This window comes from Idiomarina sp. MD25a (assembly GCF_001870515.1).
Taxonomy (GTDB): Bacteria; Pseudomonadota; Gammaproteobacteria; order Enterobacterales; family Alteromonadaceae; genus Idiomarina.
In genome coordinates this window covers 1-57,671 of record NZ_MDGT01000007.1, presented here as the reverse complement: position 1 = coordinate 57,671, position 57,671 = coordinate 1, and the positions used below count along the sequence as shown (strand labels likewise).

Sequence of the window (57,671 nt, the reverse complement as noted above, 5' to 3'; positions counted from 1 at the left end):
TTAAATCCACTTGAATTTATCCATTTAGTATCAGTCAAGCGAGAAGTGGTTGAAGGAACAGGGCATACGGGTGAGGCAGCTGTGGTACAAGTTGTTGCTAAAAAGGTGGCTTCTTAGTAAGCCACCTTTACTTCACTTGTCATGGCTTCTCTTTAAAGTCGCAAACATCTCGTTTCGTATTATTCGTCTCAGAAGGCTTTGAGTGTTTAGGTGACGCTAACCACTCCCTTCCTTTTAACATCGCTTCCCAGTATAGCCAAGGTAATAGTTTTTCTTTTAAGAACCAAGCTGCACTCGTAGCTCGTTTGCCATTAATAAGCCATGATGGAAATGCCGGCTGCAAAACGCCTCCGTAACCAAACTCTGCCAATACGATTTTTCCTCTTTCAACCGTTAATGGGCAGGAGCCGTAACCTTCGTAAACAGCGCAAAGTGGCTCCTCATTTAATGTTGATACGATATTCTCTGCAACGACAGGCGCTTGTTTGCGAACTGCAGCTGCAGTTTTTGCATTAGGCGTATTCGCAACGTCACCGAGTGCATAAACATTGCTGTAAGTTTTATGCTGTAAACTCTCTGAATTTACATCAACCCACCCTGAATCGTCAGATAGGGGGCTATCAGCAATAATTTTAGGTGCACATTGAGGGGGACATACGTGTAACAAATCAAAAGAACGAGTCACTTCTCGCTCGGTTCCATTTGCGTCGACAACTAAGAATTGCGCGGTTTTTGCCTCACCGTTGACTGACTTGAGGGTGTTTTTAAAATTAAGTTTAATTCCGTACTTTTCAACATAGTTCATCAACGCTGGAACATAGTCGGAAACTCCAAATAACGCGGCACCTGCGGTGCAAAACTCAACGTTAATATCACTTAGCTTCCCTTGACGCTGCCATTCGTCACAAGACAAATACATAGCTTTTTGAGGAGCACCAGCACATTTAATCGGCATAGGTGGTTGAGTGAATATTGCAGTTCCTTTGCCAAGCGACTGAACTAGTTGCCATGTATAAGGCGCTAAATCGTATCGATAATTAGATGTGACACCGTTTTTTCCCAAGGTTTCAGATAAACCAGGAATAGCTTCCCAATTTAGGCTTAAACCTGTTGCGATAACCAAAACGTCGTATGATAGCTCTTCATCGTTATCGAGTAATAGCCGATTATGCTCTGGCTTAAATGTTACGGCATTATTTTGGTACCATTTGGCGCGAGCAGGCACGACAGATGCCATTGAACGTTCAGTTTGCTTTGGCTTGAATACACCGCCGCCTACAAGCGTCCAGCCGGGTTGATAAAAGTGAGATGTAGCCGAGTCAACTATTGCAATATCTAAATTCGATTGGCGTTTTAATAAGCTCGCTGTTACTGCTAAACCCGCAGCTCCACCACCAACAACAACCACTTTATGATGTATTGTTCGACGACTAGTAGACTTTTTAACTGGCTCTGCGTTTGCAGATCGCGCCAGCAGGCGCGGCGCTAGACTCGATAGGTCATAGCCTGCTGCAGATGCTGTCGCTAATAGTTCCGATGTTGGTTGATGTTCGGATTCTGCAAGCGCCCAAAGTGAACTTGAGCGTGTTCCCGTTCGACAATACGCAAGCGTTGGTCCGTCGCAGTCTTGTATTATTTTTGCAAATTGACTGATTTGCTGATCAGATATTTCACCAGGCACAACGGGTAAGTAATAAAAAGCCATGCCATGGGCTTCTGCTGCATTTTCAATTTGCTGCGCATTGGCTTGATCCTCGCTCTCATTATCTGGGCGATTACATATGATTGTTTTGAAATTATCAGACGCTAATGCACTGACGTCGTCAACGGTGATTTGTGGTGAAACACTTAGGTTACTGCTGAGCTTCCGAATGTTCATAAGTTATTCTCATATTAAAATAAATTGAGCGGGATCTTCAGGTAACTTTGACCGTTATCTTCTGGCTTTGGAAATTGGCCCGCTCGCATATTAATTTGTACTGACGGAAGTATCAGACGCGGCATGCTTAACGTTTTGTCTCGTTCAGACCGCATTGTCACAAATTCATCCTCGGTCTTACCTCCACCGACATGGATGTTATGTTTCTTCTCGTCGGCAACCGTTGTCTCAAATGCGTACTCGTCTCGATTAGGCGCTTTGTAATCGTGGCACATAAATAGCCGAGTTTCGTCCGGTAGCGCGAACACTTTTTGAATGGAGCGATAAAGTGTGCGTGCATCACCACCCGGGAAATCACAGCGTGCTGTGCCATAATCTGGCATAAATAAGGTATCGCCGACAAAAGCAGCGTCTCCTATTACATAAGTTAAGCATGCTGGTGTGTGTCCGGGGGTATGGAGCACTTTAGCTTGCATTTTCCCAATATCAAATACATCACCATCAGCAAATAGATGATCAAACTGGCTACCGTCGCGCTCAAACTCCGAGCCTTCATTAAATGCTTTACCAAATGTATCTTGGACGGTTTTGATGTGTTCTCCTATGCCCATCGGGGCACCCGTATGTTCTTTTAAGTATGGCGCTGCGGAAAGGTGATCAGCATGAACATGTGTCTCTAAAATGAAGTCGACAGTAAGGTCTTTACTTTTTATAAACTCGAGTATCTGATCTGCTGAATCTGTGTCGGTATGACCAGCGGCATAGTCAAAGTCTAATACCGAATCAATAATTACACAGTGCGAAGAGTTAGGATCCTGAACCACATAACTATATGTATTGGTTGGCTCATCGAAAAAAGATGTAACCTTAGGTGAGATTGTGGACATCGTATACCTCTCAAAACAAATATATCAAAAAGAAATAACCTTATAACCATAAGGTAGTTTTTACTATCATATTTTACAAATACTAATCAGCTATAGATAAGAGTTCTATTAGAACTTAATCATTGATTCATAAATTCGATTAACCCCATCGTCTTACTATTGTGCCTAAACACTTGCCTTAAAAACATATTGTTATATGCTTATAACTAAATTATCACACCGAATTTAAAGGAGTCATTTATGACAAGTATCATTCGTAAAAGTCCTTCCACAGGTAAAGGGTCTCCCGATGTATGGGGCATCTATGAAGCTGATACCGGCTCAGTGCAATACATTGTGGCAGATCCAACGACTGGAAAGGCTGCTTTGATCGATATTGTTCAGAACTTTGATCCGAAGAGCGCTAAAACAAGCTTTGCGAGTGCGGATGAGGTTTTGGCGCTAGTCGAGCAAAATCAACTGACTGTGGAGTGGGTTTTAGATACTCACCCTCATGCGGATCATCTAATGGCGTCTCACTACTTAAAAGAGAAGGTAGGAGCACCTAATGCCATTGGTAAAAAGACATGTGAGATCGCGAAGCTCTGGTCCGAATACTACAACTTACCGAGTGCATTCAATCCAGCAAAAGATTTCGATTATTTATTTGACGAAGGCGATAGTTTCAATATTGGTGAATTAAACGTCAAAGTTTGGTTGTCTCCAGGGCACACTCTGGGGTCTATTACTTACGTGATTGGTGATAGTGCATTTGTGCACGATACATTCATGTTCCCGGACAGTGGTACCTCACGAGCTGACTTTCCTGGCGGCTCATCTCACGATTTGTGGAACTCGTTACAGCGTATTCTTGAACTTCCCGACACTACACGTCTTTTTGTGGGGCACGATTATGGCAAAGACGGTCGAGAACCACAGTGGGAGGCAACAGTAGCTCAACATAAACAGAGCAATATTCATTTAGCGGATAATGTCACTGAAAATGAGTTCCGCAACACTCGCGACACTCGTGACGCAACTTTGTCGTTGCCAGATAGAATGCTGCACGCACTCCAAGTGAATTTGCGAGCAGGCAAACTGCCACTCAAAGAAGATGATGGTCATCATTACTTCAAGATCCCGGCAAACAAATTTTAATCACGCCATTGAGTCTGATGGCTTTTCTGTAACCATAGCAAAGAAGGTAATTACCATGAGTTTACGTATAGGCAATATTGCACCCAACTTTAAAATTGAAACTACGCAAGGGACGATCGATTTTCACGATTGGGCTAAAGGATCATGGACGTTCTTTTTCAGTCACCCAGCTGACTATACGCCCGTATGTACCACCGAGATGGGACGTACGGCTCAATTAGCGCCAGAATTTGAAAAGCGTAATGTCAAACCGCTCGGACTATCAACTGACACGGTTGAAGAGCACCTAGGTTGGATTAAAGACGTTAATGAAACACAGAATACTGTTCTTGAGTTTCCAATTGTTGCAGATAAGGACAAGAAAGTCGCTGAACTGTACGACATGATCCATCCAGATGAAGATGACACAGCAGCGGTTCGCTCTGTATTTATTATCGATCCAAGTATGAAAATTCGCTTGACGATGACATACCCAATGGCGGTCGGGCGAAACTTCGCCGAGATTCTACGAGTCATTGATGCGTTACAAACGACTGATAAACAAGAAGTTGCTTGCCCTGCAGACTGGCAAGTGGGTCATCCTGTGATCATTCGTCCTAGCGTTTCTGATGATGACGCGAAGAATAAATTCCCACAAGGATGGAAAACATTGCGCCCATACTTACGGTTAACCAATTTAAAATAGTTGAATAGCAAAATAGCCGTGCGTTGAGTGCGGCTATTTCCTTTTTTTGAATTTAATATATTATAGTTATAACCATATTCAATCGAGGAATATAGAGGTTCATATGCTGTTTGCGATTATCGGTGCGTTAATTATCGGTGCGTCTCTGGGGCTATTCGGCTCGGGCGGCTCGATCCTAACCGTACCGGTTTTAATGTATCTTGTTGATATGCCCGCCGATTTGGCCATCGCTTCTTCGCTGCTGATTGTTGCAGGCATCAGTCTTGTTGGTTCTCTTTCCTATATTCGTCGACAGTCCGTGAGTTGGAAACATTTTTGGGTGTTTGGTATCCCGGGAATGATTGGCACATACGGTGGTGCTTGGCTTGGAACGTTAGTCGACAGCCGTTGGCAACTACTGGTGTTTTCATTACTGATGATCGTCGCTGCAGTATTTATGTGGCGCAGTAAACCCGTGGAACAAGGCAATACCAAAACACTTAATTATGCCAAAGTGATGCTTGAGGGCTTAACCGTTGGCATTATTACCGGTTTTGTGGGAGTGGGCGGTGGATTCTTAATCGTTCCCGCGTTGGTGCTACTTGCTGGCCTATCAATGCCCGTGGCTATTGGCACCAGTCTACTTATCATCGTTATTAAGTCAGCGGTTGGTTTCTTCAAATACTATGCGGTGATGTCGAGCCAAGACGTCGCATTTGATTGGCTTGTTATTGGCATCATGATAGCCGGTGGCGTTTTGGGATCCGTGTTCGGCGCTAAAATCGGGCGCTCGATTCCTAAGGATAAACTTCAAAAAGGCTTTGCGGCATTCTTAGTGGGCATGGGGCTGTTTGTTATTCTCAAATCAGTGATTTAATGTGTCTGATTAAACAGCCCTCACAACACGGATGCGGTTATTGCTTCGTTAGTGAAAGCAGTAACAAACCACTGACAATCATCCCTGCGGCAACTAATCGCATTGGGGTGACAGCCTCTGATAAGAACACGATGCCAACAATAAACGCGCCAATAGCGCCAATGCCCGTCCAAATAACGTAGGCTGTACCGAGGGGAATTGAGCGCATTGCTATAGCGAGCAACCAGAAGCTCGCGATCATTGCGACAATCGTAATGATGGATGGCGTTAGTCGCGTAAACCCCGCTGACTGTTTCATTGAGAATGCCCACACGATCTCAAGAAAACCCGCCAAAATGAGATAGATCCAAGACATACAAAGCTCGTCGAATTTACCAGGTCGTCCCGGTCATTGATTCCCACAACGGGGGAGGTCGTCCTCCAAACAGACGCCAGTATAAAGGGTTTTATTGTTACTTTGTGTTAACTTTTGTTAACACCGTGATATGATTTATGTTTCCAGTAGCTAATTTAGTCAATTTACAAGGACATAAAAATGAAAAAGTTGGCATTTGGCCTCTTTTTAAGTATGTCCACGATACGATTTATGTAAACTTCCGAGAGATTCCACTCGTATCCGTTAAAGTCGGTTGTATTTACAAACTGCACAACGACGGTATCTATGTCTGGGTGATACTCGGCTAAGCTCTGATAGCCGGGTATTAAGCCACCGTGCTCGAACTCATAGATCGACGAGTAGATGGCTTGTTCACCCTGTGCAAATGCAGAGCCATCGTTAAGTGCTCGAATGAATCGCCCAACATCGCTGATACTGGCGATCATCGAACCGTAATTGTTCCCTTTAATGTCGGATTGCACCCCTACATAGTAGCCGCCCATGAGATGATTCATATCAACTTCAGTAACAGAGAAATAGGTTTGGTCTAAACTTAGCGGTTGTAAGATCCGCTCTTTGATAAAATCCTGATAAGAATAGCCAAGGGTTTTGTTAATAATTTCAGTCAGCAGAAGGTAATTGGTATTGCAGTAGGCATAGTCGGTACCCGGCTCAAAATCCGCCGGTTTGTCTAGGATTAATGACAGTTTCTCTTGCAGAGTAGCGGGTGGGTCAGTCCAATAGCCAGGCGTGTCCGTGAAATTTGGAAGCCCACTTCGATGCTGCACAAGCATTTCTAAAGTAATTTCATCAGCATACTTGATGGGATGGGTTAGGGTCGGTAGTAGCTCGTCTAATGTGTTATCTAACGACAGGCGACCATCATTAATTAGTTTAGTGGTTGCTAAGGCGATATAAAGTTTACTAATGCTTGCAATTTTAAATAGTGCGTCAGGTCGAGCGGGTGATTTTTTGTCGCGATCATGCCAACCCGAGGTGTAAATTTCAGCGTGTTGGTCACCTTGTTGTACATATACAAGCATGCCATCAAAGTGCGAGTTGGTTGCTTCGTCAATTTGCTGCTGCACGTTGTCCGGTAATGGTGCTAGCCACGTGGTTACGATAGACCAGGGGACAAAAAAAAGTGACACAGCTGTGCCTATTAATAGCAACGCCCGAATTAACCAAGTTAGGTTTTTATTCATTGAGTTCTCATTATGAAGCTTTAAAAACCGATATTTTGATTCCTCAAGCGGATACTGTACTCTTTTTTAGTGTTTGATAGCTAGAAAATAAATCGGGCGGGTTGAATGAGTACGGAATTTTATAAGAAATATGCCATCGTTTTGATTGCAATCGTCGCTACAGTTTTTCTTGTGCTGTACGTTCACGTTATACAGATATGGGGCATGGACAACCGTGAATTGAGACAGGTCTATTTAGGATTGGCATTAACCGAGCTACTTCTTTATATCGGTTGGTCAATAATCACGGCGTACGCGGCGGTGTTTTATAGTCTAAAGAATAATGTAGAAGCTCGTTGGAAAAAAGTCGGTCTATTATGTTTATGCGCTTCTGCGCCTTGGATTGTCGGATACTTGATTAATCTAGCTTGATAAGGCTATGGTCGAAAAAGGGGCATAGAAGCCCCTTAAAAGCCAAACTACAAACCGAACTCTTGCTTAGCAATTTGCTCGATTTGCCCGTACTGAATAAAACCTGGCACCCACTGCTCACCAATCATAATCGTTGGCGTACCGCGAAACCCAAGCGCCTGAAACGCCCTAAGGTTTTTCTGCATGACCTGTTTGCTCTCGTCAGTGTTTCGTAGCCACTCTTCGGTACCTGTGCGTTCGGCAATAGTTGTCAGAGAATCGGCTGTATGCATATCCGACTTACTCATCAACAATTGATGTACATCATAGTAGTTGTCTGCAGCATTAGCCCAAACATTTAATCCAAACTCCGTTGCATTGGTATCAATGCCGTTCACCTTCTGCTGACGTAATGGCACGATGACGTTAATGACATTAATAGAGGGATACTCCTCGATTATGCGTTCAAGGCTAGGCTCCAAGCGCTTACAATAAGGACAGTTATAATCCGTAAAAATGACGATTGAATGCTCTGCATCAACATCGCCTAACGTAGGGTGCACCGAGGTATCAAAAAGCCAGTCTTGATATTCTTGGTAGGTCGCTTCTTGCGCCTTTTGTTCCTCTAAAAAGTTTTCCAATCCCTGACGCATATTGCCAATAAGTTGCGGGTTATCGCGCAGCATGGTTTCGATTTTAGCAAGATCGGCTTCTTGCGTTTCAGTCAGTGACTGGGCACTTATCGCATGGCTAATCAGTGCAGCGCTGACACACAGTGTGAATCGTTTAATCATGGTTAATTCCTTATTTTTTAAAGTTAATTTTGTAACTTGCTGAACCATAAGCGCGCTAGGATGCCCGGTGGCGAAGTGAAGCCACTGGTGGCGCTGGTCACTTTATGGTTATTAATAATTAAAATGGTGGGGGTTACGCCCATATTAAATCGCCGCGATATCTGACCACGATCATCATTAATTGTTGTGAAGTCGAGTTGGTTACTTTCTAAATAGGCGGAAACCTTTTTGTCGTGACCCGATCTCAATGCGACAGAAATAACGGTGTAGTCGTCACTTAACCAGTCCACAGTCGGCGAGACCGTTGGACAGACGGGACACCAGGTCGCCCAGAAATACAGCACTACGGGGGTTGCTTCACTCATCTTAGCAAGCGATAGCGGCTCGCCAGCCAGGCTTGTGAGTGTTAATTCGCTTGGCACCGTAGTGGGTACGTCATTGTTACGATACAAGTCGACGCCGAAGGCGATCGCGCCGGCGACAACGAGGTAACCCAGTAATTTAATAAACCTCAGACCCCATTTATTCATTTCTGGCTTCCTTGATGGCTTGCATGACGGCATCGCTGGTAAGGATGATGGGTAACTCAATCCCCTCGGGAGCACCCGGTCCGTATACTCGGTTGTATGGCACGCCGTATTGTCCATAGGCGCGAAGATAGTCAGTGATATAATCATTTCGCACGGTCCAATCACCGCGCATACGAATCAGGTCAGGTGCTGCGAGCGCACTGTATACCGGCTCTTGCTCAAGTACACCAAGCTTATTGGCTTTACAGGTAATACACCAATCTGCTGTGACATCCACAAATACCACTTTTCCTTGTGTAACTGCCTGATGAATCGTCTTAAACGATAGCGTTTGCCAAGGGCGTTCACTGGTTTGCTCTGCTGAAGTTGATTCGCTGGATGCCTTTGACCAATGCGGTGTTAACAATGTGAATAGCCAGACGCTTGTGGCGAGTAACAAGGCGCCAAATATCGGCTTCACCCATTTCAGCCACGGCCCGGGTTTGGGCAACAACTTACGAGTTTGTGGAAATGCCGCGATGGACAACCAAGGCAGTGCCATACCAATACCGAGCCCGAAGAATATCAGCAGTAGTAAATACATTGGCGCGCCCAGAGCGAACGCCACCGCTGTGCCTAAAAAGGGGGCGGTACAAGGCGTTGCTAATACGGTAGCAAAGACGCCTTGACTGAAGTGACCTAATAAGGAACTACGCTGCGATTTTAGCGCCCATTGATTGAGCCATTGCGGGAGGCGGATCTGATAAAGCCCGAACAGATTTATAGCAAAAGCTAACGTAATGACTGCAAGCGTGGTGATAAACCAAGGGTTTTGAAACTGCATTCCCCAGCTGATGCGCACGCCACTCAGTTTTAACAGGCCGAGTAGAGCGCCAATAACGACAAAGGTGCTGATGACACCCATGGCTGTGGCGAGAAACTGATACCGAACCTGTCGTGCTGATGCGTTGCTGTTAGCGATCAGAGATTGAACCTTTATTCCGAGGACTGGTAAGACGCAGGGCATAATATTGAGAATTAAACCGCCCAGCAGAGCGGCGAATAGTGCCCCCCAAATAGTCATAGAGTCGAGGGCCTCATTAGTCGTAGTGCTAGTACTCCGATCGAGTTGTGTTGCATAAGCCGCACTGAACGGATCGTCATTTACGGTGATGCTGACTTGTCGATTGACGAGTTCTGGTAGCTCGAGCCAATGAGATGCTTTAAAGCTTGCGGTTAAACGCTTCCCATCAACGCTCACCTTCTGTTGGACGAGTTTAAAAACCACTTCATTAAGTTGTTTATCGTCACTGTGCACAAACACCTGTGGCGAATCCCAGCCCGATGTGCGCGATAACACAAAACTCAGTTGTTGGTCATCGGCGTTATAGTCAGCATGCGTCACCTCTGCGCTGCCGATTGGCTGCGGTATTTGGCTCATTGCTTGTGCAAACGCAAAGCTCTGTTCGCTGTCTGGCGTGAGTTGGTTAACATCAATATTCAGTTGCAGCGGAAAATCTGTTAGCACACAGATATTCGTGCAGCTCGATAACGTGAATACAGCATCCAACTGAGCCCTTTCAGTCGCTTCAGATACAACGATTTCGAGGGGAAAAGTGACTTGGTGTTTATAGCCGGCTGTGCGAATGGATTGTACGTAATACTCGCTCGGTGTTGGCCAATGCCAATCGATGCGCTCAATACCTTGAGACGAAGCCAGATCGATACGCGGTGGAATACCGCCTTCACCCGGTGCCCGCCAGTACGTTTTCCATTCATCTTTAAGTTGCACCGTTAACAGTGCCGGTAATGTCCGTGTTTCGGGATTAAATTCGCCTGTCACGGCAAGTTTGACTTGAACCGCGTCGTGATCGGAACTCGTCAACCAACCCGTGGAAGGTGACCCCTGCGCCCAGCTTAAAGATGACATCAAAAGGCTTAGACATACGCTAAACCAGCGTAGGTAGCCTACAAATTTTGCGGTTTTCATTGATACTCCTAAAATAGCTAAAAAATACGTTTTCGAGGCAAACGTAAGAAGCTATTCCAGAAATAAGCAGAAGAGGGTGTGGCACCTTCGCTTAGGTTTTGCGAATCGCTGCGCATAGTTAGGTGCTGGCGTATCGCTTTTGGAAAAGACTACAAAGCCAATAAACGCAACAAATAATGCCAGTACGCTGATATCTAATTGACTGACTTTGAGCAAGTGTGACGCGTGCTCACACTGTTTATGGCTCGCTTGAGGCGTCTTATTACTCGAATCAAGCGATGCTGTGACTGGACTATGTTGGTCACTCAGCTGACAGGTGGTAACTAGACTGAAACGGTTACCCCAACACAACACAAAAACCACCGTGAGTGCGACACACACCGCAATGAAAGAGGGCTTTTGTGGTTTCGAAAATGGGGGCATGGCACCGCTGACTATTCAGTTTTATTAAGTGTATTGTGCCAGAACTTAAGCGATGTTCAATAGGTAGCGCGCTAAGCACGCTACCTACTACGAACTCGTTAGTCCCAATCAGGCGAGAAATCGGGATCGATGAGACGATCGTCTTTGTCAATATCCGCGATTGCCTTCATGTCATCTTGGTCGAGCTTTAAGCTTTGCGCATCAAAATTCGACTTAAGGTGGTCCACCTTGGTGGTTGACGGAATCGCGACATAGTCATTCGCCAATTGCCATGCAATAGCGACTTGTGCCGGCGAGACACTGTGTTTCTCAGCAATATCTTGCATCACTGAGTTATCCATCACGGCGCCTTTTGCCAACGGTAAATAAGCCGTTACTTTAACACCCATTTGTTTACAGGCATCGGTTATCGCATGGTTTTGAAAGAATGGATGCACCTCGATCTGGTTGGTGAGGATTTCATCTTTCCCCACGTGCGCAACCGCACGATTTAACAAATCGATGGTGAAATTGGACACACCCAGGTGCTTAATTAACCCATCTTGCTGGGCTTTCTGCAGCGCGTCTAGGGTCTCCTCAACAGGCACTTCGTCATTCGGCGAGGGCCAATGAATCAGCGCAAGATCGATGGTGTCGCGTTGTAGTTTATCGCGGCTCACTTGCAGCGAATCAAGCACATCTTGATAAGCGAGCTTTTCGTACCATACTTTGGTCGTGACAAACACGTCCTTATTGGTGTGTTGAGCAAGTGCTTTACCGACATCGGCTTCATTATCGTAAAATTGCGCGGTATCGATGTGCTCATAACCCATATCGATGGCAGCACTAACGAGGTCGGTGAGTTCCTGTCCTTCTAATCTAAAGGTGCCCATGCCAAACTGGGGAATCATAATCGCCTCCTTTGTTAAGCTATTCATATAGGTAGTACCCAATAAATCGAATAAAAGTCCAATCCATCGTTGGGTCTTTCGATATCCGCGTTGGAATAATGGGAGTACTGTACTGTAACTCTTGCTTTACTATCGGCGCTGTATTGCCAAGATAATCCCACGCGATCTTCAAATTGAAACTGTGTTGATAAACGGCGGTCACCAATACGGGTTTTATCAAAATAACTACCGCCGATGCCAGCCTCTAAATACAGTGGCGTGGCGCTTTCGGTCAATTGCCATTGAAACACAGGTGACACGGTCAGTGCGGTGATATTGTCGGACGTGTCGTTTGAGTCCTGCCAATGGTTGAGACCCATCTCGAGACTTACTTGCGGACTGCCTGCCCAATCTAAAAAGCTGAATTGTGTACTCTCAGTGCGGTAGCCGACTCGTGCACCGCGCAATTGGTCGGTGGAATACGAAGCTGATACGTGCCACTCATCGGCTTTTACAGGTAATAAAAAGGTTGCGGCAGCCAATGCGACAGCCGCGGTTTTGATACTTTTCATACTACTTCCTCTCACATACAGGTAATGATACATACGTGACTGTATGTTAAAGGATCAGAAAAAATTAAGCTTTTCTTAATGTTAGATTGACACGTGTTTGTAGGGTGAGCGGGTGAGTGCCCTCGACGAGTTTATCAATACCATGATAATTAAGTCGGCTAGGGCCGCCCCAAACTAATACATCACCGTGATTAAGCGGCAGACGCTGTTTCATACCGGTGCGTGACTGACCAGCCCAAATAAAACGCGCGGGCAGACCAAATGAATATGATACCACTGGGTGAGTTAAGTCGGACTCATCGCGATCTTGGTGTAGTCCCATTTTAGCACCCGGTTTGTAGACGTTTATTAAGCAGGCATTAGGCAAAAACTCTGGATAACCTGCTTGTTCAGCGACTTGTGTTGCGTCATTAAGCAAAATCGACGGAATGTTAGGCCAAGGTTTATCTGACTTGGGGTCGGTTGCTTGATAGCGGTAGCTTTTGCTATCCGAAACCCACCCAAAATCACCGCAGTTACTGCTCAGCACTGACATAGGCTTATTACCGGGTGTCATGAAATGACGAAGCGGCGCTTGACGCACACACTCGCGTATCGCCGCCAGTATGTCTGTAGCTTGCTCCGATGCATAATTGGGAAAGAGCCATGCCCCGGGCGCAAATTCAACAGGGTCAGACGAGTCTAATAGTGACATTAAAGAGCCCCATACAGTATCAGACCTGCAACCAACCAAACGCTGGCAATAATACACAGACCGTTCATCAAATGATCACGCCACGAGCTACTGCTACCGTGGTCATGATCATGGTGTTGATGATGTTCGTGATGCTTATGTTGCTTTTTCTGCCGCTGAGTCAAATAGATTAATCCCGCGCTCACAGCTAGAAAGATCAGGTTAAGAATGAAGCCGTAGTCGACCGAGAAGAAAGCACGTTCGGTGATTTTTTGTTGTTGGGAATGATCGGGCAAGGCGTCAAAAGCGAACAAGCCATAATGCAGCGTTAAGGCGGTTAATACCAAACAGACGAATAACATCAGGGCAATGTATAAGGCCATTTTCCAACCGTAGTACTTAGCATTGATACGCAGCACTGGCAGTACGATTAGATCGGAGAATATAAATGCCATGACGCCCGCAAAGGCGACTCCCTCACCGTATAGCACTGCGGCGAGCGGAATGTTACCCATTGAACCAATAAAGGTGAAGAATGCAGCTAAAGGTCCCACAATGGTCTGCTGTAGCACCTCCAAAAACGATGCGTCGGCGACACTGGCGCCAGAACCTTGGAATAACCAGTTAAAAAACTCACTGGGTACAAAGGCAGAGATGATGCCAGCAGCGGTGAAGCCAAGAAGCACATCTTGCCACACCATCTGCCATTCCATTTGGTATTTTTTTGCGACTTGTTGCCATGTTTCGCGTGTTAGCAAGGCGCTCCATGGCTTCGTTGAGTTGTCCTCATCTTCAGCGTTTTCGTTTTTGCGAGCCGATTTAATCAACCCCGTAGGTGATGTCAGCTTAATATACAGCCACGCAAAAGCGATAAGTAACACGCCTCCAATATATTCACCTGCGACAAACTGCCAACTCAAGAAGATCGCAATCACAAACCCGAGTTCGATAACGAGGTTCGTAGACGCAAGTAAAAATGCCATGGAGGCGGGGAAGGAGGCACCTTTATTAAATAAAGCGCGCGTTGTTGAAAGCGCAGCGAAACTGCAAGAGCTCGAAATGAATCCAAAAAAAGTGCCGAGTGTCATAGATTTAGCTGAGTCGTCACCCATCAGGCTTTTCATATGTCCTCGACTGACCATGACCTGAATAAGACTACTTATGAGATATCCGAGCGCGAACGCCCACAACGCCATCCAAAAGAAGCCAACACTGGTGTGTGCTGCAGTTGCCCACTCGTGTAAAAAATTCATGGTTAATCCTTGTCTGTGATTTTCCTCTGCATTATGAGTCTGTGTTCACCCACACCTAGGTAGTGCTCAGCCTTTCTAACAACTTCGAAGCCGAGCTTTTCGTATACGCTGATTGCGGCAGCGTTGCTTGGGGCGACGCTTAGAAGGACACATGTCACCCCCTGCTCATCTAAACTACGCAAGCTATCGCTTAACAGTTTTGTGCCCACGCCACGACCTTGGCAACCTGGCTTTACTGCGGCGGACATCAACCATAGTGTATTGGCCTTTTCGGCCGGCGCGTACATGGCATACGCAAGGATGTCGTTGTTATCGCGACAAATAAACTGAGAACTTGGCCATTGATGTGCGGCTTGATAGAACAACAGTTCAGGGTAGGCGAGGTTATCGTAGAGCTGTTTTTCGATAGATACCACCTGTGCAATCGCGTGACGTTGGAAATTAAAGCGCTCAGTTTTTAGGCTCGAATTGGGCATATTGGCGACTCCTAGGATGCATCGATATCTTTGACTTGTAATTTAAGCCAGTTAAGTAGCGCGACGAGCGCAACGGAATAGCGACGCTTTTTACGATACTGCGCATACACAGCTACACTCCGTGACGACTCAGTTTTGCCCAAAGTGTGCCAGTTTGATAATGATGGATGTTGCGTCAGTTGTTCATCGACAATAGCCACACCTTGATATGTGTATGCCAAGTCGAGCGCCATGGTCGTATCGGCACATTGATTAATAGTCAGCGGGTGAGTGCGGCTTGTGTGCTGCTCTATCACTCGTTGATGCATGGGGTGGGCTTTATCGACAAACCACGTTGCCTGAGTCGAGTTACAATTTGCATCGGGGCTAATCGCGACATAACTCGGTTTATAGAGTGTGGTTTGCTGTATTTGCGTATCGCGTAAAAGGCTTTGGCTGATAAGCAGATCAATGTTTTCGTGTTGAATTTGACTCGCCCAGTCAGCTTGCTGCGCATCATTGACTTGCTCATCGCTACGAACAAAACTGAGTTGGATATGTGGGTAAATCGAGTGAAAATCAGCGAGGCGATCTTGTAACCAGTAACGAAGACGCTCAGAACTAATAGCCAGTGTAAGCCGGGTAATGTTATGATCAGCGGTTGAGCGGGCACGTTGTATGGTGTGATCTAACTCGCGAAAAATACTTTCGAGTGCAGGGGCAAGCTCTAATCCCGCCGGCGTTAGTGCATGAACACGGTTGTCGCGTTGAAATAACCGCATGCCTAACTGATTTTCGAGTGTCTGAATTTGTCGTGTGACAGCCGCTTGGGTGACGCCCAACTGCTGAGCGGCTTGTTTGAAGGTGCCTGCACGCGCCGCGACGTCAAACACGCGCAGAGCATTCAGCGATAAGTTTGATTTAGTGCTCATAGTTGACCAGTTTTATTTAATTTGAATTAACTAAAAGTTAACCTTAATTGCATGGAGGCGCAAGTCGTGTCTTATTGGGCTGAGTTTCTTACTATTGCCACCTATCATCTCCTCGCCGTTGCAAGTCCTGGTCCAGACTTCGCGGTGGTGACGCGTTATAGCTTATCTTACGGTCGTAAAGTCGGCGCGTTTGTCAGCTTGGGCGTAGCCGCAGGTATTATTTTGCATGTGACTTATTCACTGGTGGGTGTAGCCATTATTATTAAACAAACCCAGTGGTTATATGCAGCTATTTTGACAGCGGGTGCGCTCTATTTAGCCTACATGGGCGTGGGCGCATTGCAGTCAAAACCGAAACCTGCGCCCGACACCCATGAGCACGACCCGCAGCGTCCGTCTGAAAGACGCGCGTTTATGACAGGCTTTATAACTAATGGGCTGAATGTCAAAGCAACGTTGTTCTTTTTGACATTATTTACGGTGGTGATTAGCCCTGACACGCCATTTGCTTGGCAGTTAAGCTATGCCATTTATTTAATTCTCGCCACTGGCGTCTGGTTTTTGTTTCTGTCCCGAGTGCTGTCGTCGGAGCGCGTATTTAAACGCGTGTGGCGTTACATGCACTGGGTTGATCGACTAATGGGTGTGTTATTGATTGCGCTAGCTGTACATTTATTCATTGACGTACTCAGCGAACTGAAAATTATTGTTTAAGCCGATGAGTGCTGGGTGCGTAACCCAATGAATAGCGTTATAATTGAACCGATTTTTATGAGATGTAAGCGAGAGCTATGCTGTTATTTGTAGATGATTTGACCGTAATTGATTGTTCTTACCTATGTGCCGAGCGCGGCATCGTGGGCGAAAGCTGGATTGTAGATATTGAGCTCGATGGCTCACTTAATGAACAGTCGATGGTGCTTGATTTTGGTCGCGTGAAGAAGCAGATCAAAGCGATTATTGATCGGTCAGTTGATCATAAGCTACTGGTACCGAGCAGCCACGCATACACACGTGTCACACACTCTGATGACGACGAGTCTCACTGGGTTGACTTTATGCGTCCCGAAGGGCGCTCGATTCATCTATTTTGTCCCGCTGAAGCCTTTGCTTATATCGATGCGGAAAAAGTGGATGCACTGACCGTGACCGACTACTTACGCGCAGTAATAAAACGCGAATTGCCCGGTAACGTACAAGGATTGCGCTTGTCATTGCGCCCCGAAGCGATAGATGGCTTCTATTATCATTATACTCATGGGCTCAAAAAACATGACGGTAACTGCCAGCGTATCGCTCACGGTCACCGTTCAAAAATTCAAATTGCGTTGGATAATATTCGTCAACCAGTGCTCGAGAAACAATGGTCTGAGCGATGGGCTGATATTTACATTGGTTCAGAAGAAGACAAAGTAGAGATTAAACGGTTACAGCGGTCGGAATCGGCTAAGCAGCTGAGTGAAGCGACTCATGTGGGCTACAGTTATGTTGCTGATCAAGGCTTGTTTGAATTGATCGTACCTAAGAGTGAGAACGATTTTATTGATTCGGACTCTACGGTGGAGTGCATTGCAGAGTTTATTGCTGCAAAAATCAAACAAGACCATCCTGAGCAACGTGTACGGGTTCGAGCGTTCGAGGGAGTAGGCAAAGGAGCAATTGCTTATGCTTAACCGTTTCAAAGTGATTATCCCACTATTATCGATAGTGAGTATTGCGTTTGGCAGCGCAGCTAAAGCGACTCAGGAAGATATATCCGTGACCGATACGCCCGTGACATGGTACGGCGAGTTGACTCAGGGGGCGTTGCTGATCGGTCAAGTTGAGCCCAACTCACAGGTGATTTATCAAGGTGAGCGCCTTGATATCAGTGATGATGGTTACTTTGTTATTGGTTTTGGGCGCGATGCTGCGTTAAATCAAACCCTTGAAGTGGTTGAAGGCTCAGAAAAAACACCGATTAATCTGACTTTAAGCAAACGCGAATACAAGATTGATCGAGTTGAAGGTGTGCCGCAAAAAACTGTCACGCCGGATCCCGAGCAGGTTAAACGCGCCAAGGCTGAAGCAGCTAAAGTATGGCGTGCTCGCCAAACCGACTCGAAACGAATGGACTTTATGACACCGGTACGTAAGCCTGCGGAAGGGCGTATCAGTGGTGTTTATGGTTCACAGCGATTCTATAATGGTGAACCTCGCCGCCCTCATTATGGCGAAGATATTGCCGCACCGACTGGAACCCCCGTCTACGCGCCTTGGAGTGGTGTGGTGACGCTAGCAGAACCTGACTTGTTCTATTCAGGCGGCACGCTCATTATCGATCATGGATACCGTGTGAATACCACGTACCTGCATCTAAGCAAGCTCTCGGTTGAGGTCGGTGATACCATTCAGCAAGGTGAAAAGATTGGTGAAGTAGGCGCATCGGGTCGCGCCACGGGCCCACACCTTGATTGGCGCGTAAACTGGGGCAATGAGCGCCTCGATCCTGCATTATTACCCCAGCTATATCCTCTCGCAAATAACTAAAGGTTGGTTTTCAACCAATCATTAAGATACTCAGGCTGCGTGATAGAAAGCACGTAGCTTGTTTTCTTAGGTGCTTGCCAGGTCAGCTTTAATGTTCGTAACTCGTCTCGTCTAAAGGCGTGCACGGTAACACTGTCGCCCGGCTTGAAAGCATCTAATATTTCGTTGATGTTATCGCTAGTAACCTGAAGATGGTCGATGGCTATTAAGCGGTCATTGGCCGATAATCCTGCTTCATAAGCGCTTTCATCGTGGTACACCTGGGTTAGCTCCAATCCTTGAGGATGGTTTTTGTAACGCGCTCCTAAGGTCACTTTAGCGGACCTTTCGGGTAATTTGCCGTTACTTTGTAAGTCGTTAGCGGGCACGTGGCGTGCCACCTTCACGCCAAAGTTTTCTAGCAGCTCTGACACAGGCAGTTGCTCACGAGAATATAGAGCGTTATGAAGCATCTCGTTGACATCAAGTGCGGTGTAATGGCTTAAATACTCGAAAAATGTATGATCCTCCGTGCCTTCGCCGGTTTTACCGTACCGATGCCAAAAGTCATGCATTATTTGTTGTAAATCGAGTTGATGATCGCTTTGTAGACGAATGGTTAAGTCCAAACACAAAGCGATAAGAGCCCCTTTGGCATAGTAACTTACAATGCTATTGGGCGCGTTTTCATTCTGTTGGTAGAACTTGGTCCAAGCTAAGAAGCTCGATTCAGTCACAGATTGTTGATGCTGTCCGACACCGCGTTCAACCCGCGCCAAGGTGTTGCCCAGCAAACGTAAATAACGATCGGCAGAAATAATGCCTGCACGATGAAGCAGGTAATCATCAAAATATGAAGTCATGCCTTCGTAAAACCACAGTTGTTCTGTGTAGGTTTCTTGCTCCAGCGGGTAGGGGATGAAAGCTTTAGGCTTAAGCGTTTTAATGTTCCAGCTATGAAAATACTCATGGCAGCACAAGCTTAAAAACGTTTCGTAGTTATCGTCCACCTTAGTCTGCCCAGGCTTAATGAGGTCCTTGCGGCTGCACACCAGCGCAGTCGAGTTGTTATGCTCAAGCCCACCAAAACCATCGCCTACGACCATGGTTAAGAACGTATAGTGCTTAAAGGGTGCTGGATCGCCAAACATTTTTAGCTGATACTCACAAATACGCGCTAGGTCCGCGGTGATGCGCGAAGTATCGGCTTTGTGTCGGCCGCTCAGTACTAACGAGTGTTTAATACCATGGGCAATAAACTCTTCAATGGTCAGCTCACCGAGCAAGAATGGGTAATCAATTAATTTGTCGTAGTTTTCCGCTTCAAATTCACCCCAGCTGTGTGCATTTCCAGATACGCGCGGCATACCGGTTGCAACACGCCAATGCGCGACGCTATCGCTTGGCTCAAGGATCAATCGACAAGGATTCTGCTCTTGGCCAGCGACGGCCAGACAGAGTGATGTGTTATTGAAAAAGCCTTGTAGTTCGTCAAGATAAGCGCTACGAACCGAGAGATCGAAAGCATATACTTGATAACTTACTTGTACGGCGTGATCACAGGGTTCGAGGCGCCAGCGGTTTTTGCTAATTTGATCGAGCTTAATGGCACGTCCATCGTGTTCGGCATAAACGCCGATAATATGTTTGCTAAAATCGCGGATGAGATAGCTGCCGGGTATCCAATTCGGTAACCAGAGTTCTTGACCATCAGGATGCGGCTTTTCAATACGCAGAGTGACCTCAAATAAATGACCTTTGGGGTCAATTGGGTTAATGTAGTAATGGTTCAAACTCATACTCCTTTGCTTGACAGTCAATGACTTCTGGCGATTATATTAACATACTCGGTTTTATTGATAGGGGATTGCATGACAGCAAAAATCAAGCAGCTGACGGTGGGGCAAAAAGTAGAAATACAAATTTCCGGCCTCAATGTACCAGCGCGTTTCCAGACAGACTTTATAGGGGCTGTCATGGGTCGTTGGTTTATCGTCAATATGCCTGATTCTCGGCGCTACGGTGAATTAAGGGAACATCTCTATGAGGGTGTGCCGATTATCGTGCGCTTTGTGTTAGAAAACGAAAATGGTGAAATTTGCGCATTCAGAAGTGACATTGATTTTGTCGTCGCGCATCCAACTAAAATGCTGTTTTTAGATTGGCCCAAACAAGTTGAGAGTCGTGTGATAAGGCAAGGACGTCGTTTTGATGCCTATTTGCCTTGTACGGTTGAACGCCTATCAGAAGATAATAAAGTCGATGCTTCAGTGGAAGCAATTATCTTAGATGTATCGGAAACCGGTTGTAAGTTACGCTGCTTACTTGATGAGCAAGATACTGAAGACGAGCAAGACAAAGAGAAGGGTATCGAGTGGAAATCGGGCGATCGGGTCAACATTATCGTCAAGCAGAAGTCAGGAAACACCGTCAAATTGGGCAGTATTGTTAGGCAAGTGAAAGCATCTGATGATGAAGTCACTCTGGGTGTGCAGTTTAATAGCCAACAAAAAGAAGCCATCAATGGCCTGTTTGCGGGCAGTCTCGTTGATATTGACGCCTTATCGCGCTCGCAATCATGAGCTTGCGCTTGCACAGGTAAAAGGTTTAATACGTTGGTAAAAGCAATTCTAAGTAAATCTTGGTTTCCGAGCTCTGATCGCTGGTTTTGGTTACTGCAATTAGGCGGTTGGGCAGGCTATGCGCTGGTGAACTATATCGGCTCATTGATGCACGAGATGCGCGATATTTATGGTGTTGTCTTGATTTTAGGGGCGTACACTGGCTTTTTCATGACGCTGCCGCTGCGCTATTTTTACCAACGGGTATGGGAGTGGCATCCATTACTGTTAATGTTCGTGGTCATTTTAGCGAGTTACACAATTGCGTGTCTGTGGGCAGTAATAGATAACGCGACCTACTGGGAAATCTACAAATTCGGATTTACACCAGATAGCAAACTTGCTTACTTCAAAAATAACATCGCTAAATTTTATATCGTGTTGAGTTGGAGCGGTTTGTACTTTGGCATCAAGTATTACCGCATGCTACAAAGCGAAAAACAAAAAGCACTGATGGCGTCTTCAATGGCGCACCAGGCGCAACTTAAAATGCTGCGCTATCAACTCAATCCTCATTTTTTATTCAACAGCCTCAATGCGATCTCAACGCTGATCTTGGTCAAAGATACTGAAATCGCGAATAAGATGGTTAATCGATTAAGCCACTTCCTGCGCTTTTCCTTAGATAACGATCCGATTAAAAAAATCACGTTAAAGAAGGAAGTCGAGGCGCTGATGTTGTATCTCGACATCGAAAAAGTCCGCTTTGATGAACGGCTAGAGATTATTATTGATGTCAGCGATGAAGCTAAAAAGGCGTTGGTACCAAGTTTGCTGTTCCAGCCGTTAATCGAGAATGCGATTAAGTATGCGATTGCTAAAACTGAGGATCAGGGCGTATTATCGTTAACGGCTTATATTGAACGCGGCGAGTTAAAAGTACGTTTATGCGATAATGGGCCTAATGCGCCTGAACAGCCGGAATTATTAATGCGCAATGCAGGTGTGGGTTTAAAGAATACGCGTGAGCGATTATCAGCTTTGTATGGTAATGATTTCAGCTTCCGCATGACGAAAAATAAACCGCAAGGCTTATGCGTTGAGATTGTATTGCCTTATGAAACATTGGAGAGTGTATGAGTCGTAGTTTTACTGCTTACATCGTGGACGATGAATCGTTAGCACGTAAAGGACTAGCCATCCGATTGGAGTCATTCGACGAGATTAAGTTGATCGGTCATCAAGGCAATAGTCGTGAAGCCATTGCAGAAATTAGTGCGTTGAAGCCTGATATTGTATTTTTAGATATTCAGATGCCAGGCTTGAACGGATTTGAGGTGCTCAAGTCACTTCAACAGAGCATGCAGGTGTTACCTGCGATTGTGTTTGTGACAGCGTTCGATCAATACGCTATTCGCGCTTTTGAGGTCCGCGCATTGGATTACTTGTTAAAACCTGTTGACGAAGATCGCCTGACCGAAACAATTGAGCGGGTCAAGCAGGAGCTTGAGCCTAATGAGTTTGATGCAACACAGCAAAAGTTAGTGAATCTAGTTGCTGAGGTTACTGGCGAAGATTGCGATGTAATCCTCGAACGGCTCGCCAGTGGCGATGATGTCCCGATGAGTCGGTATCCGGAACATATTGCTATAAAAGACAGTGGTGAAATCACGCGGGTCCCCATCAATGCGATTGAATGGGTCGATGCGGCAGGGGATTATATGTGTATTCATGCCAGCGGTGAGACGTTTATTTTGCGTCGAACAATGAAGGAGCTTGAGAAAGAGCTTAACCCTAATTTATTTCAGCGTATCCACCGTTCTGCGATTGTGAACGTCAACCAAGTTGAGAAATTATGCACACGTCAAAACGGCGAATACCATATTTCACTCAAGAATGGTCAAAAATTAAAAGTCAGTCGTAGTTACAAAGATAGGATCAAACAACTGATATTAAATTAATGCGTCGAATCTATGCGGCAGTACTTGTTCTATCAATCTTATTAGTCGGATGTACGGCTCAGTTTGGTTATCGGTATCTCGACACCTTTATAGAGTGGCAACTCGATGATTATGTCGAGCTAACAGATGACCAGCAGGAACGTGCATCTGAAATCATTGATGAGCTCCATCAATGGCATGCTACGAAACAAATTCCCCAATACCGCGTCCGCCTTCAAAGTTTACGTCAGGCACTTGCCGAAGACACTGTAGACCGTGACTTGCTTGAGCAAATCGAGATGGACGCCTGGTATTTTTGGCAGCAAATAAAAGACCAAATTGCCACCCGTACAAATTTCCTCAACACGTTGTCGGATGCACAGAAGCAGCAACTAATAGTCTCAATGCAATCAAAAATTGATGAGCAGCGCGAAGAGGAGGCTGAGGAGGGCGATGACCTATTTGCCTCTTATGACCGTGTTAAACGTCGGCAGGAGTCCGTTGAGGAGCGCTTAGGCACTTTGACTGACGAACAACGGCAATTGATTAAAGCATGGGTGGCTGAATCCGAAGCGGTACCAAACGATTATGACTGGCTAGCCTACCGTAAACGCTGGCTTGACGCTTTCGAGAAGGCGTTATTACAGTCGCCTATCAAAGCGCAAAGAATCCAGTCATTAATCACCGATCCAGAACAAATGTTGTCCGACGAGCAGCGCGAAAACCGTCGAGCGAAAGCGGCTATTCGTCATCAATACCTCGCCAAATTAAGCGGGACTCTGAACCAAGATCAGCGCGATAGGTTAATTGAACAACTGGACGAATACATTGAGACGTGTCGAGATATTGAGGCACACTTTGGCGCTTAACCAAGCGTGTGCCTCACGAGCTTATTATTGAACCTCAATAACTTTGCAGGTATTACTTGAGCCTACGGTTTCCATTACGTCGCCATGGGTTAATACCACTAAGTCGCCTTTTGTCACATGACCTAAACCTTTGATGACACCAATAGCATCTAAAATTGGGTTTTCTGATTGAGTTGAGTCAAACTGAATAGGATATACGCCTCTATATAGTGCGCACTTGTGACGGCTACCTGAGTGACGTGACATGGAAAAAATGGGTAAGTGCGAGGTAATGCGCGACATTAACTTAGCAGTGAAGCCCGATTCGGTCAGTGCAATAATGGCTTTCACACCGGTCAAGTGAGTTGCAGCATACATCGCCGACATCGCTGCTGCTTCTGAAATACTCGAAAAATGTTCTTCTAAATCGTGATGCTTTAACTGAGCACTCGGGTGTGTCTCTGCACCCAAACAAATTTCTGCCATCGCTTTGACTGTTTCGACGGGGTGTTTACCGGCCGCAGTCTCAGCTGAAAGCATAACCGCATCGGTGCCATCAAGCACGGCATTGGCAACGTCCATAACTTCGGCACGGGTTGGCATCGGGTTTTCGATCATCGACTCCATCATTTGTGTCGCGGTAATCACTACTTTGTTTAATTGACGTGCACGACTGATGATGAGTTTCTGTTTACCCACAAGTTGGGCATCACCGATTTCAACACCTAAATCCCCCCGCGCAACCATGACTGCATCCGAAGCGCGAACAATATCGTCTAACGCGTGTTCTGAAGCAACGGCCTCAGCACGTTCGATTTTGGCACACAAGACACCATCGCCACCCGCTGCACGCAATAACTGGCGTGCCTCGTTAATGTCATCACCGCTGCGAGGAAACGACACTGCTAAGTAGTCAACGCCAATTTTTGCAGCCGTCTTAATATCTTCTAAATCTTTTTCAGTGAGTGCCTTAGCTGAAAGCCCACCACCGAGTCGGTTAATACCTTTATTATTGGATAATTGGCCACCTACAACGACAACGGTATGCACTGCAGTACCGTCGATATCAGTTACCTCTAAACGAATACGGCCGTCGTCCAACAACAAAATGTCACCGGGGGCTACATCTTGTGGAAGTGCTTTATAATCAAGTCCGACGATTTGCTCGTTTCCTGATTGGCTGTCGTACTCAGCATCGAGTGTGAACTTCTCACCCTGAGAAAGTGTGACTTTGTCGTTTTTGAAGCGTGCTACCCGTATCTTTGGTCCTTGTAAATCACCTAAGATGGCAACGTGTGCTTTTAATTCAGCGGATAGCTTACGAACCATTTCAGCGCGTTTGATGTGATCGTCCGCCGAACCATGAGAGAAGTTTAGACGTACTACATTAGCACCTGCTTGTATAAGTGACTTAAGAACACTGGGGTCATCAGTAGCAGGACCTAGGGTGGTAACGATCTTTGTACGACGCAACATGTAAAACTCCGAGCAGCTGAAAATGATTGAATCTTAAGTCTAACACAGTGTTTGTTAACAAAGTAAGACAGAACAGAGACATAGGTGAGTGATGAGTAATCAGCAAAACGACACTAATTGGAACGACCTGAGTGATGAACAATGGCGTGCGCGACTAACTCCTGAGCAATATCAGATTCTGCGTCAGCAGGGTACCGAAGCACCATTTAGTGGCGACTTTATTCAGGTGAATGAAAACGGCGAGTATCACTGCGCTGGCTGCGGACAATTATTGTTTACAGGCCAACAGCAGTTTGAAGGTCATTGTGGTTGGCCCAGCTTTGATGACGCGATTGATGGCGCCATCGAATATCGAGAGGACACAAGCCATGGCATGCAACGCGTTGAGATTGTATGTAGTCGATGCAAAGGCCATTTAGGTCATGTTTTTAACGATGGCCCCACAGCAACGGGGCAACGCTATTGCGTTAACTCGTTGGCGCTGACCAATCAGGGTAAAGATTAAATCGACCCTCTTCAATTAGGTCAATAATGTCTTCTGCCGAGTCGGCGAGCGTTTCTTTGCGCTCGTCCGATTGCGTGAAAATAGTGCCTAGTTGATCGGCCTGCAGCACTTCCGAGTTAAATTGGATTGCGACAAGCGCCCAAATATAAGCTTCATCAATGCGTTGATTGTTTAAATAATAGGTCACTAGTGATTCGGGGATCTCAACGTTAAAGCGTTGTTGCGGCTTATACAGTCGCAATGCTCGATATAAATATTCGAGCATTGTATGACTATCTTCTTTGGCGTAGTAAGTCGCCAATGCAAATTGTAATTCCGATGTTTGCATGATGGGTTGCCCCTCGAGCGCGAGTAAACGGTCAAGGGCATCATTATTACCTCGATTGGCCCAGTGCCAGTACATCAAAAGCGGGTGGTCGCTGCTCTTGGTCTGCTGAGCGAGTTTCTCGATGTTGCTCAAGCTCTTGATGTACGCCTCGATGCGGTGAGATTGCTTGGCTTTGAGCTTTCTATGCTCAATTGATGAAGCTAACTCGATACATTGAGAGTATGACTGTAAGTCTTTTAGTAAATAATATTGATGGGTAGGTGTCTCATCTGTTTTATTAGCATAGCGCGTTAAAATCAGCTGTCTCCGCTCCGCATTACACCAATTATCTTGGTTCAAGTCAGAACAGATATCGGGGTAGCCTTCACACGCCTCTCGCACAGTAATCGGTCGTTCTTCACAGCCTGAAAGCGTGACAACAATGGCAGCGATGGCTGCGCTTAATCCGATACTACGTGCATATGTCATTGATATTTTCCGCCATTTCAACGATTAACTAACAACTTCGCCAGCATAGGTTGGCTTATGAGTGCGCTTTTCAGTACAATACGCATCGAGATTTTTGAGCATATCATACCATGAGGACTTAGCTAATGAATGCTAACCAGCAGGACCCGACACTCTCAAGTTGGCAGGAGCGCCAAGAGTACGCAGAACTCATGCAACCATTAATCGGTAAACTATACCGTAATTTTGGTGTGGAGATTCTAGTTTATGGTCGTTCACTATTAAACGTCTCGACAATTAACATCATTAAAGCGCATCGTTTGATCCGTCGTTATGAAGGTCAAAAAGTGCGTTTACGCGAGAGCTTCCCGTTCTTAGAAGCCATGGCGAAAATGCAGATGGCTCCAGCACGCGTTGATTTAGGCAAACTCGCGTATGGTTATCACCACGGTGGTAAAGCAGACGGTTTGTCTATTGAAGATTATCTACGTCGTGAGCTAGCTGACGTAGTTGACGTTGATGACAGCATCGAACCGCGTGATGTTGTGCTATATGGCTTTGGACGCATCGGTCGTTTACTGGCACGGTTGTTAATTGAAAAAAACGGTGCAAACAACAAAATGCGCTTACGAGCGATTGTTGTTCGTGGTGGACGCGAAGGCGATCTAGAGAAGCGTGCGAGCTTGCTTCGTCGTGACTCGATTCATGGTCAGTTCAATGGCTCGATCACGATTGATAAAGAAACCAACAGCATCAAGGCTAACGGTACCTCTATCAAAGTGATTTACTCAGATGGTCCCGACCAGGTTGACTATACTCAGTATGGTATCGACAACGCGATTGTTATCGATAATACCGGTATCTGGAAAGATGAAGCCGGTTTGGGCTTGCACCTGAAATCGAAAGGCGTTGCAAAAGTACTACTCACTGCGCCTGCCAAAGGTGACATCAAGAATATCGTATTTGGTGTGAACGATAGCGATATTTTGGAAGATGACCGCATTCTTTCGGCGGCGAGCTGTACCACCAATGCGATTACCCCTGTACTCAAAGCAGTTAACGACGAGTACGGTATTCACAATGGTCACGTAGAGACTGTTCACTCGTATACTAACGACCAAAACTTGATTGATAACTATCACAAAGCTGAACGTCGTGGTCGTTCTGCACCATTAAACATGGTTATCACTTCAACCGGCGCCGCCAAAGCAGTTGCAAAAGCATTACCTGAACTTAAAGGTAAGTTAACCGGTAACGCGATTCGTGTGCCTACGCCTAACGTTTCAATGGCGATTATGAACCTGAATCTTGGCAAAGCCACTGATCGTGAAACACTTAATGAGTATCTACGTAAAACTGCGTTGCACTCATCTCTGGAAAGCCAAATTGACTACACGGCTTCAACGGAAATTGTATCAAGCGACTTGGTCGGTAGCCGTTATGCAGGTATCGTTGATTCGCAAGCGACTATTGTTGAAGATGACCGCGCTGTTTTGTACGTGTGGTATGACAACGAATTTGGCTACAGCTGTCAGGTTGTACGTGTTGCCGAGCATATGGCAGGTCTTAAAGTACCTAACTTGCCTCGCTAAACACATAAAAATAGAAAAAAGCGCCCGTGGTGGCGCTTTTTTCGTATACTGCTAAGCATTCGTTCTTAAAAATTATAAAGGAAACGCATGATACGTATAAATACGGCGTTTGATAGCGGCAACATTGACGTTATCGAAGCAAATTCAAGTGACAACATCCGTCTGACAATCCGTAAAGATCATCAGTCCGATTTTTATCAGTGGTTTCATTACAAGTTGTTTGCCGAAGTAGGCGAGGAACATGTGATGATCATTGAGAATGCAGGTAAATCAGCTTATCCCGATGGCTGGAAGGATTACCAAGCATTGGCGTCTTACGATCGCGATACCTGGTTTCGAGTACCTACAGAATATGATGGTGAGAAGCTGACGATTCGGCATACGCCAGAGCAAGAGTCAGTTTATTATGCTTATTTCGTGCCTTATTCATATGAGCGTCACTTAGATCTCATCCAGCAAGCGCAACAGTCGGTTGATTGCTATCACGAATTACTCGGCGAGACCATCGACGGCCGCGAGCTAAATCTCTTGATTATCGGCGAGCCGAGCGAAGAGAAAAACACCATATGGGTCACCGCACGTCAGCATCCAGGTGAGTCGATGGCTGAGTGGTTGATGGAAGGTCTATTGGGCCGTTTGCTTGACGACGAAGATGGCGTTGCGCGTAAGTTGCTCGATGAGAATGTGTTCTATGTCGTGCCTAATATGAACCCAGACGGTAGTGTTCGCGGCCATTTGCGTACTAACGCGGTAGGTACTAACCTAAATCGTGAGTGGGCTGAACCTTCGCTAGAGAAAAGCCCAGAAGTTTTTTATGTGCTCAAGCGCATGCAAGAAACCGGCGTTGATATGTTTTTAGATGTGCACGGTGATGAAGCACTGCCTTATAATTTTGTTGCTGGCTGTGAAGGTATTCCTTCGTATGATGAGCGCCATAAGCATCTGGAAGAAACGTTTAAAAATGCCTTGCTCGCAGCAACGCCTGAGTTTCAAGATGAGTTCGGTTACGAAAAAGATGAGCCTGGCAAAGCCAATATGACCGTTGCTTGCTCAGCTGTCGGCGAGCGTTTTAAATGTCTATCGTATACATTAGAAATGCCATTCAAAGACAATGCTGATTTGCCTGATGAGGATTTCGGCTGGTCTTCAACTCGTTGTCAACGTTTAGGCGAGGATGTGCTAACTGCTATATTGGCAGTATCGCCACTCCTGCGTAAGGTTTAACGTACGCGGTAAAAATAACAATAAATAAAGGGGATACACCTTGGAAACGCTGAATAATATTTTGTTATGGATTGATGGGTTTTTAGGCTCCGCGGCCTATTTCCCATTTCTTTTGTTGGGTGTGGGTTTATTCTTCACGCTCTATTTGGGCTTTCCTCAAGTACGCTATTTCCGTCACGCATGGCGCGTATTAAGTGGTAAGTTTGATAAAAAGGACTCACAAGGCGATACCAGTCACTTCCAAGCGCTCTCGACAGCGCTTTCTGGTACCGTGGGTACGGGTAACATTGGTGGTGTAGCGCTGGCTATCTTCTTAGGTGGCCCAGCCGCTATTTTCTGGATGTGGATGACTGCATTCATGGGTATGACCACCAAGTTTGTTGAGGTCACGTTATCGCACAAGTACCGCGTTAAAACTGAAGATGGCACCATGGCCGGTGGACCAATGTACTACATGGACCGTCGTTTGAACATGAAGTGGCTCGCGGTAATCTTTGCTATCGCAACCATTATCAGTTCCTTCGGCACCGGTAACATGCCACAAATCAATAATATCGCTCAATCGATGGAACAAACCTTTGAAATCGATCCGGTCATCACAGGTGCCGTACTCTCGATTTTATTGGCGATGGTTATTATCGGTGGCATTAAGCGTATCGCTGCAGTGACTTCGAAGATTGTGCCAATCATGGGTATTTTGTACGTGATTGGTTCATTAAGCGTTATCGCGTTTAACTTTGATAATATCGGCGAATCGTTCATCTCGATTTTCCGCGATGCTTTTACGGGCTCTGCGGCAGCGGGTGGCTTCTTGGGCGCAAGCTTCGCTTATGCTTTCAACCGAGGCGTTAACCGCGGCTTGTTCTCGAACGAAGCCGGTCAAGGTTCTGCACCGATTGCGCACGCGTCAGCTCGCGCAAAAGATCCCGTGTCTGAAGGTCTGGTATCTATTTTAGAGCCATTCTTGGATACCATTTTGATCTGTACACTGACAGGTCTTGTTATTCTATCGTCGGGCGTATGGACGCAAAAGTTTGAGAATAATTTTGCGCGCAGCGACCTCGACTTTATTGCAGGTCATTACGATGACACGGTAACGGCTGACCGGGAGAAGCTTTACGCTTACTTGAACCAAACTGATGACAACGAAATCGAACGTTACAACGGGATTGTTCGTGTCGAAGATGGTGTTGCTCAAACGAATGATCAGTTTACTATTCTTCACGCACGTTCGGTTGCTGAAGACGTGCGCTTTGTTGTTGCGGGTGAAGATGCCTACACCGGTACCGTAAAGGTTGAAAACGGCAATCTGATCAAGGACGATATTGAAGTTGTTGGTAAATCATTGGTTCACTCTGCGGCATTGACATCGCTTGCCTTTGCTAACGGTTATTTTGGTGACTTTGGACAATATATTATCCCAGTCACTTTATTATTGTTCGCGTTTTCGACCGCTATTGCGTGGTCTTACTACGGTGACCGTGCGGTTGTTTATTTGTTCGGACAAAAAGGCGTCATGCCTTATCGCATTCTATACGTGGCAGGTTTTTTCTGGGCGTCTTTTGCCGACACCACCTTAATTTGGACGGCATCGGCAGTCGCCATCGTGTTAATGACATTACCGAACTTGATTGGTATGTTGTTATTACACAAGGAAATGAAGAGTACGGTTAAGTCGTACTGGCAAGACTTTAATAAAGAACAAAAACGTAAATAGATATAACGTTTATGTTAAAAAGCGGGGCTTTTGCCTCGCTTTTTTTATTTAAACTTCATTTATTCGGGCTGTCCCTTGAATTTGGTGACAAAAGCCTTATATTGCTTGGTATATATCAGTAAAGGTGTTTGATATGGCATTAGTCAATTGCCCGTCGTGCGGCAAGCGTGTGTCTTCAAAAGCAAAAGATTGCCCTCATTGTCAGTTTGTATTCGCGGGTAATTCAAAAGAAGATATCGAGCGTGAAGCCGCTCGACTGCGTCAAGAAAAGTCGGATAAACTGGTTTCTCAGTCGATGTTAGCGCTATTGCTTTCAATCGCTGCCTTTGTCTATCTATTCTTCCAACAACCCCTCGCTAATAGTTGGCAGCGGAGCACTGCGCTTTTAGTTATTGGTATTGGACTCGTGTGGTTTGTTATAAATCGCGTACGTCTTATTATGCTGAAGAGAAAGCGGTAGAGTACAGCATGCAATTTGAAGACCTCATTAATAGTATGAGCCAGGCGACCTATGAACGCTTGGTAAGCGCTGTCGAAACAGGCCGCTGGCCTGACGGTGCAAAATTGTCTGAAGAGCAGTTGGAGAACTCCCTGCAGTTAGTTATGGCGTATCAAGCGAAGTTTCTTGATAGCGATCAGCATTACACAGTGGGTAAAGACGGGCGTATCGTCACCAAGTCAAAGAGTGAACTAAAACGCCAATTTTCAGAGCAGGGTGGTGCAGACACCATCGCTCGCTTTGACCTTAAAGATGACGCGGAATAAGAGGTCGTATGCAAGCAGTATCAGTGCGTGATGATATCGTGACTCAATGCGAAGCCATCACAACCGGAGAATCCGATTTAATTGCTAATTTAGCGAATATTTCAGCACTTATTTTTGACCAGTTTGAAAATATTAACTGGGCTGGGTTTTACCTCACTCGAGGTAATCGCGAGCTCGTACTAGGGCCGTTTCAAGGCAAGGTTGCTTGTGTTCGGATTCCCTTCGGTCAAGGTGTCTGTGGTGTAGCAGCCGACTCGCAAACCCTGCAGCACGTGCACGATGTGCATGAGTTCAGTGGCCATATCGCCTGTGATGCCGCTTCAAACGCTGAGGTTGTAGCCCCTATTATTGTCGATGGTAAAACTGTCGGCGTACTCGATATTGATAGTCCTTCCGTAGGACGATTCAGCGCAGAAGACGCAGAGATGTTCGCGAGAATTGCGGCAATCTGTGCTACTTTTAATTGGAATCAAGCCTAATCCTATGTTTGCTGATTTTGATATCCAACTTTATTTGGTCAACTACGAAGACACTATTTTCTTTGAAGGCGAAGAAGAGGCCGCAGCTGACCAAATCAATGAAATGCTGCATTTAATTAATGATCAGCGCCTAGAAACCGATACCGTAGAGCAGCTCGAAGAAGCCGTGCGTCTCACGTTATATGAGTGGATCGAGGAGCCGCGGCTGCTTGAACTCGAATTCGATGATATGGACATGTTTGTTCGTACTGTTTTAGAAAACGTCCGTGAACAGGAAGAAGATTGGAATGAGTGAGTCTGAAAAACTGACGAAGAGTAAAGACGTCATTGCGTATTTGGCAGAGCAGTTTCCTAACTGTTTCAGCCTACAAGGTGATGCAAAGCCTTTAAAGATCGGCATTTTTGAAGATCTGGCAAAACGTCTCGAAGGTGACGAGAAGGTGAGCAAGACCCGTTTACGCACAGCGTTACGCCATTATACCAATAGTTGGCGTTACCTTCGTAGTGTTAAGGTCGGTAGCGAACGCATCGACTTAGACGGTAATGCCGTGGAGAAAGTACTCGATGAACATCAGCAACATGCGGCTGAATCGTTGAAAGAGTCGAAAGAGCGTGCTGCTGAACGTGCAAAACAGCGTAAAGCGGCAGATACAAAATCAGATGACGCACGTAATAAGCCTAAGAAGAAGGCTGCTCCGGTTAACAAGGCGAATAAAAAGCCTAAGCCTAGCCGGAAACCAGAGCCCAAGTTGAAAGATGTTGAACTAAACAGCCTTTCTGTCGGTCAACAGGTTCAGGTAAAAGCAGGAAACCGCCCCATGCCAGGTACCGTTGTAGAGGTCGACAAAACCGATGTTCAGGTGCAATTAGCCAACGGTTTGAGCATGAAAGTTAAAGCGGAAAATGTATTCGTAAAACAATAAGCGTCTGTCAGGAGTCGTCAATATGAAGTCAGGAATGTTTAAATTGAACGCGTTAGCTCTGTTAGTTTTAGCCCCTAGCGCGCTGGCGATTCCACCTACGCATGATATTTCTGAGCTACCCACGCTCGAGCAAGATAGTCAGCACGATACCGTGAGCGAGCGCGTGCTCGCCTATTTCACACGTTATCACTTCTCGCAACCCGAGTTGGACGATCAACTTTCGGAGCAGATCCATGAACGTTACCTAGAGATGCTCGATTTCAATAAAATGTTTTTATTGAAATCGGATGTAGCCGCATCGGAGGAATACGCTCGTTTGTTTGACGATATGCTTGAAAGCGGTGAACTCGAAATTGCTTACGATTTATATCAGACCAGTTTAGAGCGTCGTTTCCAACGGTATGTATATGCGCTCTCGCTACTCGATGAAGACAAGCCGATGAGCTTTGATAAAGAGGGCGAGAAGTATTACTACGACCGTGAAGAAGCCGATTGGGCGGAAGATGAAGACGCTCTAAATGAGTTATGGCAAAAACGCGTTAAATATGACGCACTTAACTTAAAGTTAGCGGGCAAAGAGTGGCCTGATATTGTTGAAACCTTAGGTAAACGCTACAACAGCGCACTTAACCGTCTAACAAACTCAAAAAGCGAAGATGCGTTTCAGGCAATTATGAATGCCTTTGCTCGCTCAATTGAGCCGCACACGAGCTATCTATCACCTGCTAACTCTGAGCGTTTCCAGCAAAATATGAACCTCGAACTTGAGGGCATTGGTGCTGTCTTACAGTCAGAATATGATTATACGGTAATCCGTAGCTTAGTCCCGGGTGGTCCCGCTGATAAAACGGGTGAGCTTTCACCTGAAGACAAGATCATCGCTGTAGGACAGGGTGTTGGCGATGACGCAGAGGATTTTGTTGACATCATCGGTATGCGTCTCGATGACGTTGTCGATATGATTAAAGGACCCAAAGGATCTTCTGTTCGTTTACAAGTGCTTGAAGCTTCCCAAGGTGTCGGTGGCACACCTAAAGTCGTTGAAATTGTCCGTGACAAAGTTAAGCTTGAAGACCGCGCGGCCAAAGCCCACGTTGAAGTGCCGGACGAGGGGCCTAATAAAGGTCGTAAAATGGGCGTTATCGAAATTCCCGGCTTTTATAACAACCTCACTGCAGACGTTAAAAAGTTACTTGATGACCTAAAAGCTAAGGATGTTGAAGGGATCGTTGTCGACCTACGCAGTAATGGTGGTGGCGCGCTTAACGAAGCCATTAGCTTAACCGGGTTGTTTATTGACCAAGGGCCTGTTGTTCAAGTGAGTGACGGACGCGGTCATGTCGAGGTCAGTAAAGACCGTGATGGCGTGACCTACTATGATGGTCCGCTAGTGGTCTTGGTTGACCGCTATAGTGCGTCGGCATCTGAGATTTTTGCCGCCGCGATGCAAGACTACAAACGCGCACTGATTGTCGGTGAAAATACGTTCGGTAAAGGCACTGTGCAACAGCATCGCGGCTTAAACCGTCGCTTCGATTTCTTTAGCGAACCGTTAGGTAGTGTGCAGTATACTATCGCTAAATTTTATCGCATCGATGGCGGTAGCACGCAATTAAAAGGTGTTGCACCGGATGTCACTTTACCTTCTTACATTGAAGCGTCGGAGTGGGGTGAAAGCCGCGAAGATAACGCTTTACCGTGGGATCAGATTAAGCCAGCGCAATATGATACTTTCAGTTATCTTGATAGCGCTGAAATTCAGTCGCTAAATAAGAATGCTCATCAGCGTTTAGAAAAAGATCCAGAGTTTGCGTATATTTTCAAAGATATTGAAGAGCTACGCAAAAATATGGAAAAGACGTGGGTTAGCTTAAACCTTGAAGAGCGTGAGAATGAGCAGGCAGCCGATAAGAATGAGCGACTGCAGCGCGTCAATGAACGTCTAAAACGTATGGGAATGGAGCCGGTTGAGTCGATTGACGACGTCGATGATGAGGTCTTGGAGATTGATCCTTACCTTGATGAAACCATCTCTATTGCGTTCGAGTTTATTGACGACGTCAAGTTGGCACAAAACGACTAAGCCAATGCTCATAGTACTGATTAAAAAACCGTCACTTTGTGGCGGTTTTTTTACGTATGCTTGGCAACCCATGCAGTTTGTGGTCAACTACCGCGTTATACTAAAAAAATGATCTAGAACAACAATGAAAAACACAGCATCAATTTCAAGTCGTTGGTCAAGTCGGTTGTCATTTATTCTGGCATCGTCCGCCGCAGCCGTGGGCCTCGGAAATATTTGGAAGTTTCCTTACGTAATGGGTGAAAACGGAGGCGGTGCCTTTGTTTTAGTCTACTTACTATGTATCGCCTTTATCGGTATTCCCATCATGATGGCGGAAGTCGTTATAGGCCGCCGCGGACGTCACTCTCCGGGCTACGCCGCCGAGCAAGTCGCAGTCGAATCAAAACGCAGTAAACATTGGCAAGTGGCAGGTTGGCTTGGCATGTTAACCGGCTTTTTGGTATTGAGCTTTTATGCCGTTATAGCCGGCTGGGCGCTCGATTACGTGTTTAAAGCAGGTAGTGGTGCATTTAATGGTGCATCAGCGGAGCAGGTCGGTGGGTTATTTAGCGGCATGCTGTCATCGGCTAACGAACTGATGTTGTGGCATACGCTGGTATTAGTGGGCGTTGTCATTGTTGTTGGTAAGGGCGTGAATAAGGGCTTAGAGCGCTCGGTACGGTTTTTACTTCCTGCCATGTTCGTCCTATTGGTTGCGTTGGCATTCTACGCCGGCAATATAGGCGCCTTTGGCGAAGCATTTGAGTTCATGTTCAAACCTGACTTCTCCAAGCTTTCGATTAATGGCGTCATGATCGCACTGGGACATTCGTTTTTTACGCTGGGTTTGGCTTCGGGCGTTGTCATTATGTATGGCGCTTACTTACCGAAAGAAACCTCAATAGTACAAACCAGTATTTGGATTGCCGTAATTGATACACTCGTCGCATTAATCGCTGGCTTAGCTATTTTTCCACTGGTATTCGGTTTTAACTTAACCCCCAGTGAGGGTCCCGGGTTAATCTTTACGACATTGCCATTGGCCTTTGGTCAGATGCCAGGCGGACAGTGGGTAGGGACTATTTTCTTTACTATGCTGGTGATTGCTGCATTTACATCGGCGATCGCGATGATTGAAGCTTCCGTTGCTTTCGTCTCAGAAAAATTCAACTTATCGCGTTGGCCCTCAACCATTATATCAGCCAGTGTATTATGGCTTTTAGGCCAATTAACGATTCATTCTTTTTCGGGCAGTTCGTGGGCACAACTCAGTACCGAGTGGTTAGGTAAACCATTGAACTCCATTTTCGACGTGATTGATTTACTCACATCGAGCCTATTGCTCCCTCTAGGAGGGTTGTTGTTAGCGATTTTAGCGGGTTGGGTTATGACGCGCGACAATGCTAAAGATGAGCTTGATACCAGTAAAACCATGTTCGATATTTGGCATCTGTGCCTTAAGTACGTCGCGCCGATTGCTATTATTATTATCTTTCTTCAACTTATTGGCATTATCGAGATCTAGGATAACGCGTTCATGACACAACAAATAAAACAGCCTACGCTTTTTCAGGCATTGATTCCGCTCGTTGCGCTGGTCATTATGTTGGCCTCGTCCGTTTATTTTTTTGGTGGGGACTCATCGTATGGACCGAACCAGATTGCACTTTGGATAGCTGCGGGCATTGCCTGTATTATCGGCTTCAAGAATGGTTTCAGCTGGGAGCAGATAGAGAAGGGCATTCAAGAGGGTATATCCGTTGCCCTAGGCGCCATGCTGATTATTCTTGCAGTGGGGTCACTGATCGGTACTTGGTTGCTCTCTGGTACCGTACCGACGCTGATTTACTACGGTTTAGAGTTGTTAAACCCGGGGCTTTTTTATGCTGCTAGCTGTATTATTTGCGGCATCATCGCCTTATCGATTGGTAGCTCATGGACCACTGCTGCGACTATCGGTGTGGCATTGATGGGCGTTGCTTCAGGTATGGGTCTTGACCCTGCTATCGCAGCCGGCGCTATTGTTTCGGGCTCGTATTTTGGCGACAAAATGTCTCCATTGTCCGACACTACGAATTTGGCACCCGCAGTCAGCGGTACTGAATTGTTCGCTCATATTCGCTATATGGGCTACACCGCAGGCCCCGCATTCATTATCTCAGTCACTATTTTCCTATTCTTGGGGCTTAACGCCGATTCGTCGGTCTCGCTTGAAAAACTGAATCAAATGCAAAGCCTGCTCGATAATACCTTTAATATCGGTTGGGCAATGTTAGTGCCGTTAGGTGTTCTGCTATTCTTAGCTGCAACTCGCAAACCTGCGCTACCGACCGTATTTTTTGGTGCACTTTTAGGTGGCGTTTGGGCACTCATTTTTCAGCCCGACATGGTGCAACAGATGGCGGGTGGTAATGACACCTTTTTATCGCACCTGAAAGTAATCTGGCTCGCAATGTCTGATGGTACGACTGTCAGTACCGGAAGCACAAACCTTGACTCGTTACTGAGCGGCGGTGGTATGTCGAGCATGCTTAATACGCTGTGGCTGATTCTAAGCGCCATGACATTCGGCGCGGTGATGGAAAAATTAGGCTTACTGAAACGTTTTATTCAAGGCATGTTAAAGTCAGCAAAATCAGTGGGCAGCTTGATTACCGGTACGTTATTTACATGTTTTGGTGCAAACGTGTTAACAGCCGACCAATACATGGCCATCGTATTGCCTGGCCGTATGTTTAAAGAGGAGTATCAACGCCGCGATCTGGATCCTCGAGTTCTTTCTCGTACATTGGAAGACAGCGGCACTTTGACTTCCGCATTGATCCCATGGAACACCTGTGGCGCGTACATGTTTAGTGTATTGGCTGTAAGTCCGCTAGACTATGGTATATACGCATTCTTTAACTATTTGACACCATTAATTGCGATTGTACTGGCTTACACTGGATGGACCATTTTATATCGCCAGCCAGAGATGACTGAAAATACTCAAACGTCGTAAAGAGGGTTTATGTCACAAAAAACCGCGAAGTATCGTAAAGATTACCAAGCACCTAAGTTCACCATTGATACGGTGAACTTAGTTGTTGAATTAGATAAGACACAAACACGCATTACTAATACCATGAAAATAAAGCGCCAAGGCGATCACAGTGATGCGTTGGTACTCGATGGAGAGCACATCGAACTGGAAAAGGTCATTTTAAACGACCAAGCTCTCAACACTTCAGACTATACAGTCACTGACTCGACGTTGACCATTGAGGTTGAGCAAAATGAGTTCACACTGACAGTCGTCAATACATTGAACCCATCGACTAACAAAGCGCTGGAAGGACTTTATCTAGCTGAAGGTACCTTTTGTACACAATGCGAGGCAGAGGGTTTCCGCCGTATAACTTACTATTTAGATCGCCCCGATGTGTTGGCGACCTTCACCACCAAAGTCATCGCACCGAACGGCGACTATCCCCATATTTTGGCAAATGGCAACAGCATCGAACGCGGTGAAGAGGCAGGCAAGCCGTTTGTCACTTGGCATGACCCATACCCTAAACCGAGTTATTTATTTGCTTTGGTATGTGGTGATTTTGATTTACTTGAGGACACCTTCGTTACCCGCGAAGGACGCGAAGTCGCACTGCAGCTATTTGTCGATAAAGGTAACTTAGATCGCAGTGAGCATGCGATGGTGTCGTTAAAAAATGCGATGCGTTGGGACGAGGAACGCTTTGGATTGGTTTACGATCTCGATATCTACATGATTGTAGCGGTCGACTTCTTCAATATGGGCGCGATGGAGAACAAAGGACTCAATGTCTTTAATTCTAAATATGTGCTTGCTAATCCTAAAACGGGCACCGACCAAGACTTTTTAAATATTGAATCGGTGATCGGTCATGAATACTTTCATAACTGGACGGGTAACCGTATTACTTGCCGCGACTGGTTCCAGCTCTCGCTGAAGGAAGGCCTTACGGTATTCCGTGATCAAGAGTTTAGCTCTGACTTAGGTTCACGTGCAGTTAATCGTATTCAAAACGTGAAGGTGATCCGTAGTCATCAGTTTACTGAGGATGCAGGACCCATGGCGCATCCGATTCGACCTGACAAAGTTGTGGAGATGAATAACTTTTATACGGTGACCGTGTATAACAAAGGCGCGGAAGTTATTCGTATGATGCACACCTTGCTAGGCGAAGCGGGCTTTCAACGGGGCATGCAGCTTTACGTGGAACGCCACGATGGGGCGGCAGTAACCTGCGAAGATTTTGTCAAAGCGATGGAAGATGCCAATCAGCGTGATTTATCCGTTTTCCGTCGTTGGTATGAGCAAGCGGGAACACCGAGCGTTGAGGTTAAAACAGCGTTTGATACTGAAAAGCAGCAATTGGTGATCAACACGCGTCAGACGGTTCCGGCTACGCCCGGTCAGGCGGAAAAACGGCCTATGCATATTCCAGTGCGTGTCTCGGCGTACGCTCCTAAGGGTGAACGCATAGCGCTCGCTGAAAACCTGTTAGAGCTGACTGAAGAGCGTCAAACATTCTATATTAATGGTGAGTTCGCAAAGCAGTTAGCACCTGGCGAAGCGCCAATCGTTTCGGTATTTGACGACTTTTCTGCACCCGTTAAAGTGCAACGTGATTTACCTGAAGCAGCGATGTTGACCTTAATGGCTCATGCAAACGATCCGGTGAGTCGCTGGGACGCTGCACAGCAACTATTTACCAGTCGTGTCGTTGATGCGGTCAAGTCGCAGTCGACGGTGGCTGTGGATCAAGCGCTCGTTGACGCCTGTGAACGGTTGATTACTTCGGAGACTGACCCTGCACTTATTGCGTTAACGTTAACCTTGCCTAATGCAGCCACCGTTGGCGAGTATTTCGAAACGATTGAGATTGATACCATCGTTCACAACTTGCGACAGTTAAAACGTCAGTTGGCTGAACAGTTGCACGGCACGATGAGCGCTCGTTATGCCGCTATTTATGACGAACTCCAGCAGCGTGACTACCGTTTAGCAGGCGAGGATATAGCGCTACGGCAACTGCAAAACGTGCTACTGAGTTATCTCACCGTAGCCGGCGATAATTACGTGAATCTAAGCCAAGTACAGTTCGACAACGCCACGAATATGACAGATCGATTGGCCGCGCTGCAGGCGTCGGTATGGGGTAATGCGTCGAACTCGACGACCCTAGTCGAAGCGTTTGATAAGCAATGGCGCGGTGATAAATTGGTAATGGATAAATGGTTCCAAACGCAAGCTTTGGCGGACACTGATGGTACAATCGCTAACATCAAGGCGTTAATGAAGCACCCCGACTTTAGCTTGGATAACCCGAATCGAATTTATTCATTATTGGCAGCGTTCACTCAAAATAGCGCAAGATTTCATCAGTTTGATGGAGCAGGTTATGCGTTAATTGGTGATGTGATTTGCCAATTAAATGATAAAAATCCGCAAGTCGCATCGCGCTTGATTTCGAGTTTTATGTCGTGGAAGCGTTATGATGCCGAGCGACAGGCGCTGATGAAGCAACAACTGGAAAAAATCCAAGCGTTGCCGAACTTAGCAAGTGATTTACAAGAAAAAATAGAAAATAGTTTAGCTGCATAACTATTTTCACCAAATAGCGAGTTGGGAGTCATCCTGTGATTGAATATCGTTTTTCAATTTCTATGTCGTATCAGGAATTTATCGATATTTATTACGGTGGTGGCGCCCAACATTTAGTTGTACTGTCTGATACTAACGTACGAATTGCTATTCCGGCGGGTCGTATGGTTCCTTTTGTCGACTCAACTGGCGTATCCGGTCGGTTCATTATTCAGCTCGATAACAATAATAAATTCGTTTCTCTCAAGCGTATTTAGCCCCTAATTTGGATAGTTATTAAGTTATTTTTCATAAGCTTTAATTTACGCTGGTCTAAACACTCATTTATTGCACGAATATGCGTTGAAAGCCCGCGCTAAATGTCCGACAATAACATCAATCATAGGTAGATTATCAGGCCGTGGGCCGCTTTGTGGCTTGCCTACGACGTTTCATCAAAAAAATAATCTCAAGGACTCTGCAATTATGTCGTTGGTTGATGGTCAATCCCCAGTACTTTTAGAAAAAGTAGTTGAACTTATTCAGAAGAAAGTAGCTTCAAGCCAAGCTCCGCTTGTGCAAGATTTTGCGAAACGTCTTTACCGTAATATTTCGTCAGATGATTTGAGTCACCGCAATGACAGTGATATGTACGGTGCTGTGCTCGGTTTATGGCACAGTTTCAATGAGTATAAACCCGGTGATAAAGCACTGATTAAAGTGTATAACCCAGACGTTCCAAATGATGGCTGGGAGTCTCCGCACACCATTATTGAAATTATTCAAAGTGACATGCCGTTCATGGTGGACTCAGTCCGCATGGCATTGTCGCGTCTCGGTATCACTAGCCATTTGTTGTTGCATATGCCTATTAGCCATAAGCGTGATAAAGATAATCAGGTAACTGATCTACTACGCCCAGGCACGCGCGATGATAACTACGTTGATACCGCATTTTTAATTGAGGTTGACCGCCAAAGCACTAAAGAAGAACTGAAAACACTTAAAAAAGAACTCAGTTCGGTAATGGATGAGATTAGTTTAGCGGTCTCCGATTGGCAGCCGATGGTGACCAAACTTTCTGAAGTTGCAGAAGAGGTTACGGCAGATTATTACCCAGGCACCAAAGAAGAAAAGCAAAATATTCAGGCGTTCCTGCGTTGGCTTGCGGATGATAACTTTACCATTACAGGCTATCGCTCATACGACTTAAAGCCAGTTAAAGGCGATTACGAACTGAGCCAAACCGAAGACAGCAGTTTAGGCTTGATGCGTAATTCGGTCAGTGAAAAAGGGCGCTTGATTTCGAGTTTGCCAGAAGATGCACGCGAAATCACCCAAGATGACCGTATTTTGCTTCTCACGAAGACCAACTCTAAGTCTCGTGTGCACCGTCCAGCGCATTGCGATTACATCGGTGTTAAGCGTTTTAATAAAGACGGTGAAGTGATTGGTGAGCATCGCTTTATTGGTCTTTACGCGTCTAACTTCTACAACAATAGTGCACGCGATATCCCATTAGTTTCTGAGAAGCTTAAGCGCGTAATTGATGCGTCTGGTTTTGCTCCTCAGTCACATGCTGCTAAAGCGTTGGTGAATATTCTCGAAACCTATCCACGTGACGAAGTCGTGCAAGCCGAAGATGATGACTTGCTGCAAGTCGGTTTAGGCGTATTGCAAATGCAAGAGCGCGATATGACACGCGTATTCTTGCGTCGGGATATCTTTGGTCGTTTTATGACATGCATGGTGTATGTACCTAAAGAGCGTTACAACACGTTATTGCGTCAACGCACTCAGCGCATTTTAAAACAAACCTTGCGTACTCAACACGACGTTGACTTTACCACTTATTTCTCCGAATCAAACCTCGCACGTACGCATTACACCGTGCGCTTAGAAGACGACCAGCAGGACGTGAATGTGAAGGAACTGGAACAGAACCTAATTGAGGCCGCTCGCACTTGGGAAGATAACTTCGAGCGTATTTTAAACTCGACCTTTGGTGAAGCGCGTTCAACTCGCTTGAACAAACGCTATAGCCAAGCATTTCCGCGTGCTTATAAAGAAGATGTTTTACCGTCTGTTGCTATTTCGGACATTAACCAGCTTGAGTCACTCGATGATGACCATAAGTTGGGTATGGTGCTATACCGCGCGCAAGAAGAGAAAGACGACAGCAAATACCTGCGCCTGAAGCTATTCCATAAAGATGAGCCGATTCATTTATCTGATGTATTGCCAATGTTAGAAAACTTTGGCCTACGCGTCATTGGTGAGAGTCCGTACCCGGTAAAAACAGCCGATGGTCATGTTTTCTGGATCCTTGATTTCCACATGATCCACACGGGTGGTGCGCTTGATCTTGAAACCAGCCGTGAATTATTCCAAGACGCCTTTGCGAAAGTCTGGAAGGGTGAGCTCGAGGACGACGGTTTTAACCGTTTAGTATTAGGCGCTGGTATGACAGGTCGTCAGGTTACCATTTTGCGTATGTTTGCTAAGTACATGCGTCAGATTGGTACGACCTTCAGTCAAAGCTATATTGAGAGTACTTTTAGCAAGTACCCGCTACTCGCTAAACTGGTTATCAAAATGTTCTACACACGTTTTGAGCCGGGTACTAAAGGTGTCGAGAAGAAGCTCGACTCATTACATACGCGCATCAATACCGAGCTCGATAGCGTTGCTAACCTCGACGATGACCGTATTATTCGTCGTTACGTTGAATTAATTGATGCTGCGTTGCGCACAAACTTTTTCCAGAAGAACGAACAAGGCAATGATAAGCCTTATATCTCAGTTAAGTTCTTACCCGAACTTGTTCCAGAGATGCCATTGCCACTGCCTAAATTTGAAATCTTTGTCTACTCGCCGCGCGTCGAGGGTGTACATTTGCGTGGTGGTAAAGTAGCACGTGGTGGCCTGCGTTGGTCTGACCGTCGTGAAGATTTCCGTACTGAAATCTTAGGCCTGGTGAAAGCGCAACAAGTTAAGAACACCGTTATTGTACCTGTGGGGGCAAAAGGTGGTTTCTACTGTAAACATCTGCCAGAAGACCGTGAAGGCATGATTGCAGAAGGACAAGCGTGCTATAAGACCTTTATTCGTGCGTTATTAGATATCACCGACAATATTGTTGAAGGTGAAATCGTGCCGCCTGTTGACGTCGTTCGTCAGGATGAAGATGACCCGTATTTGGTGGTTGCAGCCGATAAAGGAACAGCAACCTTCTCGGATATTGCCAATGGTATTTCTGCGGAATACGACTTCTGGCTAGGTGATGCCTTTGCCTCTGGCGGTTCAGTGGGTTACGACCACAAGAAAATGGGTATCACAGCGCGTGGTGCTTGGGAGTCGGTTAAACGCCACTTCCGCGAAATGGGGATCGATTGCCAAACCACTGACTTTACCTGTGTTGCGATTGGCGACATGGCGGGGGACGTATTTGGTAACGGTATGTTGTTATCTAAACATACTCGCCTACAAGCTGCGTTCAACCACATGCACATTTTTATCGACCCAGAGCCAGACGCAGCGAGTTCATGGAAAGAACGCGATCGCTTATTTAAATTGCCACGTTCAAGCTGGGAAGATTACAACAAAGAGTTGATTTCTAAAGGTGGCGGTATCTTTAGTCGTAGCGCCAAAGCGATCGAGCTTTCGCCCGAAATGAAGAAGATGCTCGGTTCACAGAAAAAATCAATGACACCTAACGAGTTGATTCGTGCGTGTCTAACCATGGAAGTGGATCTTATTTGGAACGGTGGTATCGGTACCTACATCAAAGGTAAGGATGAAACCGATTCAGATGTCGGCGACCGCGCCAATGATGCGTTGCGCGTTAACGGTGCAGAACTGAAAGCCAAAGTGATTGGTGAGGGCGGTAACTTAGGTTTAACCCAACTGGGTCGTATTGAATTTGCTCAGCGCGGTGGCCGTATTAATACCGACTTTGTCGACAACGTCGGCGGCGTGGACTGTTCAGATAACGAAGTGAATATCAAGATCTTACTGAATGGGTTGGTCAATAATGGTGACCTCACTAAGAAACAACGCGACAAGTTACTTTACGACATGACTGACGAAGTGGCTGAAATTGTTCTTGATGACTGTAATCGTCAGACTCAATCATTATCGATTACCGCGTTGCGTGGCGCCGATCAGATTAAGGAATTACAACGCTTTATTCATCAATTAGAGCGTGATGGTGCACTTAATCGCACACTTGAGTTCTTGCCATCTGACGATGAGTTGGCTGAACGTCAAGCGCAGAACAAAGGTTTAACGCGTCCTGAATTGTCGGTACTTACGGCATACGGAAAAATGGTACTGAAGGAGCAATTGATTACCGACGAGATCACTGAGGATCCTTTCCACGGTAAAGCATTATTCCGCTCGTTCCCGAAACCGTTACAAAAGCAGTTTGCGGACTCAATGGCGTCACACCCATTGAAAGGTCAAATTATTGCAACCAAGTTAGCGAACACCATCGTTAACGATATGGGACCTAACTTCGTCTACCGTAAGCAAGAAGCAACCGGCGCAACGATCGCAGAAGTGGCGTCATCGTTTGTTGTAGCGCGTGAGTGTTTCCGAGTTGAAGAACTTTGGGATGCTATCGAAGCGTTAAACAACAAAGTGCCTGCTGAAACACAGAACGATATCTTGTTCCAAGTGCGCCGCATGGTGCGTCGGGCTACACGTTGGTTCCTGCGTCATCGCAATACCAAGCTGAACGGTATTCAGGAGCATATCGACTTTTATATGCCGGCGTTTGATGATTTACGCAAGAACTGCTTGAGCTATATGAACGAAGATGAAGCAGCGGTGATTCAGAAATCAATCGATCGCTATGTAGAGCAGGGGCTTCCAAAAGAGTTAGCGCAAGAAGTCGCAAGCTTAAGCACGGTGTTCTCTGCGATGGATATTGCTGAGATCGCTGATGATACTGAGCAGTCGTATCAGACGGTTGGTAATATGTATTTCTACCTGGGTGCACGTTTGAATCTGCACTGGTTCTTGAACCAGATTAACAATCAACCGGTAGCTAACCATTGGCAAGCACTCGCGCGGGCTGCATTCCGCGAAGAGTTGGATTGGCAACAACGCGCATTGACTCTAGTAGTGCTGAAGTCAGCCTCAGACATTGGTGAACCTCTCCAGATGCTTGATGACTGGATGGAGCAAAACGAGTCACTGTTGCAACGTTGGCAGTCCATGTTATCGGACTTCCGCACCACGAAAAGTCATGAGTTTGCTAAATTCTCAGTGGCATTGCGTGAACTCATGTTGTTGAGCCACAACTGTGCGCCTAAGGTTTCAGCCTAGTGTATAACTTGGTTCGAAAATGGCTGTTTAACCAAGATGCCGAGCGTTCACACGACTGGACGCTTGGTTTTCTAAGTCGCTTTGCCAACACTCCGCTATCAATGGCTTGGCGCCAGAAGTTACCCGCTAAGCCGGTCACGGTAATGGGTATTCAGTTTCCTAACCCGGTGGGACTCGCTGCCGGGCTTGATAAGAATGCTCGCTGTATGACCGGTTTTGGGCAAATGGGTTTCGGTTTTATTGAAGTGGGGACTGTCACACCTAAGCCACAACCGGGTAATCCAAAACCTAGACTATTTCGCTTGGTCAAAGATGAAGCCATCATTAACCGAATGGGTTTTAATAATGATGGTGTTGATGCGCTTGTTGAGCAGGTCAAGCAACGCACGTATAAAGGCGTGTTAGGTATTAATATTGGTAAAAACAAAGCCACTGAAGAGCAAGACGCCCTGCAGGACTATGTTGCGTGTTTAATTAAGGTTTATCCTTATGCAGACTACGTCACTATCAATATTTCTTCGCCCAATACACCTGGGTTGCGTAACTTCCAACATGGCGATGCATTGAACAGTTTGTTAGCTGGCTTAAAAGCTGAGCAGAAAAAGCTGGCGGAAGTACATAACAAATATGTGCCGCTTGTCGTTAAGATCGCACCTGATCTGAGCCCAGATGAAGTGCGTACCATGGCAGTAGCATTTAACGAGCAGGGCATCGATGGTGTGATAGCCACCAATACGACGCTGTCTCGCGATGGATTGTCCGATAAAACGTTAGCTGATGAGGCGGGCGGTCTGAGTGGTAAGCCTGTACGCGAACGCAGCACCAGTGTCATTCGCTTATTGCGTGATGTGCTCGATGATTCGATCCCTATCATTGGTGTAGGGGGGATTGATTCGGCCGCAGCAGCAAAAGAGAAGCTCGATGCAGGAGCGGCGTTAGTGCAGGTTTACACAGGATTTATCTACAAAGGACCCAAGCTGATAAAGGATATTGTGAATATCTTGTAAAGTTGGGTGACTTTGGGTAATCTATTTGGCAATTTTATAACAACATTCATAATAATAAAGGTGCGCAAGTTGGAACTTAATCAACACATGTGCTGGTTATACGATGATCATGCTCAACCATTGTCTGTTCAGACAGGGGATGGCGCGCCTTACCGATTGCCTTATAAACATAAGCAACTGGTGAATGTTGATTTTTCCTCAGCGCCTTTTAATATCGAAGATCTTACTTTACTTCAGAACTTCGTCGACATATTAGAAGGTTACTCTGCAGAAGAAATTGGAACCTCACTCGAACACGCTGCGCTTTGTGCCGCTGCGTTCGTTCGTTTCGGCTGTCCACAAATGCCACAGAGTTGGCATTTTCAGAAGTCTAATATCGAAGAGTGGGCGCCTGAACGCCATATTTGTGAGCTAAATAGCGGTTTTGATGATGGTTTATGTTTGATTATCGACCGTGATGAAGAGTTTGCATCGTGCTTATTGTTGTCAGGTGATATGCAGCTTTCACCTATCAAGACACTTAAGCAATATCATGTCATTAAAGTTCTGCATAATCGCTTATTGCCCTCAACGCTTGAAATGCGTCAAACGATGCTATCCAACCAGCGTTTAGCCTAACGTAGCAGCGCTTCTTAGTATGCTTATTTACACAGGGCATTTAATTGCTTATTAGATGCTTGGTTTATAAAAGAGTAAAGCAGGAAGTTTTAATGGGAGGCATCGGAATTGGTTGCGGGGGCAGGATTTGAACCTACGACCTTCGGGTTATGAGCCCGACGAGCTACCAGACTGCTCCACCCCGCGTCCGATGTGGGATGCATAATATACACGTCCTCATGCTTACGCAAGCGCTTTTTTCAAATATACAGTTTGAATGCATAAAAAACATACATACCGAACAACCTTTGTTCAGTTCACAGGGTTTTAAAGACACATTGGCCCAGAAACGCTATAATCGCGAGCAAATTATTGAATGGAATAAACTATGTTGCGTTTATTTGTATCCTGCGCGAAAGGCATGGAACAATTACTAGAAACTGAGCTGAAGACACTAGGTGCTCAGAAAATTACAGTGACTCAAGCTGGATGCTATGTCGATGCAGAACTAAAACTTGCTTACACCATCGCGCTGTGGTCTCGGTTAGCCAGTCGCGTACTGGTGGAGTTAGGTCGTGCAGAGACATTAAACGCAGAGCAAATTCAACAGGCGATTAGCGTCTACGACTGGACACAGGTGATGCGTGACACGCACAGTTTTGTGGTGGACTTTCATGGAACCAATGACGAAATACGCAATACGCAGTTTGGAGCTCAGGTCGTAAAAGACGGTATCATTGATTTCTTCCGTGGTCGTAATGCACAACGTCCCAACGTTGATAAGCAAGTACCCGATATTCGCGTTAATGCGCGTTACCACAAAAATGAGCTTATTTGGTCACTGGATTTTTCTGGTGGCGGGCTGCATCAACGCGGTTACCGGAAACAGCAGGGCGAGGCGCCGCTACGTGAGACACTAGCAGCCGCTGTACTCATGCGTGCGGGAATTCAACAGCAGTTAGAGCAGGATCAACCTGTCATTCTCGATCCGTTCTGTGGCTCGGGTACATTGGTGATTGAAGCGGCCATGATGGCGGCTGATCAAGCACCGGGGTTAAATCGTCGTGACTGGGGCTTTTTACGCTGGGTAGGCCATGACCGCAGCACGTGGCACAGTGTGCTTGAGGATGCCGAGAAGCGCTTCAAAGAGGGTCGTAACAGTATGACTGCGCGCTTTTATGCCAGTGACATGAACCCCAAGCTCATTGGTATTGCGAAGGAGAACGCGGCACGTTGCCAACTCGGCCAGTTTATTCAGTTTGACACCGCGGATGCGCTAGACATTCAAGCACCAGCTGAACAGGGTTTACTAGTGACCAATCCACCTTACGGTGAGCGCCTCGGTGAAGAAGTAGAGACCTTGTTACTATACCGCCGTTTGGGCCGTCGGCTTAAGCAGTCGTTCCTCGGTTGGCAGGTTGCGTTACTGGCAGGTGATGAAACCTTACTAAAACGTTTAAAACTACGTAGCCATAAAAAATACGCATTTATGAACGGTCCGATTGCCACCACATTAGCGTTATTCGACCTTACTAAAGAGCAAGTTGAGTTTACAGAAAGTCAATCTGAGGATTTATCAAATAGACTTAAAAAGAATTATGCAAAACTTTCTAAGTGGGCGCGTAAAGAAGGTCTTGAGGCGTGGCGCGTCTACGATGCTGACTTGCCGGAGTACAATGCAGCGATTGATATTTATGGCGATCACCTAGTGATACAAGAGTACGCACCACCGAAAACGATTCCTGATGGTGTTGCGACTGACCGGCTTTGGCACTTAGTTGAAATGGTCGCTGAAACCTTGCCGTTTGATTCTAGCCATATTGTGTTGAAAGTACGTAAACGCCAGAAGGGCCAAGAACAATATGAGCGCCGCAACCGCCAAAAACAGGACAGTGTCATTTTTAACGTGCAAGAATATGGTGCCAAGTTTGAGGTAAACTTGACCGATTACTTGGATACTGGCTTGTTCCTTGACCACCGCTTGGTGAGAAAAGAACTCTTTGATAAGTGCGAAGATCTCGATGTTCTAAACTTATTTAGCTACACCTGTACTGCGTCTGTACAAGCAGCGTTAGGCGGCGCGCACTCTGTCACATCGGTGGATATGTCGAAGACCTATCTTGCTTGGGGTGAGCGCAATTTCCATTTAAATGGTTTAAGAGGTGAACAATACGAGTTTATTCAGGCGGATTGTTTTACCTGGATGCGCGATCAACGCGATGATCGACGTTACGATGTGATTTTTATCGACCCACCTACATTCAGTAACTCCAAGCGCATGACCGGCACCTTGGATATCCAACGTGACCATGTCGGCTTACTTAAAACTGCGGGCCGTTTGCTGAACGAAGGTGGCGTGATTCTATTTTCCAACAACCGGAAGAAGTTCAAGATAGATGAAGAGGGGCTCGAAAAAGCGGGTTACTCGGTGAACAATCAAACGGATGCTTCGATCCCAGAAGACTTTAAACGTCATAAGGGCATTCACCATTACTTTATTATCAGCAAAGATTATTAGGTGGAAGCGTGCACTATTTATTAACCAAGCCTCACTGCCCGTTGTGTAAAGAAGCATTATTGCTGCTGAATCAATTGGATCTCGATGAACCTATCGAGTTGGGTGTCGTTGATATCAGTACAGATGAAGCCCTTCAAAAAGAATATGGTTGGCTCGTGCCGGTGTTGGTTGATGCCGATGATAACGAATTGCGTTGGCCTTTTGATGTGCAAAAGGCAAAGGAGTTTATTGAATCATGAGTTTGATACGCGTTCAGGATGCACAGTTGGCTTTTGGCGCTGATGCCATTCTTGATCATGCTGAATTTATATTAGAGGCTGGCGAGCGAGTCTGTTTAGTCGGTCGTAATGGAGCGGGTAAATCGACTTTATTGAAAGTCATTGACCAAGAAATCAACCTTGATGACGGTCAGGTGCAATATGTAGGTGATACGGTCGTCACACGTTTACCTCAAGATCCGCCCGCACAGTTAGAAATGTCAGTCTATGATTACGTTGCTCAGGCGCTTGCCGATGTGGGTGAAAAGCTTAATGAATTTAATCGCTTATCGAGTATGATTGCCGATGATCCGAGCGATGAAATGATGAAAGCGCTCGATAACCTGCAAACTCAAATTGATGCGCAAAATGGCTGGCAATTTGCGACGCGCATTGAACAAGTATTAACTCGATTAAGTCTGCCGGCGGATGTGTCGATGTCGCAGCTGTCAGGTGGCTGGTTGCGACGCGTCGCGTTGGCTCGGGCACTCGTTGTCGATCCTGATGTACTTTTACTCGACGAGCCTACCAACCATTTGGATGTCGACATGGTGCAGTGGCTTGAGGAACAGCTACTGCAGTTTAATGGCGCTATTTTATTTATCAGCCATGACCGTGCGTTCATACGCAAACTGGCAACGCGTATTGTTGACTTAGACCGTGGCCATTTAACGTCCTTTCCTGGTAACTACGATAATTATATCGCGAAAAAGCAGGAGCTACTGGAGATTGAGCAGTCGCAAAATGCAGAGTTTGATAAGAAGCTTGCGGCTGAAGAAACCTGGATTCGCCAAGGCATTAAAGCCCGCCGTACGCGCAATGAGGGCCGTGTACGAGCATTGCAGCAATTGCGTAAAGAACGGGCACAACGGCGCGAGCTACAGGGCAATGCGAAGATGCAAGTTAATCAAGCGCAGCGTTCTGGCAAGCGCGTTTTTGAAGGCGAACATGTTGAATTGAGCTTCGATAAGCCGATCATTCGTGATCTCGACTTGCTGTTACAACGTGGCGATAAAGTGGCGCTTGTCGGTCCTAATGGATGTGGTAAGAGTACACTGATTAAAGTTATCTTGGGTGAGCAGCGTGTTGATGCCGGCACTATTAAACTTGGAACTAACCTAGAAATAGCCTATTTTGACCAACACCGTTCGCAACTCGACCCAGAGAAATCGGTAATGGATAACGTGGGTGATGGTAAACAGGATATTGTGTTCCAGGGTCGTCCACGGCATATTCTAAGTTATCTACAAGATTTTTTGTTTAGTCCCAAGCAATCACGCACGCCGGTGCGTGCATTGTCAGGTGGCGAACGTAACCGTGCGCTATTGGCCAAAATACTGCTCAAACCCAGCAATATTTTGGTACTCGATGAACCAACCAACGATTTGGATATTGAGACTCTTGAGTTACTTGAGCAAATTATTGCCGACTACGAGGGCACAGTGTTATTGGTGAGCCACGACCGTGAATTCGTTGATAATACGGCAACCTCGGTATTGCTGTTTGAAGGCGAGGGTCAGATCACCGAGATTTTTGGTGGCTTTTCTGAGATTGAACACTATCTTGCGCGTAAAAGTTCACCTGATTATGGAACAAAATCGACTCCTAAAGAGTCTGACAAGCCGTCTACACAACAAAGTAACAACAAGGGTTCAGTAACTAAGCAGAAAAAGTTATCCTACAAGTTACAACGAGAACTCGATGAGTTGCCTGCAAAAATAGAACAGACAGAAACTGATATTGAAACACTGCAGCAACAAATGAATGAACCGGAGTTTTTCTCTCAACCCATCGACGTCACGCAGCCCGTGATGGAGCAGGCAGGGGCTCTTGAAGAGCAACTGATGAGCTACTTAGAGCGTTGGGAAGAACTCGAAAATTTATCAAAACAGAGTAGTTAACCGTGATGAAACCATTTTCTAAGCATTTATTGGTAGCGAGCGTATTGGCAGCCTGCAGTACGACGGCAGCCGCAGATACTTTCTCAATTGAAGAAATTGCAACGGCAGATAACTTCCGTAGTAGCTTTCCGCGTGACATGAACGAGCAAGGGTTCATTGTAGGTATCTCAAGCTTTCCGACCAATGTCGATATTGATCTAAGCCAATTAACAGCGGCACAGCTTGCCAGCCTTGGTATTACGGATATCGAAGAAGTTGAGGAGCTAACACCTGCACAATACGAATTTATCGTTAATTCCTTAGCGGCGAATACAAACAATAACTTCTTACAGAAACCCATCGCGCCTTATCAAGCATTTCTGTACGACGGAATGACTTTGCCCGTTTCTTTTTTTGATGATCCAGAAGATGTTTCCACGATTACCTATCTGAATAGTATCAATGGTGCAAATACCGCTGTGGGTATGGGGTACGGCGCTTATAAACCCGTTGATTTCACCTATACCGATAGTGAAGGTGACGAACAAACGAATACCTTTTACGTGCGTGACTATATCTCACGAGGTGTGTGGTATCAGGATGGCCAAACTGCGACGGTCGCACCGCCAGAACAATCTATTCTTGGTGGTGAAAGTGCCATCATGGATGTTAATGACAGTGGTTTAGCCGCGGGTTATGCAAGTATCGGTGTAAGTCCCGGTGCAGCGACCACTATAGAAAGTTGTACGCCAGGTGAGGACAGTGAGTCGATTCAGACGCGCCCAGTTGAAGTCTGTGCCTCTGAACTTTGGTTAGAGCTGCATAACGCAACGGCCAACAACATTGCACCTATTTTGTATTACAGCCGTTCAAATTATTCTTCGCGTCGTTCTATCTACGATATCCGTGGTTTCCTTTGGCAGTTAGATGCAAACGGTGACGTTATTTCTTCAACTGAGCTCGGCACTTTGACTGAGCGTCGTGAAGAAGACCAGTCTGACTTCTCTAGCTATGCCTATGCGGTGAATAATAATGGCATTGCTGTGGGTCAAAGTTACACTTACCACCCCGATCGTGGTGCGATTCGTATGCCTGCGATATTTGTTGATGGTGAGGCGATTGCGGTGACCGAAAGTGATGAATACTTCTGGGGCTCGGCCAACGATATTAATGACAACAATCGTGCGGTTGGTTATTTAACAGCGACACGTGCAGGTAACTTACGTAATACCGGTTTTTATTACGACGTTGATAGTGCCACTATGGAAACCTTACCAGGCTTTTTCAATGGCTCATCAACGGTACCGAGTGACATTAATAATAATGGTTTAGTTGTCGGTACTGGCGAAATTGAACCGACACTCTCCACAACTCGCCGTCGTGTTGGGTTTCTCTATGATACCGCTGCAGAAAATGCTGAATTCATTAACTTGAACGATGCAATCGCTTGCGATAGTCCATACTTTATCGTCGATGCGCGTGCGGTGACTGATTCAGGTGAAATCGTGGCTTCGGCATTGAAAACTGAAGAGTATGTTGACGGTAATGGCGAAACACAAACGCGTGAAGTTTCGGTCACCATCAAAATGGATCCGATTGAAGGTGAGTTAAACAACTGCCGAGAGGAAGAAAACAAAGTAGAACGCAGTGGCGCTAGTTTTGGCGGCCTCCCGCTAGCGGGCTTATCGCTACTCGGTTTCTTTATTACACTTTCGCGCCGTCGTCAGCTTAAAAATATCAAAAAATCATAAAGAAAATATCATAAAAAAGTAACACAGTTTCAACTTGTTAAGTATTTGCAAGTAGGCTGTGTTACTTTTTCACATTGAACTATCCTGGTTTCGCGTTATCAATTATAGGGAGGGCATTAGTTAATGCGCTCTTTTGATAATCACAACCGAATAAAAAGTGAAAAAGGGGTAGTTTTATGAAAAGACAGAAGCGTGATCGCTTTGAAAGAGCCCACACTCAAGGCTTTAAAGCCGGATTATCAGGACGCTCGAAGGATCAGTGTCCGTATCAAACCCAAGACGACTTCAGGTCTCAATGGTTAGGCGGTTGGCGAGATGCCATGGAGGCTAGGGGGACCGGCTTGTTCCGCTAAATGTCTCAGCAAATTAATATACAAACGCCGGCAAGTAGCCGGCGTTTTTTTATTGCACTTGGTACATCGTTTTAGAATGTACTGGTATCGGTAAATAAACCAACTTTTAAGTCTTTAGCGGTATAGATAGGGCGGCCGTCAACTTCAACTACGCCATCACCCACACCCATGAAAAGTTTGCGCTTGATGACACGTTTCATGTCGATCTTATAGGTGACTTTGCTATGGTGCGGCAAGATTTGACCTGTGAATTTGACTTCACCCACACCAAGCGCACGTCCGCGACCGGGGCCACCTGACCAACCTAGATAAAACCCAACTAATTGCCACATAGCGTCTAGGCCTAAACAACCTGGCATCACAGGGTCACCCTTAAAGTGGCAGTCAAAAAACCACAAGTCAGGATTAATATCTAATTCTGCATGAATAAACCCTTTGTCATGCGCGCCGCCGTTTTCGGTAATGTTCACGATGCGATCCATCATCAACATGTTAGGGGCGGGTAAGCGACTGTTACCTGGGCCAAATAATTCGCCTTCACTGCATGCAATCAGATCTTCGCGAGAAAAACTCGATTGATTCATAACGACCTTTTATGTTGTATACCACTGAAATCAGATTGCAGTTTAGCGTACAGCTGTACGCTAAACAACTCCGATTAGTGGAAGTGGGTGCTTTGAATCAACTAAACCAGCGTTGCCACCATGAACGATTCTCCGATTCTTGTTCATGATGTGCGTTTAGTTTGACTTGCCGATATAAGTCTTTCACAGGCATATCACATAAATATGACAACGCCTCATCAACGTGGTCAACGGTATGGATATGAAACTGACCTTGTTCGACTGCTTGGACAATATCCGGGCGTAACACCAACTGCTTTTGGTTTGATTCTGGAATCAACACACGATGGCTACCATCGAGACCTCGTAGTGCACATAAATCAAAAAAGCCTTGGATTTTTTCATTAACACCGCCAATCGCTTGCACTTGACCAAATTGGTCAATCGCCCCGGTCAGCGCAACCGATTGCTTGAAGGGGACATCAGCAAGCGCACTGATTAAGCAGCAGAGCTCACCCAACGAGGCGCTATCACCATCGACCTCATGATAAGACTGCTCAAATACCACCGTAGCAGAAACCGACATGGGTTCATGGCGTGCAAAATGATGTGCCAAATAAGCGCTTAAGATCATCACACCTTTTGTGTGAATGTTACCCGAGAGCTCAGACTTGCGTTCAATATCAATAATATCGCCATCGCCATAATGGATAGTTGCCGTGATCCGCGATGGCTCGCCGAACTCCACGCCAGCAACACTGACCACCGTCAAACCGTTCACCTGACCCACGACTTCACCCGCCGTATCGATACGAACTTCGTTATTTAGAATACTGCGCCGACTCACTTCTTCTATATAACCACCGCGCTCACGTTGCTGTTTCACGGCACTACGTATGCTGTCACTGTCTATTTGTGTCTTTTCCTCGTGTGAGGCAACAGCATTCGCTTGTTTAAGCAATTGAAGTAGGGCGATAGCATCTAAGCTCAGTTCATTTTGATGTTCGGCCCAGCGCGATACCTCGGTTAACACGGCTGCGTAAGCGTCTTCTGTTAACGGTAATACGTCAGCATTGTCCCAAACATAATGCAAAAACTTAAAATATTCACCGATTGGCTGTTGTATCGTGTCGTAACGCGATTGAAAGTCGGCTAAAAATGGAAATAAATCACTGAAATCGTCATCGTAGTCATTTAACGTTGCATAACTGCTGCGGCTTCCCACCAAGATAATTTTTATATCGATAGGTACCGGCTCTGGACGATAAAAATAGGCCGCTCCAGCTTCCATCGTCGGTTGTGGCCACTCAAAATATCCGCTTTTTAGGACTTCCTTTAAACGCTTATACATTGCTGGTTGCTCAAGCAACGCATCAATATCAATCGCCAATACACCGCCGTTCGCCTTGAGTAACCAACCCGGCTCGAGTAGATGTAAATCGGAACGCACGGTGCCACCAATGGACTGTACACCCATTTGGCCGAATAACTGCGATTCTGATACCCGATCACAATAATAATAAGGAGCAGGGTGCTCATGTCCGACAATCACTGTCGCAAATTGGTCGGACGCAAAATCATCAAAGGTTTTTTGCTTAACACGTTGGATATAGTCGCGTAGAGCGCGTGTATCGAACGACGTAACCAGTTCTTCGACAAGCTCATCGCGCTGATCGAGCGGTTGCTGCAAGATGTGTTGTAACGCACCAATTACCGCAAACGCGTTACCCGATGGCACATTAACACACAGCGGGCGCAACGCATCGTCCGGGTCAGCTAAATAAAGCCAATCAAACCACCGACTATGTTGCCATGTGGTCGTCGCAAAACACTCATCAAACACTTCTCTATGATTAAAGCCACGAGGGACGATCGCAAAACAGTGACCGTAAGCACCCGTTTGCCGTAAAGCGGCCGCTAAACCGTTTAAGGCACGCTGTTGACCGACAAGCAATTGTGAACTGCATTCTTTCGGCCGTTGCGATAACCATGCGTGTGTTTGAGGAGTTAGTTGCGAAGCGCTCAGCTGCATATAAATCGAGTTCCTTATCCTATGGTCAGTTTAGATATGACCACAACAATCTTAGATGAAATTAATCGACCGATGTTAGCACAGGTTGGCTTTAGCTGTTAGCTAATAGCACGACGATATTGCTAAAGCTCGTACGCAAAATCTGCGATACATAACAGCCAAAGCTGGACAAAATTTCACGTAGAAGCGCCTGAATAAACAGGCGCTTTTTAGAGTCGAAATCCTTAAGCCGACCACGGCAAGGGCTGAGCGAGCGAAGCCGCTTATCGACCGCCCCAACTTTCATATTAACGATTGCGTATAATGTATATTAAAATCAGGCACTTAAGGATAAGTAGATATGTTACGACACACGGTCGAATCAAGACTATCATATCGGGATTTTTTGTCTAGCAGGGCGTGGTACAAGGCTTTTTACCGTATCGGGGTCGCACTGAAGCCTAGAATCAATGAGTTTAATTATGCGTGTCATTTTGTCACCCATTAGGGGGCAAAGCCCCCTAATAACCCCCAGTAA

At 46.0% G+C, this 57,671-nt stretch carries 52 protein-coding genes and 1 tRNA gene (1 of these 53 running past the window's edge); 34 read left to right on the top strand and 19 right to left on the bottom strand.

The annotated features are described in order from the left end of the window. A protein-coding gene (locus tag BFR57_RS12665; RefSeq protein WP_083405149.1) for a cyclopropane-fatty-acyl-phospholipid synthase family protein crosses the window boundary here: on the top strand, positions 1-117 show its final stretch. 507 nt of this gene lie to the left of the window's left edge; 117 of the gene's 624 nt are visible here — the last part of the coding sequence; the start codon falls outside the window, past its left edge; its stop codon occupies positions 115-117. 22 nt (positions 118-139) lie between these two features. Here BFR57_RS12665 and BFR57_RS12660 read toward each other — a convergent pair whose 3' ends face one another. After that, positions 140-1,879, bottom strand: a complete 1,740-nt coding sequence (locus tag BFR57_RS12660) for a bifunctional protein tyrosine phosphatase family protein/NAD(P)/FAD-dependent oxidoreductase (protein WP_071464342.1) — start codon at positions 1,877-1,879, stop codon at positions 140-142. A 14-nt stretch (positions 1,880-1,893) separates the two neighbouring features. Next, a complete protein-coding gene (locus BFR57_RS12655; RefSeq protein WP_071464341.1) occupies positions 1,894-2,766 on the bottom strand; it encodes an MBL fold metallo-hydrolase in 873 nt (290 codons plus the stop codon). A gap of 240 nt (positions 2,767-3,006) precedes the next feature. On the opposite strand from BFR57_RS12655, the gene BFR57_RS12650 reads away from it, so the two are divergent. From BFR57_RS12650 to BFR57_RS12640, 3 genes are all read left to right on the top strand, one after another. Next, positions 3,007-3,903, top strand: a complete 897-nt coding sequence (locus BFR57_RS12650) for an MBL fold metallo-hydrolase (RefSeq protein WP_071464340.1) — start codon at positions 3,007-3,009, stop codon at positions 3,901-3,903. A 55-nt stretch (positions 3,904-3,958) separates the two neighbouring features. Further along, complete coding sequence (locus BFR57_RS12645; protein WP_071464339.1) at positions 3,959-4,588, top strand: peroxiredoxin; 630 nt, start codon at positions 3,959-3,961, stop codon at positions 4,586-4,588. A gap of 103 nt (positions 4,589-4,691) precedes the next feature. After that, positions 4,692-5,444, top strand: coding sequence for a sulfite exporter TauE/SafE family protein (locus BFR57_RS12640; protein ID WP_071464338.1), 753 nt, complete (start codon positions 4,692-4,694; stop codon positions 5,442-5,444). 37 nt (positions 5,445-5,481) lie between these two features. On the opposite strand, the gene BFR57_RS12635 is transcribed toward BFR57_RS12640, so the two are convergent. Together BFR57_RS12635 and BFR57_RS12630 are read right to left on the bottom strand one after the other, a co-directional pair. Next, positions 5,482-5,799 (bottom strand): multidrug efflux SMR transporter, encoded by a 318-nt coding sequence (locus BFR57_RS12635; protein WP_071464337.1) that lies wholly within the window; start codon positions 5,797-5,799, stop codon positions 5,482-5,484. A gap of 164 nt (positions 5,800-5,963) precedes the next feature. Beyond that, the gene (locus BFR57_RS12630) at positions 5,964-7,025 is read right to left on the bottom strand and encodes a serine hydrolase (protein ID WP_071464336.1); all 1,062 of its coding nucleotides are present in this window, start codon (positions 7,023-7,025) and stop codon (positions 5,964-5,966) included. 105 nt (positions 7,026-7,130) lie between these two features. On the opposite strand from BFR57_RS12630, the gene BFR57_RS12625 reads away from it, so the two are divergent. Then, on the top strand, positions 7,131-7,436 hold the full coding sequence (locus tag BFR57_RS12625; protein WP_071464335.1) for a hypothetical protein: 306 nt from the start codon (positions 7,131-7,133) through the stop codon (positions 7,434-7,436). A gap of 47 nt (positions 7,437-7,483) precedes the next feature. Here the strand turns inward: BFR57_RS12625 and BFR57_RS12620 are convergent, their stop codons facing one another. The 9 genes from BFR57_RS12620 to BFR57_RS12575 all read right to left on the bottom strand — a co-directional run bounded on the left by BFR57_RS12620 (position 7,484) and on the right by BFR57_RS12575 (position 15,885). After that, positions 7,484-8,209 carry a thioredoxin domain-containing protein gene (locus BFR57_RS12620; protein ID WP_071464334.1) on the bottom strand — a complete coding sequence of 242 codons (726 nt, stop codon included), beginning with the start codon at positions 8,207-8,209 and terminating at the stop codon, positions 7,484-7,486. A gap of 23 nt (positions 8,210-8,232) precedes the next feature. After that, complete coding sequence (locus BFR57_RS12615) at positions 8,233-8,739, bottom strand: protein disulfide oxidoreductase (protein ID WP_071464333.1); 507 nt, start codon at positions 8,737-8,739, stop codon at positions 8,233-8,235. Continuing rightward, complete coding sequence (locus BFR57_RS12610; protein ID WP_071464332.1) at positions 8,732-10,708, bottom strand: protein-disulfide reductase DsbD domain-containing protein; 1,977 nt, start codon at positions 10,706-10,708, stop codon at positions 8,732-8,734. Before BFR57_RS12610 ends, BFR57_RS12615 begins: the two co-directional genes overlap by 8 nt. Positions 10,709-11,229: 521 nt before the next feature. Beyond that, complete coding sequence (gene dkgB, locus BFR57_RS12600) at positions 11,230-12,021, bottom strand: 2,5-didehydrogluconate reductase DkgB (protein ID WP_071464330.1); 792 nt, start codon at positions 12,019-12,021, stop codon at positions 11,230-11,232. Between the two features lie 23 nt (positions 12,022-12,044). Then, positions 12,045-12,572, bottom strand: a complete 528-nt coding sequence (locus tag BFR57_RS12595) for an acyloxyacyl hydrolase (RefSeq protein WP_071464329.1) — start codon at positions 12,570-12,572, stop codon at positions 12,045-12,047. Between the two features lie 64 nt (positions 12,573-12,636). Further along, positions 12,637-13,266 carry a DNA oxidative demethylase AlkB gene (gene alkB / locus BFR57_RS12590; protein WP_071464328.1) on the bottom strand — a complete coding sequence of 210 codons (630 nt, stop codon included), beginning with the start codon at positions 13,264-13,266 and terminating at the stop codon, positions 12,637-12,639. Beyond that, positions 13,266-14,498 (bottom strand): permease, encoded by a 1,233-nt coding sequence (locus BFR57_RS12585; protein ID WP_071464327.1) that lies wholly within the window; start codon positions 14,496-14,498, stop codon positions 13,266-13,268. The genes alkB and BFR57_RS12585 overlap by 1 nt, the downstream gene beginning before the upstream one ends. Positions 14,499-14,500: 2 nt before the next feature. Beyond that, positions 14,501-14,974 (bottom strand): N-acetyltransferase, encoded by a 474-nt coding sequence (locus BFR57_RS12580; protein WP_071464326.1) that lies wholly within the window; start codon positions 14,972-14,974, stop codon positions 14,501-14,503. Positions 14,975-14,985: 11 nt separating this feature from the next. Further along, entirely contained in the window at positions 14,986-15,885 is a 900-nt protein-coding gene (locus BFR57_RS12575) for a LysR family transcriptional regulator (protein WP_071464325.1), read from the bottom strand. 66 nt (positions 15,886-15,951) lie between these two features. Between BFR57_RS12575 and BFR57_RS12570 the strand changes: the two genes are divergently transcribed. The 3 genes from BFR57_RS12570 (at position 15,952) to BFR57_RS12560 (ending at position 18,414) form a co-directional block, all read left to right on the top strand. Further along, positions 15,952-16,599: a LysE family translocator gene (locus BFR57_RS12570; protein ID WP_083405150.1), complete on the top strand. Its 648-nt coding sequence runs from the start codon at positions 15,952-15,954 to the stop codon at positions 16,597-16,599. A 77-nt stretch (positions 16,600-16,676) separates the two neighbouring features. Next, positions 16,677-17,558, top strand: coding sequence for a 6-carboxytetrahydropterin synthase (locus BFR57_RS12565; protein ID WP_071464323.1), 882 nt, complete (start codon positions 16,677-16,679; stop codon positions 17,556-17,558). Then, complete coding sequence (locus tag BFR57_RS12560) at positions 17,551-18,414, top strand: M23 family metallopeptidase (protein ID WP_071464322.1); 864 nt, start codon at positions 17,551-17,553, stop codon at positions 18,412-18,414. Before BFR57_RS12565 ends, BFR57_RS12560 begins: the two co-directional genes overlap by 8 nt. Here the strand turns inward: BFR57_RS12560 and BFR57_RS12555 are convergent. Next, on the bottom strand, positions 18,411-20,192 hold the full coding sequence (locus tag BFR57_RS12555) for a M61 family metallopeptidase (protein WP_071464321.1): 1,782 nt from the start codon (positions 20,190-20,192) through the stop codon (positions 18,411-18,413). The genes BFR57_RS12560 and BFR57_RS12555 overlap by 4 nt on opposite strands. Positions 20,193-20,264: 72 nt before the next feature. Here BFR57_RS12555 and BFR57_RS12550 point away from each other — a divergent pair, with 72 nt between their 5' ends. Genes BFR57_RS12550 through BFR57_RS12535 form a run of 4 tightly spaced genes read left to right on the top strand, consistent with a single transcriptional unit; the run spans position 20,265 to position 23,763 of the window. Further along, the gene (locus BFR57_RS12550) at positions 20,265-20,975 is read left to right on the top strand and encodes a flagellar brake protein (protein ID WP_071464320.1); all 711 of its coding nucleotides are present in this window, start codon (positions 20,265-20,267) and stop codon (positions 20,973-20,975) included. A gap of 33 nt (positions 20,976-21,008) precedes the next feature. Further along, entirely contained in the window at positions 21,009-22,094 is a 1,086-nt protein-coding gene (locus tag BFR57_RS12545; protein ID WP_083405148.1) for a sensor histidine kinase, read from the top strand. Continuing rightward, positions 22,091-22,915: a LytTR family DNA-binding domain-containing protein gene (locus BFR57_RS12540; protein WP_071464319.1), complete on the top strand. Its 825-nt coding sequence runs from the start codon at positions 22,091-22,093 to the stop codon at positions 22,913-22,915. The genes BFR57_RS12545 and BFR57_RS12540 overlap by 4 nt, the downstream gene beginning before the upstream one ends. Continuing rightward, positions 22,915-23,763 (top strand): DUF6279 family lipoprotein, encoded by an 849-nt coding sequence (locus tag BFR57_RS12535; RefSeq protein WP_071464318.1) that lies wholly within the window; start codon positions 22,915-22,917, stop codon positions 23,761-23,763. Before BFR57_RS12540 ends, BFR57_RS12535 begins: the two co-directional genes overlap by 1 nt. Positions 23,764-23,787: 24 nt before the next feature. Here BFR57_RS12535 and pyk read toward each other — a convergent pair whose 3' ends face one another. Next, positions 23,788-25,218, bottom strand: a complete 1,431-nt coding sequence (gene pyk / locus BFR57_RS12530; protein ID WP_071464317.1) for a pyruvate kinase — start codon at positions 25,216-25,218, stop codon at positions 23,788-23,790. Positions 25,219-25,309: 91 nt separating this feature from the next. On the opposite strand from pyk, the gene msrB reads away from it, so the two are divergent. Continuing rightward, positions 25,310-25,723: a peptide-methionine (R)-S-oxide reductase MsrB gene (gene msrB, locus BFR57_RS12525; RefSeq protein WP_071464316.1), complete on the top strand. Its 414-nt coding sequence runs from the start codon at positions 25,310-25,312 to the stop codon at positions 25,721-25,723. On the opposite strand, the gene BFR57_RS12520 is transcribed toward msrB, so the two are convergent. Further along, positions 25,686-26,519 carry a DUF2989 domain-containing protein gene (locus BFR57_RS12520; protein ID WP_071464315.1) on the bottom strand — a complete coding sequence of 278 codons (834 nt, stop codon included), beginning with the start codon at positions 26,517-26,519 and terminating at the stop codon, positions 25,686-25,688. The genes msrB and BFR57_RS12520 overlap by 38 nt on opposite strands. A 125-nt stretch (positions 26,520-26,644) precedes the next feature. Between BFR57_RS12520 and BFR57_RS12515 the strand changes: the two genes are divergently transcribed. From BFR57_RS12515 to BFR57_RS12440, 16 genes are all read left to right on the top strand, one after another. Further along, positions 26,645-28,090, top strand: coding sequence for a glyceraldehyde-3-phosphate dehydrogenase (locus tag BFR57_RS12515; protein WP_071464314.1), 1,446 nt, complete (start codon positions 26,645-26,647; stop codon positions 28,088-28,090). Between the two features lie 90 nt (positions 28,091-28,180). Beyond that, positions 28,181-29,314, top strand: a complete 1,134-nt coding sequence (locus BFR57_RS12510; RefSeq protein ID WP_071464347.1) for a M14-type cytosolic carboxypeptidase — start codon at positions 28,181-28,183, stop codon at positions 29,312-29,314. Between the two features lie 40 nt (positions 29,315-29,354). Further along, the gene (locus BFR57_RS12505; protein ID WP_071464313.1) at positions 29,355-31,031 is read left to right on the top strand and encodes a sodium:alanine symporter family protein; all 1,677 of its coding nucleotides are present in this window, start codon (positions 29,355-29,357) and stop codon (positions 31,029-31,031) included. Between the two features lie 133 nt (positions 31,032-31,164). Then, entirely contained in the window at positions 31,165-31,491 is a 327-nt protein-coding gene (locus BFR57_RS12500; RefSeq protein WP_071464312.1) for a hypothetical protein, read from the top strand. Between the two features lie 8 nt (positions 31,492-31,499). After that, a complete protein-coding gene (locus BFR57_RS12495) occupies positions 31,500-31,796 on the top strand; it encodes a DUF1315 family protein (RefSeq protein WP_071464311.1) in 297 nt (98 codons plus the stop codon). A gap of 8 nt (positions 31,797-31,804) precedes the next feature. Then, complete coding sequence (locus tag BFR57_RS12490; protein WP_071464310.1) at positions 31,805-32,275, top strand: GAF domain-containing protein; 471 nt, start codon at positions 31,805-31,807, stop codon at positions 32,273-32,275. Positions 32,276-32,279: 4 nt separating this feature from the next. Beyond that, the gene (locus tag BFR57_RS12485; RefSeq protein ID WP_071464309.1) at positions 32,280-32,570 is read left to right on the top strand and encodes a hypothetical protein; all 291 of its coding nucleotides are present in this window, start codon (positions 32,280-32,282) and stop codon (positions 32,568-32,570) included. Next, complete coding sequence (gene proQ, locus BFR57_RS12480) at positions 32,563-33,198, top strand: RNA chaperone ProQ (protein WP_071464308.1); 636 nt, start codon at positions 32,563-32,565, stop codon at positions 33,196-33,198. Before BFR57_RS12485 ends, proQ begins: the two co-directional genes overlap by 8 nt. 22 nt (positions 33,199-33,220) lie before the next feature. Beyond that, the gene (gene prc, locus BFR57_RS12475; RefSeq protein WP_071464307.1) at positions 33,221-35,281 is read left to right on the top strand and encodes a carboxy terminal-processing peptidase; all 2,061 of its coding nucleotides are present in this window, start codon (positions 33,221-33,223) and stop codon (positions 35,279-35,281) included. 124 nt (positions 35,282-35,405) lie between these two features. Next, positions 35,406-36,788 (top strand): sodium-dependent transporter, encoded by a 1,383-nt coding sequence (locus BFR57_RS12470; protein ID WP_071464306.1) that lies wholly within the window; start codon positions 35,406-35,408, stop codon positions 36,786-36,788. Positions 36,789-36,800: 12 nt separating this feature from the next. Further along, positions 36,801-38,264, top strand: coding sequence for a Na+/H+ antiporter NhaC (gene nhaC, locus BFR57_RS12465; RefSeq protein WP_071464305.1), 1,464 nt, complete (start codon positions 36,801-36,803; stop codon positions 38,262-38,264). 9 nt (positions 38,265-38,273) lie between these two features. Next, positions 38,274-40,886 (top strand): aminopeptidase N, encoded by a 2,613-nt coding sequence (gene pepN, locus BFR57_RS12460; RefSeq protein WP_071464304.1) that lies wholly within the window; start codon positions 38,274-38,276, stop codon positions 40,884-40,886. Positions 40,887-40,921: 35 nt separating this feature from the next. After that, positions 40,922-41,143: a DUF2835 family protein gene (locus tag BFR57_RS12455; protein WP_006955802.1), complete on the top strand. Its 222-nt coding sequence runs from the start codon at positions 40,922-40,924 to the stop codon at positions 41,141-41,143. 208 nt (positions 41,144-41,351) lie between these two features. Next, positions 41,352-46,196 (top strand): NAD-glutamate dehydrogenase, encoded by a 4,845-nt coding sequence (locus BFR57_RS12450; protein WP_071464303.1) that lies wholly within the window; start codon positions 41,352-41,354, stop codon positions 46,194-46,196. Continuing rightward, positions 46,196-47,203, top strand: coding sequence for a quinone-dependent dihydroorotate dehydrogenase (locus BFR57_RS12445; RefSeq protein ID WP_071464302.1), 1,008 nt, complete (start codon positions 46,196-46,198; stop codon positions 47,201-47,203). The genes BFR57_RS12450 and BFR57_RS12445 overlap by 1 nt, the downstream gene beginning before the upstream one ends. Positions 47,204-47,272: 69 nt before the next feature. After that, positions 47,273-47,821, top strand: a complete 549-nt coding sequence (locus BFR57_RS12440; RefSeq protein WP_253183646.1) for a cell division protein ZapC domain-containing protein — start codon at positions 47,273-47,275, stop codon at positions 47,819-47,821. A gap of 109 nt (positions 47,822-47,930) precedes the next feature. On the opposite strand, the gene BFR57_RS12435 is transcribed toward BFR57_RS12440, so the two are convergent. Next, positions 47,931-48,007 (bottom strand) — tRNA-Met (locus BFR57_RS12435). Between the two features lie 181 nt (positions 48,008-48,188). Here BFR57_RS12435 and rlmKL point away from each other — a divergent pair. The 5 genes from rlmKL to rmf all read left to right on the top strand — a co-directional run bounded on the left by rlmKL (position 48,189) and on the right by rmf (position 54,559). After that, positions 48,189-50,318: a bifunctional 23S rRNA (guanine(2069)-N(7))-methyltransferase RlmK/23S rRNA (guanine(2445)-N(2))-methyltransferase RlmL gene (rlmKL, locus tag BFR57_RS12430; RefSeq protein ID WP_071464301.1), complete on the top strand. Its 2,130-nt coding sequence runs from the start codon at positions 48,189-48,191 to the stop codon at positions 50,316-50,318. An 8-nt stretch (positions 50,319-50,326) separates the two neighbouring features. Continuing rightward, on the top strand, positions 50,327-50,557 hold the full coding sequence (locus BFR57_RS12425; protein WP_071464300.1) for a glutaredoxin family protein: 231 nt from the start codon (positions 50,327-50,329) through the stop codon (positions 50,555-50,557). Then, the gene (locus BFR57_RS12420; protein WP_071464299.1) at positions 50,554-52,476 is read left to right on the top strand and encodes an ABC transporter ATP-binding protein; all 1,923 of its coding nucleotides are present in this window, start codon (positions 50,554-50,556) and stop codon (positions 52,474-52,476) included. Before BFR57_RS12425 ends, BFR57_RS12420 begins: the two co-directional genes overlap by 4 nt. Before the next feature lie 5 nt (positions 52,477-52,481). Further along, complete coding sequence (locus tag BFR57_RS12415) at positions 52,482-54,206, top strand: DUF3466 family protein (RefSeq protein WP_071464345.1); 1,725 nt, start codon at positions 52,482-52,484, stop codon at positions 54,204-54,206. A 176-nt stretch (positions 54,207-54,382) separates the two neighbouring features. Next, on the top strand, positions 54,383-54,559 hold the full coding sequence (gene rmf / locus BFR57_RS12410; RefSeq protein ID WP_006955790.1) for a ribosome modulation factor: 177 nt from the start codon (positions 54,383-54,385) through the stop codon (positions 54,557-54,559). Positions 54,560-54,630: 71 nt separating this feature from the next. Here rmf and fabA read toward each other — a convergent pair whose 3' ends face one another. Together fabA and BFR57_RS12400 are read right to left on the bottom strand one after the other, a co-directional pair. Further along, a complete protein-coding gene (fabA, locus tag BFR57_RS12405) occupies positions 54,631-55,143 on the bottom strand; it encodes a 3-hydroxyacyl-[acyl-carrier-protein] dehydratase FabA (RefSeq protein WP_071464298.1) in 513 nt (170 codons plus the stop codon). 97 nt (positions 55,144-55,240) lie between these two features. Further along, on the bottom strand, positions 55,241-57,154 hold the full coding sequence (locus BFR57_RS12400) for an AAA family ATPase (protein ID WP_071464297.1): 1,914 nt from the start codon (positions 57,152-57,154) through the stop codon (positions 55,241-55,243). Positions 57,155-57,671 lie beyond the last annotated feature (517 nt).

Coding starts and splice junctions, on each gene's coding strand:
- BFR57_RS12495 (WP_071464311.1), top strand. CDS start 31,500: ATGCAATTTGAAGACCTCATTAATAGTATGAGCCAGGCGACCTATGAA.
- BFR57_RS12640 (WP_071464338.1), top strand. CDS start 4,692: ATGCTGTTTGCGATTATCGGTGCGTTAATTATCGGTGCGTCTCTGGGG.
- BFR57_RS12490 (WP_071464310.1), top strand. CDS start 31,805: ATGCAAGCAGTATCAGTGCGTGATGATATCGTGACTCAATGCGAAGCC.
- BFR57_RS12635 (WP_071464337.1), bottom strand. CDS start 5,799: ATGTCTTGGATCTATCTCATTTTGGCGGGTTTTCTTGAGATCGTGTGG.
- BFR57_RS12560 (WP_071464322.1), top strand. CDS start 17,551: ATGCTTAACCGTTTCAAAGTGATTATCCCACTATTATCGATAGTGAGT.
- BFR57_RS12655 (WP_071464341.1), bottom strand. CDS start 2,766: ATGTCCACAATCTCACCTAAGGTTACATCTTTTTTCGATGAGCCAACC.
- proQ (WP_071464308.1), top strand. CDS start 32,563: ATGAGTGAGTCTGAAAAACTGACGAAGAGTAAAGACGTCATTGCGTAT.
- prc (WP_071464307.1), top strand. CDS start 33,221: ATGAAGTCAGGAATGTTTAAATTGAACGCGTTAGCTCTGTTAGTTTTA.
- BFR57_RS12620 (WP_071464334.1), bottom strand. CDS start 8,209: ATGATTAAACGATTCACACTGTGTGTCAGCGCTGCACTGATTAGCCAT.
- BFR57_RS12470 (WP_071464306.1), top strand. CDS start 35,406: ATGAAAAACACAGCATCAATTTCAAGTCGTTGGTCAAGTCGGTTGTCA.
- BFR57_RS12520 (WP_071464315.1), bottom strand. CDS start 26,519: ATGACATATGCACGTAGTATCGGATTAAGCGCAGCCATCGCTGCCATT.
- BFR57_RS12630 (WP_071464336.1), bottom strand. CDS start 7,025: ATGAATAAAAACCTAACTTGGTTAATTCGGGCGTTGCTATTAATAGGC.
- rlmKL (WP_071464301.1), top strand. CDS start 48,189: ATGTTGCGTTTATTTGTATCCTGCGCGAAAGGCATGGAACAATTACTA.
- alkB (WP_071464328.1), bottom strand. CDS start 13,266: ATGTCACTATTAGACTCGTCTGACCCTGTTGAATTTGCGCCCGGGGCA.
- msrB (WP_071464316.1), top strand. CDS start 25,310: ATGAGTAATCAGCAAAACGACACTAATTGGAACGACCTGAGTGATGAA.
- BFR57_RS12500 (WP_071464312.1), top strand. CDS start 31,165: ATGGCATTAGTCAATTGCCCGTCGTGCGGCAAGCGTGTGTCTTCAAAA.
- rmf (WP_006955790.1), top strand. CDS start 54,383: ATGAAAAGACAGAAGCGTGATCGCTTTGAAAGAGCCCACACTCAAGGC.
- BFR57_RS12550 (WP_071464320.1), top strand. CDS start 20,265: ATGACAGCAAAAATCAAGCAGCTGACGGTGGGGCAAAAAGTAGAAATA.
- BFR57_RS12535 (WP_071464318.1), top strand. CDS start 22,915: ATGCGTCGAATCTATGCGGCAGTACTTGTTCTATCAATCTTATTAGTC.
- BFR57_RS12660 (WP_071464342.1), bottom strand. CDS start 1,879: ATGAACATTCGGAAGCTCAGCAGTAACCTAAGTGTTTCACCACAAATC.
- BFR57_RS12415 (WP_071464345.1), top strand. CDS start 52,482: ATGAAACCATTTTCTAAGCATTTATTGGTAGCGAGCGTATTGGCAGCC.
- BFR57_RS12565 (WP_071464323.1), top strand. CDS start 16,677: ATGCTGTTATTTGTAGATGATTTGACCGTAATTGATTGTTCTTACCTA.
- BFR57_RS12400 (WP_071464297.1), bottom strand. CDS start 57,154: ATGCAGCTGAGCGCTTCGCAACTAACTCCTCAAACACACGCATGGTTA.
- pepN (WP_071464304.1), top strand. CDS start 38,274: ATGTCACAAAAAACCGCGAAGTATCGTAAAGATTACCAAGCACCTAAG.
- BFR57_RS12645 (WP_071464339.1), top strand. CDS start 3,959: ATGAGTTTACGTATAGGCAATATTGCACCCAACTTTAAAATTGAAACT.
- nhaC (WP_071464305.1), top strand. CDS start 36,801: ATGACACAACAAATAAAACAGCCTACGCTTTTTCAGGCATTGATTCCG.
- BFR57_RS12575 (WP_071464325.1), bottom strand. CDS start 15,885: ATGAGCACTAAATCAAACTTATCGCTGAATGCTCTGCGCGTGTTTGAC.
- BFR57_RS12650 (WP_071464340.1), top strand. CDS start 3,007: ATGACAAGTATCATTCGTAAAAGTCCTTCCACAGGTAAAGGGTCTCCC.
- BFR57_RS12610 (WP_071464332.1), bottom strand. CDS start 10,708: ATGAAAACCGCAAAATTTGTAGGCTACCTACGCTGGTTTAGCGTATGT.
- fabA (WP_071464298.1), bottom strand. CDS start 55,143: ATGAATCAATCGAGTTTTTCTCGCGAAGATCTGATTGCATGCAGTGAA.
- BFR57_RS12515 (WP_071464314.1), top strand. CDS start 26,645: ATGAATGCTAACCAGCAGGACCCGACACTCTCAAGTTGGCAGGAGCGC.
- BFR57_RS12555 (WP_071464321.1), bottom strand. CDS start 20,192: ATGAGTTTGAACCATTACTACATTAACCCAATTGACCCCAAAGGTCAT.
- BFR57_RS12420 (WP_071464299.1), top strand. CDS start 50,554: ATGAGTTTGATACGCGTTCAGGATGCACAGTTGGCTTTTGGCGCTGAT.
- BFR57_RS12450 (WP_071464303.1), top strand. CDS start 41,352: ATGTCGTTGGTTGATGGTCAATCCCCAGTACTTTTAGAAAAAGTAGTT.
- BFR57_RS12625 (WP_071464335.1), top strand. CDS start 7,131: ATGAGTACGGAATTTTATAAGAAATATGCCATCGTTTTGATTGCAATC.
- BFR57_RS12580 (WP_071464326.1), bottom strand. CDS start 14,974: ATGCCCAATTCGAGCCTAAAAACTGAGCGCTTTAATTTCCAACGTCAC.
- BFR57_RS12540 (WP_071464319.1), top strand. CDS start 22,091: ATGAGTCGTAGTTTTACTGCTTACATCGTGGACGATGAATCGTTAGCA.
- dkgB (WP_071464330.1), bottom strand. CDS start 12,021: ATGATTCCCCAGTTTGGCATGGGCACCTTTAGATTAGAAGGACAGGAA.
- BFR57_RS12485 (WP_071464309.1), top strand. CDS start 32,280: ATGTTTGCTGATTTTGATATCCAACTTTATTTGGTCAACTACGAAGAC.
- pyk (WP_071464317.1), bottom strand. CDS start 25,218: ATGTTGCGTCGTACAAAGATCGTTACCACCCTAGGTCCTGCTACTGAT.
- BFR57_RS12595 (WP_071464329.1), bottom strand. CDS start 12,572: ATGAAAAGTATCAAAACCGCGGCTGTCGCATTGGCTGCCGCAACCTTT.
- BFR57_RS12585 (WP_071464327.1), bottom strand. CDS start 14,498: ATGAATTTTTTACACGAGTGGGCAACTGCAGCACACACCAGTGTTGGC.
- BFR57_RS12615 (WP_071464333.1), bottom strand. CDS start 8,739: ATGAATAAATGGGGTCTGAGGTTTATTAAATTACTGGGTTACCTCGTT.